77 protein-coding genes (1 of these 77 cut by a window edge) are annotated in these 54,361 nt (G+C 35.0%); 67 read left to right on the top strand and 10 right to left on the bottom strand.

Annotated features, from left to right (window positions below; genetic code table 11):
• Positions 1-12: 12 nt before the first annotated feature.
• The gene (locus BLV40_RS02135; RefSeq protein ID WP_090687283.1) at positions 13-510 is read right to left on the bottom strand and encodes a molybdopterin-binding protein; all 498 of its coding nucleotides are present in this window, start codon (positions 508-510) and stop codon (positions 13-15) included.
• Between the two features lie 153 nt (positions 511-663).
• Here BLV40_RS02135 and BLV40_RS02130 point away from each other — a divergent pair, with 153 nt between their 5' ends.
• From BLV40_RS02130 to pyc, 3 genes are all read left to right on the top strand, one after another.
• Positions 664-951 carry an Fpa/YlaN family protein gene (locus BLV40_RS02130; RefSeq protein WP_026590210.1) on the top strand — a complete coding sequence of 96 codons (288 nt, stop codon included), beginning with the start codon at positions 664-666 and terminating at the stop codon, positions 949-951.
• Positions 952-1,074: 123 nt separating this feature from the next.
• Positions 1,075-2,256 carry an FtsW/RodA/SpoVE family cell cycle protein gene (locus BLV40_RS02125; protein ID WP_026590211.1) on the top strand — a complete coding sequence of 394 codons (1,182 nt, stop codon included), beginning with the start codon at positions 1,075-1,077 and terminating at the stop codon, positions 2,254-2,256.
• Between the two features lie 329 nt (positions 2,257-2,585).
• On the top strand, positions 2,586-6,032 hold the full coding sequence (gene pyc / locus BLV40_RS02115) for a pyruvate carboxylase (RefSeq protein WP_026590212.1): 3,447 nt from the start codon (positions 2,586-2,588) through the stop codon (positions 6,030-6,032).
• Between the two features lie 75 nt (positions 6,033-6,107).
• On the opposite strand, the gene BLV40_RS02110 is transcribed toward pyc, so the two are convergent.
• Positions 6,108-7,055 (bottom strand): COX15/CtaA family protein, encoded by a 948-nt coding sequence (locus BLV40_RS02110; RefSeq protein ID WP_026590213.1) that lies wholly within the window; start codon positions 7,053-7,055, stop codon positions 6,108-6,110.
• Between the two features lie 482 nt (positions 7,056-7,537).
• Here BLV40_RS02110 and cyoE point away from each other — a divergent pair, with 482 nt between their 5' ends.
• The 6 genes from cyoE to ctaG all read left to right on the top strand — a co-directional run bounded on the left by cyoE (position 7,538) and on the right by ctaG (position 13,462).
• On the top strand, positions 7,538-8,461 hold the full coding sequence (gene cyoE / locus BLV40_RS02105) for a heme o synthase (RefSeq protein WP_090687281.1): 924 nt from the start codon (positions 7,538-7,540) through the stop codon (positions 8,459-8,461).
• 96 nt (positions 8,462-8,557) lie between these two features.
• Positions 8,558-9,607, top strand: coding sequence for a cytochrome c oxidase subunit II (gene coxB / locus BLV40_RS02100; RefSeq protein WP_026590215.1), 1,050 nt, complete (start codon positions 8,558-8,560; stop codon positions 9,605-9,607).
• 60 nt (positions 9,608-9,667) lie between these two features.
• Positions 9,668-11,503 carry a cytochrome c oxidase subunit I gene (gene ctaD / locus BLV40_RS02095; protein WP_170833611.1) on the top strand — a complete coding sequence of 612 codons (1,836 nt, stop codon included), beginning with the start codon at positions 9,668-9,670 and terminating at the stop codon, positions 11,501-11,503.
• The gene (gene ctaE, locus BLV40_RS02090) at positions 11,503-12,126 is read left to right on the top strand and encodes a cytochrome c oxidase subunit III (RefSeq protein ID WP_026590217.1); all 624 of its coding nucleotides are present in this window, start codon (positions 11,503-11,505) and stop codon (positions 12,124-12,126) included. Before ctaD ends, ctaE begins: the two co-directional genes overlap by 1 nt.
• Before the next feature lie 3 nt (positions 12,127-12,129).
• On the top strand, positions 12,130-12,468 hold the full coding sequence (gene ctaF, locus BLV40_RS02085) for a cytochrome c oxidase subunit IVB (RefSeq protein WP_026590218.1): 339 nt from the start codon (positions 12,130-12,132) through the stop codon (positions 12,466-12,468).
• An 88-nt stretch (positions 12,469-12,556) separates the two neighbouring features.
• The gene (ctaG, locus tag BLV40_RS02080) at positions 12,557-13,462 is read left to right on the top strand and encodes a cytochrome c oxidase assembly factor CtaG (protein ID WP_090687279.1); all 906 of its coding nucleotides are present in this window, start codon (positions 12,557-12,559) and stop codon (positions 13,460-13,462) included.
• Positions 13,463-13,496: 34 nt separating this feature from the next.
• Here the strand turns inward: ctaG and BLV40_RS02075 are convergent, their stop codons facing one another.
• Positions 13,497-13,862: a YugN family protein gene (locus tag BLV40_RS02075; RefSeq protein WP_090687277.1), complete on the bottom strand. Its 366-nt coding sequence runs from the start codon at positions 13,860-13,862 to the stop codon at positions 13,497-13,499.
• Between the two features lie 205 nt (positions 13,863-14,067).
• Here BLV40_RS02075 and BLV40_RS02070 point away from each other — a divergent pair, with 205 nt between their 5' ends.
• The 6 genes from BLV40_RS02070 (at position 14,068) to BLV40_RS02045 (ending at position 17,482) form a co-directional block, all read left to right on the top strand.
• Positions 14,068-15,105, top strand: a complete 1,038-nt coding sequence (locus BLV40_RS02070) for a CAP domain-containing protein (RefSeq protein WP_090687275.1) — start codon at positions 14,068-14,070, stop codon at positions 15,103-15,105.
• Between the two features lie 89 nt (positions 15,106-15,194).
• A complete protein-coding gene (locus tag BLV40_RS02065) occupies positions 15,195-15,620 on the top strand; it encodes a YlbD family protein (RefSeq protein ID WP_026590222.1) in 426 nt (141 codons plus the stop codon).
• A gap of 12 nt (positions 15,621-15,632) precedes the next feature.
• Positions 15,633-15,878, top strand: a complete 246-nt coding sequence (locus tag BLV40_RS02060) for a YlbE-like family protein (RefSeq protein ID WP_026590223.1) — start codon at positions 15,633-15,635, stop codon at positions 15,876-15,878.
• 78 nt (positions 15,879-15,956) lie between these two features.
• A complete protein-coding gene (locus BLV40_RS02055; protein ID WP_026590224.1) occupies positions 15,957-16,529 on the top strand; it encodes a histidine phosphatase family protein in 573 nt (190 codons plus the stop codon).
• A 106-nt stretch (positions 16,530-16,635) separates the two neighbouring features.
• Entirely contained in the window at positions 16,636-17,088 is a 453-nt protein-coding gene (locus BLV40_RS02050; protein ID WP_026590225.1) for a YlbF/YmcA family competence regulator, read from the top strand.
• Positions 17,089-17,215: 127 nt separating this feature from the next.
• On the top strand, positions 17,216-17,482 hold the full coding sequence (locus BLV40_RS02045; protein WP_026590226.1) for a YlbG family protein: 267 nt from the start codon (positions 17,216-17,218) through the stop codon (positions 17,480-17,482).
• A gap of 69 nt (positions 17,483-17,551) precedes the next feature.
• On the opposite strand, the gene BLV40_RS02040 is transcribed toward BLV40_RS02045, so the two are convergent.
• On the bottom strand, positions 17,552-17,941 hold the full coding sequence (locus tag BLV40_RS02040) for a DUF7147 family protein (RefSeq protein WP_026590227.1): 390 nt from the start codon (positions 17,939-17,941) through the stop codon (positions 17,552-17,554).
• Positions 17,942-18,507: 566 nt separating this feature from the next.
• On the opposite strand from BLV40_RS02040, the gene rsmD reads away from it, so the two are divergent.
• Positions 18,508-19,074: a 16S rRNA (guanine(966)-N(2))-methyltransferase RsmD gene (gene rsmD, locus BLV40_RS02035; protein ID WP_090687273.1), complete on the top strand. Its 567-nt coding sequence runs from the start codon at positions 18,508-18,510 to the stop codon at positions 19,072-19,074.
• Complete coding sequence (coaD, locus tag BLV40_RS02030) at positions 19,071-19,562, top strand: pantetheine-phosphate adenylyltransferase (RefSeq protein ID WP_026590229.1); 492 nt, start codon at positions 19,071-19,073, stop codon at positions 19,560-19,562. The genes rsmD and coaD overlap by 4 nt, the downstream gene beginning before the upstream one ends.
• On the opposite strand, the gene ylbJ is transcribed toward coaD, so the two are convergent.
• The gene (gene ylbJ / locus BLV40_RS02025; protein WP_090687271.1) at positions 19,554-20,786 is read right to left on the bottom strand and encodes a sporulation integral membrane protein YlbJ; all 1,233 of its coding nucleotides are present in this window, start codon (positions 20,784-20,786) and stop codon (positions 19,554-19,556) included. The two genes, coaD and ylbJ, sit on opposite strands and share 9 nt — an antisense overlap.
• Positions 20,787-20,900: 114 nt before the next feature.
• Between ylbJ and BLV40_RS02020 the strand changes: the two genes are divergently transcribed.
• Entirely contained in the window at positions 20,901-21,692 is a 792-nt protein-coding gene (locus BLV40_RS02020; RefSeq protein WP_090688280.1) for a patatin-like phospholipase family protein, read from the top strand.
• Complete coding sequence (locus BLV40_RS02015; RefSeq protein ID WP_090687269.1) at positions 21,685-22,710, top strand: SepM family pheromone-processing serine protease; 1,026 nt, start codon at positions 21,685-21,687, stop codon at positions 22,708-22,710. Before BLV40_RS02020 ends, BLV40_RS02015 begins: the two co-directional genes overlap by 8 nt.
• 26 nt (positions 22,711-22,736) lie before the next feature.
• Here BLV40_RS02015 and BLV40_RS02010 read toward each other — a convergent pair whose 3' ends face one another.
• Complete coding sequence (locus BLV40_RS02010; protein ID WP_139265445.1) at positions 22,737-23,978, bottom strand: nucleotidyltransferase; 1,242 nt, start codon at positions 23,976-23,978, stop codon at positions 22,737-22,739.
• A 134-nt stretch (positions 23,979-24,112) separates the two neighbouring features.
• Positions 24,113-25,243 carry a site-specific integrase gene (locus BLV40_RS02005; RefSeq protein ID WP_090687266.1) on the bottom strand — a complete coding sequence of 377 codons (1,131 nt, stop codon included), beginning with the start codon at positions 25,241-25,243 and terminating at the stop codon, positions 24,113-24,115.
• Positions 25,244-25,471: 228 nt separating this feature from the next.
• On the opposite strand from BLV40_RS02005, the gene BLV40_RS02000 reads away from it, so the two are divergent.
• From BLV40_RS02000 to BLV40_RS29580, 4 genes are all read left to right on the top strand, one after another.
• On the top strand, positions 25,472-26,374 hold the full coding sequence (locus tag BLV40_RS02000; protein WP_090687264.1) for an ATP-binding protein: 903 nt from the start codon (positions 25,472-25,474) through the stop codon (positions 26,372-26,374).
• Positions 26,365-26,670 carry an STAS-like domain-containing protein gene (locus BLV40_RS01995; RefSeq protein ID WP_090687262.1) on the top strand — a complete coding sequence of 102 codons (306 nt, stop codon included), beginning with the start codon at positions 26,365-26,367 and terminating at the stop codon, positions 26,668-26,670. The genes BLV40_RS02000 and BLV40_RS01995 overlap by 10 nt, the downstream gene beginning before the upstream one ends.
• Before the next feature lie 246 nt (positions 26,671-26,916).
• Positions 26,917-27,075, top strand: a complete 159-nt coding sequence (locus BLV40_RS28360; RefSeq protein WP_170833597.1) for a hypothetical protein — start codon at positions 26,917-26,919, stop codon at positions 27,073-27,075.
• Positions 27,062-27,190, top strand: a complete 129-nt coding sequence (locus tag BLV40_RS29580) for a hypothetical protein (protein ID WP_280138864.1) — start codon at positions 27,062-27,064, stop codon at positions 27,188-27,190. The genes BLV40_RS28360 and BLV40_RS29580 overlap by 14 nt, the downstream gene beginning before the upstream one ends.
• 89 nt (positions 27,191-27,279) lie before the next feature.
• Here the strand turns inward: BLV40_RS29580 and BLV40_RS01985 are convergent, their stop codons facing one another.
• Complete coding sequence (locus BLV40_RS01985) at positions 27,280-27,624, bottom strand: helix-turn-helix domain-containing protein (RefSeq protein ID WP_090687259.1); 345 nt, start codon at positions 27,622-27,624, stop codon at positions 27,280-27,282.
• A gap of 437 nt (positions 27,625-28,061) precedes the next feature.
• Here BLV40_RS01985 and BLV40_RS01980 point away from each other — a divergent pair, with 437 nt between their 5' ends.
• The 3 genes from BLV40_RS01980 to BLV40_RS29575 all read left to right on the top strand — a co-directional run bounded on the left by BLV40_RS01980 (position 28,062) and on the right by BLV40_RS29575 (position 29,569).
• The gene (locus BLV40_RS01980; RefSeq protein ID WP_090687258.1) at positions 28,062-29,159 is read left to right on the top strand and encodes an AimR family lysis-lysogeny pheromone receptor; all 1,098 of its coding nucleotides are present in this window, start codon (positions 28,062-28,064) and stop codon (positions 29,157-29,159) included.
• Between the two features lie 12 nt (positions 29,160-29,171).
• Positions 29,172-29,321 carry a hypothetical protein gene (locus tag BLV40_RS28355; RefSeq protein WP_090687256.1) on the top strand — a complete coding sequence of 50 codons (150 nt, stop codon included), beginning with the start codon at positions 29,172-29,174 and terminating at the stop codon, positions 29,319-29,321.
• A gap of 119 nt (positions 29,322-29,440) precedes the next feature.
• Positions 29,441-29,569: a hypothetical protein gene (locus BLV40_RS29575; protein WP_280138863.1), complete on the top strand. Its 129-nt coding sequence runs from the start codon at positions 29,441-29,443 to the stop codon at positions 29,567-29,569.
• Positions 29,570-29,584: 15 nt separating this feature from the next.
• On the opposite strand, the gene BLV40_RS01970 is transcribed toward BLV40_RS29575, so the two are convergent.
• Positions 29,585-29,953 carry a helix-turn-helix domain-containing protein gene (locus BLV40_RS01970; protein ID WP_090687255.1) on the bottom strand — a complete coding sequence of 123 codons (369 nt, stop codon included), beginning with the start codon at positions 29,951-29,953 and terminating at the stop codon, positions 29,585-29,587.
• 220 nt (positions 29,954-30,173) lie between these two features.
• Here BLV40_RS01970 and BLV40_RS01965 point away from each other — a divergent pair, with 220 nt between their 5' ends.
• The 22 genes from BLV40_RS01965 (at position 30,174) to BLV40_RS01860 (ending at position 38,546) form a co-directional block, all read left to right on the top strand.
• Positions 30,174-30,395 (top strand): helix-turn-helix transcriptional regulator, encoded by a 222-nt coding sequence (locus tag BLV40_RS01965; RefSeq protein WP_090687253.1) that lies wholly within the window; start codon positions 30,174-30,176, stop codon positions 30,393-30,395.
• Positions 30,396-30,453: 58 nt separating this feature from the next.
• The gene (locus tag BLV40_RS01960) at positions 30,454-30,654 is read left to right on the top strand and encodes a helix-turn-helix domain-containing protein (protein WP_000284332.1); all 201 of its coding nucleotides are present in this window, start codon (positions 30,454-30,456) and stop codon (positions 30,652-30,654) included.
• Between the two features lie 56 nt (positions 30,655-30,710).
• Positions 30,711-30,875 (top strand): hypothetical protein, encoded by a 165-nt coding sequence (locus BLV40_RS28350; protein WP_090687251.1) that lies wholly within the window; start codon positions 30,711-30,713, stop codon positions 30,873-30,875.
• A 29-nt stretch (positions 30,876-30,904) separates the two neighbouring features.
• The gene (locus tag BLV40_RS28345) at positions 30,905-31,081 is read left to right on the top strand and encodes a hypothetical protein (RefSeq protein ID WP_090687250.1); all 177 of its coding nucleotides are present in this window, start codon (positions 30,905-30,907) and stop codon (positions 31,079-31,081) included.
• A 5-nt stretch (positions 31,082-31,086) separates the two neighbouring features.
• Positions 31,087-31,962 (top strand): phage replisome organizer N-terminal domain-containing protein, encoded by an 876-nt coding sequence (locus BLV40_RS01945; RefSeq protein WP_090687247.1) that lies wholly within the window; start codon positions 31,087-31,089, stop codon positions 31,960-31,962.
• Positions 31,904-32,767 (top strand): ATP-binding protein, encoded by an 864-nt coding sequence (locus BLV40_RS01940; RefSeq protein WP_090687245.1) that lies wholly within the window; start codon positions 31,904-31,906, stop codon positions 32,765-32,767. The genes BLV40_RS01945 and BLV40_RS01940 overlap by 59 nt, the downstream gene beginning before the upstream one ends.
• 2 nt (positions 32,768-32,769) lie before the next feature.
• Entirely contained in the window at positions 32,770-32,964 is a 195-nt protein-coding gene (locus BLV40_RS01935; protein ID WP_090687243.1) for a hypothetical protein, read from the top strand.
• A gap of 19 nt (positions 32,965-32,983) precedes the next feature.
• A complete protein-coding gene (locus BLV40_RS01930) occupies positions 32,984-33,274 on the top strand; it encodes an AbrB/MazE/SpoVT family DNA-binding domain-containing protein (protein ID WP_090687241.1) in 291 nt (96 codons plus the stop codon).
• Positions 33,271-33,717 carry a hypothetical protein gene (locus BLV40_RS01925; RefSeq protein WP_090687239.1) on the top strand — a complete coding sequence of 149 codons (447 nt, stop codon included), beginning with the start codon at positions 33,271-33,273 and terminating at the stop codon, positions 33,715-33,717. The genes BLV40_RS01930 and BLV40_RS01925 overlap by 4 nt, the downstream gene beginning before the upstream one ends.
• Positions 33,718-33,757: 40 nt before the next feature.
• Positions 33,758-34,117, top strand: coding sequence for a cell division protein SepF (locus tag BLV40_RS01920; protein ID WP_090687237.1), 360 nt, complete (start codon positions 33,758-33,760; stop codon positions 34,115-34,117).
• An 18-nt stretch (positions 34,118-34,135) separates the two neighbouring features.
• Positions 34,136-34,303, top strand: coding sequence for a DUF3954 domain-containing protein (locus BLV40_RS01915; protein WP_002192984.1), 168 nt, complete (start codon positions 34,136-34,138; stop codon positions 34,301-34,303).
• A gap of 26 nt (positions 34,304-34,329) precedes the next feature.
• The gene (locus tag BLV40_RS01910; RefSeq protein ID WP_090687236.1) at positions 34,330-34,803 is read left to right on the top strand and encodes a sugar ABC transporter substrate-binding protein; all 474 of its coding nucleotides are present in this window, start codon (positions 34,330-34,332) and stop codon (positions 34,801-34,803) included.
• A gap of 14 nt (positions 34,804-34,817) precedes the next feature.
• Positions 34,818-35,189, top strand: a complete 372-nt coding sequence (locus tag BLV40_RS01905; protein WP_211482099.1) for a hypothetical protein — start codon at positions 34,818-34,820, stop codon at positions 35,187-35,189.
• Entirely contained in the window at positions 35,189-35,686 is a 498-nt protein-coding gene (locus tag BLV40_RS01900) for a dUTP diphosphatase (protein ID WP_090687234.1), read from the top strand. The genes BLV40_RS01905 and BLV40_RS01900 overlap by 1 nt, the downstream gene beginning before the upstream one ends.
• Before the next feature lie 37 nt (positions 35,687-35,723).
• Complete coding sequence (locus tag BLV40_RS01895) at positions 35,724-36,131, top strand: hypothetical protein (RefSeq protein ID WP_090687233.1); 408 nt, start codon at positions 35,724-35,726, stop codon at positions 36,129-36,131.
• A complete protein-coding gene (locus tag BLV40_RS29035; RefSeq protein WP_090687232.1) occupies positions 36,128-36,334 on the top strand; it encodes a hypothetical protein in 207 nt (68 codons plus the stop codon). Before BLV40_RS01895 ends, BLV40_RS29035 begins: the two co-directional genes overlap by 4 nt.
• 37 nt (positions 36,335-36,371) lie before the next feature.
• Entirely contained in the window at positions 36,372-36,782 is a 411-nt protein-coding gene (locus tag BLV40_RS01885) for a hypothetical protein (RefSeq protein WP_090687231.1), read from the top strand.
• Between the two features lie 107 nt (positions 36,783-36,889).
• Entirely contained in the window at positions 36,890-37,072 is a 183-nt protein-coding gene (locus BLV40_RS01880) for a hypothetical protein (protein WP_090687229.1), read from the top strand.
• Positions 37,073-37,101: 29 nt separating this feature from the next.
• The gene (locus BLV40_RS01875; protein ID WP_090687227.1) at positions 37,102-37,224 is read left to right on the top strand and encodes a DUF3983 domain-containing protein; all 123 of its coding nucleotides are present in this window, start codon (positions 37,102-37,104) and stop codon (positions 37,222-37,224) included.
• A 117-nt stretch (positions 37,225-37,341) separates the two neighbouring features.
• Positions 37,342-37,512 carry a hypothetical protein gene (locus BLV40_RS28340; RefSeq protein WP_090687225.1) on the top strand — a complete coding sequence of 57 codons (171 nt, stop codon included), beginning with the start codon at positions 37,342-37,344 and terminating at the stop codon, positions 37,510-37,512.
• A 24-nt stretch (positions 37,513-37,536) separates the two neighbouring features.
• A complete protein-coding gene (locus tag BLV40_RS01865; RefSeq protein ID WP_090687222.1) occupies positions 37,537-38,007 on the top strand; it encodes an ArpU family phage packaging/lysis transcriptional regulator in 471 nt (156 codons plus the stop codon).
• On the top strand, positions 38,004-38,546 hold the full coding sequence (locus BLV40_RS01860) for a tyrosine-type recombinase/integrase (RefSeq protein WP_090687220.1): 543 nt from the start codon (positions 38,004-38,006) through the stop codon (positions 38,544-38,546). Before BLV40_RS01865 ends, BLV40_RS01860 begins: the two co-directional genes overlap by 4 nt.
• Before the next feature lie 282 nt (positions 38,547-38,828).
• Here BLV40_RS01860 and BLV40_RS01855 read toward each other — a convergent pair whose 3' ends face one another.
• Entirely contained in the window at positions 38,829-40,277 is a 1,449-nt protein-coding gene (locus BLV40_RS01855) for an ApeA N-terminal domain 1-containing protein (protein WP_090687219.1), read from the bottom strand.
• 545 nt (positions 40,278-40,822) lie between these two features.
• Between BLV40_RS01855 and BLV40_RS01850 the strand changes: the two genes are divergently transcribed.
• From BLV40_RS01850 to BLV40_RS01770, 19 genes are all read left to right on the top strand, one after another.
• The gene (locus BLV40_RS01850) at positions 40,823-41,044 is read left to right on the top strand and encodes a hypothetical protein (RefSeq protein WP_090687216.1); all 222 of its coding nucleotides are present in this window, start codon (positions 40,823-40,825) and stop codon (positions 41,042-41,044) included.
• A gap of 8 nt (positions 41,045-41,052) precedes the next feature.
• Positions 41,053-41,193 (top strand): hypothetical protein, encoded by a 141-nt coding sequence (locus BLV40_RS28335; RefSeq protein ID WP_170833596.1) that lies wholly within the window; start codon positions 41,053-41,055, stop codon positions 41,191-41,193.
• A 12-nt stretch (positions 41,194-41,205) separates the two neighbouring features.
• Positions 41,206-41,433 (top strand): hypothetical protein, encoded by a 228-nt coding sequence (locus BLV40_RS01845; RefSeq protein ID WP_090687215.1) that lies wholly within the window; start codon positions 41,206-41,208, stop codon positions 41,431-41,433.
• 17 nt (positions 41,434-41,450) lie between these two features.
• Positions 41,451-41,765 (top strand): HNH endonuclease, encoded by a 315-nt coding sequence (locus BLV40_RS01840; protein ID WP_170833595.1) that lies wholly within the window; start codon positions 41,451-41,453, stop codon positions 41,763-41,765.
• On the top strand, positions 41,766-41,978 hold the full coding sequence (locus BLV40_RS01835) for a hypothetical protein (protein ID WP_090687213.1): 213 nt from the start codon (positions 41,766-41,768) through the stop codon (positions 41,976-41,978).
• Positions 41,979-41,988: 10 nt separating this feature from the next.
• A complete protein-coding gene (locus BLV40_RS01830; RefSeq protein ID WP_090687211.1) occupies positions 41,989-42,303 on the top strand; it encodes a hypothetical protein in 315 nt (104 codons plus the stop codon).
• Between the two features lie 107 nt (positions 42,304-42,410).
• Positions 42,411-42,731, top strand: a complete 321-nt coding sequence (locus tag BLV40_RS01825; protein WP_090687209.1) for a P27 family phage terminase small subunit — start codon at positions 42,411-42,413, stop codon at positions 42,729-42,731.
• Positions 42,715-44,397, top strand: a complete 1,683-nt coding sequence (locus BLV40_RS01820) for a terminase TerL endonuclease subunit (protein ID WP_090688274.1) — start codon at positions 42,715-42,717, stop codon at positions 44,395-44,397. Before BLV40_RS01825 ends, BLV40_RS01820 begins: the two co-directional genes overlap by 17 nt.
• A 14-nt stretch (positions 44,398-44,411) precedes the next feature.
• Positions 44,412-45,578 carry a phage portal protein gene (locus tag BLV40_RS01815; protein WP_090687207.1) on the top strand — a complete coding sequence of 389 codons (1,167 nt, stop codon included), beginning with the start codon at positions 44,412-44,414 and terminating at the stop codon, positions 45,576-45,578.
• Positions 45,565-46,281, top strand: a complete 717-nt coding sequence (locus BLV40_RS01810) for a head maturation protease, ClpP-related (protein ID WP_090687205.1) — start codon at positions 45,565-45,567, stop codon at positions 46,279-46,281. The genes BLV40_RS01815 and BLV40_RS01810 overlap by 14 nt, the downstream gene beginning before the upstream one ends.
• Positions 46,282-46,306: 25 nt before the next feature.
• Positions 46,307-47,449, top strand: a complete 1,143-nt coding sequence (locus BLV40_RS01805; protein WP_090687204.1) for a phage major capsid protein — start codon at positions 46,307-46,309, stop codon at positions 47,447-47,449.
• Positions 47,450-47,589: 140 nt separating this feature from the next.
• A complete protein-coding gene (locus BLV40_RS01800; RefSeq protein WP_090687202.1) occupies positions 47,590-47,877 on the top strand; it encodes a phage head-tail connector protein in 288 nt (95 codons plus the stop codon).
• The gene (locus BLV40_RS01795) at positions 47,867-48,223 is read left to right on the top strand and encodes a phage head-tail adapter protein (protein WP_090687201.1); all 357 of its coding nucleotides are present in this window, start codon (positions 47,867-47,869) and stop codon (positions 48,221-48,223) included. Before BLV40_RS01800 ends, BLV40_RS01795 begins: the two co-directional genes overlap by 11 nt.
• Entirely contained in the window at positions 48,216-48,623 is a 408-nt protein-coding gene (locus BLV40_RS01790; protein WP_244525330.1) for a hypothetical protein, read from the top strand. The genes BLV40_RS01795 and BLV40_RS01790 overlap by 8 nt, the downstream gene beginning before the upstream one ends.
• Entirely contained in the window at positions 48,604-49,032 is a 429-nt protein-coding gene (locus tag BLV40_RS01785) for a hypothetical protein (RefSeq protein WP_244525329.1), read from the top strand. The genes BLV40_RS01790 and BLV40_RS01785 overlap by 20 nt, the downstream gene beginning before the upstream one ends.
• Positions 49,033-49,620, top strand: a complete 588-nt coding sequence (locus BLV40_RS01780) for a phage tail protein (protein WP_090687199.1) — start codon at positions 49,033-49,035, stop codon at positions 49,618-49,620.
• A 68-nt stretch (positions 49,621-49,688) separates the two neighbouring features.
• Positions 49,689-50,150, top strand: a complete 462-nt coding sequence (locus tag BLV40_RS01775; RefSeq protein ID WP_090687198.1) for a hypothetical protein — start codon at positions 49,689-49,691, stop codon at positions 50,148-50,150.
• 26 nt (positions 50,151-50,176) lie between these two features.
• The gene (locus tag BLV40_RS28790; RefSeq protein ID WP_211482098.1) at positions 50,177-50,314 is read left to right on the top strand and encodes a hypothetical protein; all 138 of its coding nucleotides are present in this window, start codon (positions 50,177-50,179) and stop codon (positions 50,312-50,314) included.
• 14 nt (positions 50,315-50,328) lie between these two features.
• Positions 50,329-54,361 carry the 5' portion of a hypothetical protein gene (locus tag BLV40_RS01770; RefSeq protein ID WP_090687196.1) on the top strand. The gene runs 206 nt beyond the window's last position, so 4,033 of the gene's 4,239 nt are visible here — the first part of the coding sequence; it begins with the start codon at positions 50,329-50,331; its stop codon lies off the right edge, out of view.

Genomic DNA, 54,361 nt, shown 5'->3' with positions numbered 1-54,361 from the left:
CCACTCCTTTTTTTAAATAATTGTAAACTTACGGATATTTCGAATTGGATTGTTTATATTAGAGCCATCACCAAAGTAAAGGTGAACAGGTCCATCTTCTCGCAATGGTTTTCCATCTTTTGAAAATCCAAGAATAGCATTGTTTGCTTCTTCTAATAAAAGTGTGATGGAATCATGCAATGTATGGATTTCAACATGTGTTGCTTCTGCTACAATCTCAGCATTTTTGAAAAAGGGATGAAGTGGTATGCCAAACGTTCCTGTGATAAGCTGTTCTTTTTTAAATTTTTTTACGCTTTGTTGTATAGGTGGAAAAGCGGCACCATCACGAATTTCGCGATCCCAGTGTTCGGAAGTATGCTTGAGATAGTCTTCTAATTCTGATTTTTCTTCTTTTGTTTCGGTGAAATAAGTTGTTAAATCTACTTTTCGATCATCAAAAATCCAAACGCTTGGGTCAAGTGTGATCGGAAAGCGTACGTTTCCATTTATAAATAAAATTTCACTCATTGTTGTTCCCCCATTTGTATTATGCTCCCACTTTTCAGTATAATAGTATTAGACATGATTGTCACAAAAAATGTTTCTATTGCAATTTATTAAAACTATCGCTAATATTAATAGATAGGATAGGAGAGTAGGACGGAAACGGAGGGAATCAATTTGGCGTCTGAGACAGTAGCAAATCATCAGGAAAAGGCACTTGCCCTTCTACAAGCGGATGCGGAGAAGATTTTAAGACTTATTAAGGTGCAAATGGACCACCTTACGATGCCGCAATGTCCATTATATGAAGAAGTGCTTGACACGCAAATGTTTGGACTATCCCGTGAAGTTGACTTTGCGGTTCGTCTTGGTCTTATTCCAGAAGAGCAAGGGAAAGAAATGCTAGGAGAGCTCGAACGGGAATTATCAGCACTTCATGAAGCATTTACAAACAAACAACAATAAAGGGTTCAAATAAGCGGGCTCAAACTGACTAAGTTTGAGCTTTTTATTTGTATAATAAAGCAGGAAGAATGGCGATACATATGGAATACAACAATTAAACTGAAAACAGAAAGAGGATATTGAATGAAAAAAGTATGGAAGTCAATGGATTATTCATTATTGCTTCCTCTTGTTATTTTATGTGTACTGGGAGTTGTAATGGTATACAGTTCTAGCTCTATTTTAGCGGTTACAAAATATGAGAAACCGGCTAATTACTTTTTTTATAAGCAACTACTAGCATTAGGAATAGGTACAGTATTTGGATTAGGGATAATCGCTGTGATTCCATACCAGTTTTGGAGAAAAAGAATTATTTTATTACTAATGATGATAGGAAGTATTGGTTTGCTTTCGTTATCTTTGTTACTTGGAACGAAAGCAAATGGTGCGCAAGCTTGGGTGTTTGGTATACAGCCGGCTGAATTTGTTAAAATAGCTATCATTATCGTACTTGCACGTTTCTTTGCAAGAAGGCAAGAAACAGATACTTCAGTATGGAAAGGATCAGCAGGTACAATTCTATTTATAGGATTAATAGTATTTTTAATTCTAAAACAAAATGACTTAGGTACAGTTTTGTTAATCATAGGTATTGTTGGAATTATGTTCCTTTGTTCAGGGGTTCCGATTAACAAGTGGATAAAGCGTATTGCATTAAGTGCAATTGTATGGATTCCGCTTTTATACTTATTTGGAAACTATGCATTGGAAGATTATCAGAAGGCACGTTTTACAGCGTTTTTAAATCCATTTGAAGATACTCAACATGATGGATATCAGCTGGTGAATTCCTTTATTGCAATTGCATCAGGCGGTCTAAATGGTAGAGGACTTAGTAACAGTATACAAAAATTCGGTTATTTACCTGAACCACATACAGACTTTATTATGGCGATTATATCTGAGGAACTTGGCTTTATCGGTGTAGCGATTGTTTTAATTAGTTTGCTACTTATTATTATTCGGGCATTGCGAATTGCTCAAAAGTGCAAAGATCCATTTGGAAGTTTAATTGCAATTGGTATTGCTAGTCTGATTGGGATACAAACATTTGTTATTGTTGGTGGTATGACGGGGCTAATACCTCTTACTGGTGTACCTTTACCATTTATCAGTTATGGTGGTAGTTCTTTAATGGCGAACTTAATTGCAATGGGTATATTGATAAATATAGGTAGTTACGTGAAACGACAAGAGAAGCAACAAAAAGAAGTATATGAGAAAAAAGAACAGGGTGAGCCACATCTTGTTGTTGTAAAATAAAAAAGGCTTTGTGTTTGATGACACAAAGCCTTTTTATTATGGTGTTATAATGAGTTATACTTTGTGAAGTTTTAATAAGAATAGTGTGTCATATTTATCTGAATGTGATATACATTAAAACTGTTAGAAAAGGAAGAGTTGTGCTATACTATTTTTGTGAAACAAATTGATTAGAAAACTTATCATTTGTTGAAAAATAAGGTATGATGTATAAAAATAAAGTGAAGCTTTCCAAGTATAATTTAGAAAAGAAAGTGAAGAACTTCACGCTTTTTAGAGCGTGTGCCTATTTAATCTCTAGAGTGGTAGGAAAGTAGAGGGGGAAAATCATGTCAAAGCTGCAACGTATTCAAAAAGTATTAGTAGCTAACCGTGGCGAAATTGCAATTCGTGTATTCAGGGCTTGTTCAGAACTTGGATTAAAGACAGTTGCAATTTATTCAAAAGAGGATAGTGGTTCTTACCATCGCTATAAAGCAGATGAATCTTATTTAGTGGGGGAAGGCAAAAAGCCAATCGATGCTTACCTTGATATTGAAGGTATTATTGAGATTGCGAAAAGCAACCATGTGGACGCGATTCACCCTGGATATGGATTCTTGTCAGAAAACATCCAATTTGCTAGACGTTGTGAAGAAGAAGGGATTATCTTTATCGGACCACAAAGTAAACATTTAGATATGTTTGGAGATAAAGTAAAAGCAAGAAAACAAGCACAATTAGCAAATATTCCAGTTATTCCTGGTAGCGATGGACCTGTTCATTCACTAGACGAAGTTGAAGAATTTGCTAAGAAGTATGATTACCCGATAATTATTAAAGCATCACTTGGTGGTGGTGGCCGTGGTATGCGTATTGTACGTAGCGGTGATGAATTAAAAGAATCTTATGATCGTGCAAAATCAGAAGCGAAAGCAGCTTTTGGTAACGATGAAGTGTATGTTGAAAAATTCGTTGAAAAACCTAAACATATAGAAGTGCAAATATTAGCAGATGAAGAAGGCAATGTTGTGCATTTATACGAACGCGATTGTTCTGTACAACGTCGTCATCAAAAAGTAGTTGAAATTGCGCCAAGTGTATCGCTTTCAGATGAACTTCGCCATCGTATTTGTGAAGCGGCGGTACAGCTAACGAAAAACGTAAACTATTTAAATGCTGGTACAGTTGAATTCCTTGTAAAAGGTAATGACTTTTATTTCATTGAAGTAAATCCACGTGTTCAAGTAGAACATACAATTACAGAAATGATTACAGGAATTGATATTGTTCAGTCTCAAATTTTGATTGCTGATGGACACTCTTTACATAGTTCAACAGTGAGTGTACCAAAACAAGAGGATGTTATTATACATGGATATGCAATCCAATCTCGTGTAACAACGGAAGATCCGCTTAATAATTTCATGCCGGATACAGGAAAAATTATGGCATATCGTTCTGGTGGCGGTTTTGGTGTTCGTCTTGACACAGGTAACAGCTTCCAAGGAGCAGTTATTACGCCATATTATGATTCATTACTTGTTAAAGTAACGACTTGGGCACTTACATTTGAACAAGCAGCTGCAAAGATGGAGCGTAACCTAAAAGAGTTCCGTATCCGTGGTATTAAAACAAATATTCCATTCCTAGAGAATGTAGTAAAGCATAGAAACTTTTTATCAGGAGAGTATGATACATCGTTTATTGATGCTTCGCCTGAACTGTTCGTCTTCCCGAAACGTAAAGACCGTGGGACGAAGATGTTAAGTTATGTAGGTACAGTAACAGTAAATGGTTTCCCTGGAGTAGGTAAGAAAGAAAAACCGATTTTCCCGGATGCACGTATACCGAATTTGAAACATTCTGAATCAGTTCCAAATGGAACGAAACAAATTTTAGACGAACGCGGTGCAGATGGTTTAGTAAAATGGGTACAAGATCAAAAGCGCGTACTATTAACGGATACTACATTCCGTGATGCGCATCAATCATTACTTGCAACACGTATTCGTACAAAAGATTTAAATCAAGTTGCTGAGCCAACAGCTAGAATGTTACCCAATTTATTCTCAGCGGAAATGTGGGGCGGTGCAACATTCGATGTTGCGTATCGTTTCTTAAAAGAAGATCCATGGGAACGCTTATTAGAGCTTCGTGAAAGAATGCCTAATGTTTTATTCCAAATGCTTCTTCGTTCATCAAATGCAGTTGGTTATAAAAACTATCCAGATAATTTAATTCAAAAATTTGTGGAATGTTCAGCACAGGCGGGTATTGATGTATTCCGTATTTTTGATAGCTTAAACTGGGTTGAAGGTATGAGAGTTGCAATTGATGCTGTAAGAGAGAGTGGCAAAATTGCAGAGGCAACAATGTGTTATACAGGGGATATTCATGACCCAATGCGTAGTAAATATGACTTAAATTATTATAAAAACTTAGCGAAAGAATTGGAAGCATCAGGAGCGCATATTCTAGGTATTAAAGATATGGCTGGATTATTAAAACCAAATGCAGCTTACGATTTAGTTTCTGCGTTAAAAGAAGCGGTATCGATTCCGATTCACCTTCATACACATGATACAAGTGGAAATGGTGTTTTAACGTATACGAAAGCAATTGAAGCAGGTGTTGATATTGTCGACGTTGCTGTAAGCTCAATGGCAGGCCTAACATCACAACCAAGTGCAAATACGTTATATTATGCGCTAGGTGGAAATGAAAGACAACCAGATGTGAATGTGGATGCATTAGAAAAACTTTCACATTACTGGGAAGATGTTCGGAAATATTATGCACCATTTGAAAGTGGTATGAATGCACCGCATACAGAAGTATATATGCATGAAATGCCAGGTGGTCAATATAGTAACCTTCAGCAACAAGCGAAAGCGGTTGGTTTAGGAGATCGATTTGATGAAGTAAAAGTAATGTATCGCCGTGTAAATGATATGTTTGGTGATATTGTAAAAGTAACACCATCATCAAAAGTTGTTGGCGATATGGCACTATTTATGGTGCAAAATCATCTTACAGAACAAGACATTTTTGAACGGGGACATGCGTTAGATTTCCCAGGTTCTGTTGTAGAGATGTTCTCTGGAGATCTTGGACAACCATATGGCGGATTCCCAAAAGAATTACAAAAAATCATTTTAAAAGGAAAAGAGCCATTAACGGTAAGACCAGGAGAACTGTTAGAACCAGTGGATTTTGATGCTTTAAAAGAAGAGTTATTCCATAAACTTGGACGTGAAGTAACTATTTTTGATGTTGTTGCATATGCATTATATCCAAAAGTATTTATGGATTATCAAAAGGTAACTGGACTTTATGGAAATGTATCTGTACTTGATACACCAACATTCTTCTATGGTATGAGATTGGGTGAAGAAATTGGTGTGGAAATTGAACGTGGTAAAACATTAATTGTTAAATTAGTGTCAATTGGTGAGCCTCAACCAGATGGAACGCGTGTACTTTACTTTGAATTTAACGGACAACCGCGTGAAATTGTTGTGAAAGATGAAAGTGTTAAAGCAACGGTTGCGCAGCGTGTGAAAGGAAACCGTGAAAATCCAAATCATATTAGTGCAACAATGCCAGGAACGGTCATTAAAATCGTTGTAAATGAAGGCGATGAAGTGAAAAAAGGTGATTCCATGGCAATCACAGAAGCAATGAAAATGGAAACAACGGTTCAGGCGCCATTCGATGGAAAAGTGAAGAAAGTATATGTAAAAGATGGCGATGCGATTCAAACAGGGGATTTACTTATTGAATTAGAACAATAAAAATCAAGAAAAGAGCTGCTCAAAAGTAGCTCTTTTTTTGATATAAAAATAATAACTTGCCATAATGGCAAGTTATTAAAAGGATTGTTTATTTTGCGTTGTAGTTGATTGTTGTGCCTCTTTTGCGTTTCTTGTACTTCTTGTACCTAGCATCACTAGATAACATAATACGGCAAACAAACAAGAGATAAAGAGTGAATGTAACAGTGCCATTGAGAGGCTAGCGTTCGTATAGACAACCAAAATACCAACAATTGCTTGAAGCGTAACGAGAATAAATGAGATAATCCATCCCCAATATACAACTCGCTGTTGCTTATAGTGGCGAATAGCAAGAATCATTGCGTATAGGATCCAAGCAAATATTAATATTGCGGCAATCCTATGTCCCATTTGAACCCATTCATGCAATTGAGTAGGAAACGGTCTGTTTTTACTACAAAATGGAAAGTCTGGACAAGCCAAACTAGCATGCTCATGACGTACTAAAGCACCTGTATAGACGACGATATAGCTGTAAATTGTTACACCGTAAATATGAAACTTCATTTTTTTATCCATAATGAGAGAACGTGCATCGAATTTCTTGTCAATTTCAAAAATAAGGCAGGCTAGTAAAATGACAGAAGCAAATGAAATTAAGGAAATACCAAAATGAATAGCTAGTACAGCTGGTACTTGTCCCCAAACCACTGCCGCTGCTCCCATTAGCGCTTGTGCAACTAAAAATACAAATGATAAAATAGCAAGCGTCTTTGTTTCACGTACATGTTTATAATATTTCCATGATAAGATACAAAGCAGTGTAACGAGAATTCCTGCCGATCCTGATGTTAAACGGTGACTGAGTTCGATAATTGTTTCCATTGATAGATTAGAGGGAACGAGTTCACCATTACAAAGAGGCCATGATTTTCCACATCCTTGACCTGAACCTGTTTTTGTAACTAAAGCCCCCCCTAATAAAACCCCTAGTAAGTCAAGGCTTGTAATGACTGCTAACCATTTAATAAAGCGTTGCAATCTTTTCACCATCTTTCTGTTATGAAGTTATTGCGAAATATTTTCATTCCATCAATTTTATAGAACAAAACGCGCTACAGTCCTATGATATATAAAAAATAATAAAATAGCAAAGAAATGAAGAGGGAGGATGAAGTACTTGGGATAAGAAAAAAACGGTGTAGATATTACAGTTTTTAAGTGGAAATACTTCTATTATAAAAAGAAATAAGGAGAATGCATGCTAAATATGACAAAATAGTTTATTATAGAAGATAATCTCGTGTTATGATAGGGAGTAATAGGAGAAACTTTTTTGTTATTCGACACAAAAAGTTCATGTTTTCTTCACAAAATGTTCGGGAAATATGATTTAATATATTCGAGTATGAGCGTAGATTAGTAGTAGAGTGGGAAAACAACATTTCTACTGTAATAATATTGCTATATAGAAGCGTACTACTTTTGTAAAGGAAAGACGCGTTTAAGAGGGGGTTGAAATGATGAACCATGCAACAAGTGAGCTGCATGATGAGTCAGCTATAACAAATGTGCCGGAAACAACACGTGTACAAGATTTATTAGCGCTCGTTAAGATGGGGATTGTAAACTCAAATACACTTACGGTGTTTACAGGATTTTGGTTGGCTTTACACTTTAATGGATTAAATGCTGCTAACCATTTGGATAAAATGTTCTTTACAATTGTCGGTTCTGCTTTAATTATGGCAGGATCATGTAGCTTAAATAATTATATTGATCGAGATATCGATCATTTAATGGAACGGACAAAAAATCGTCCGACAGTAACAGGAAAATATAAACCTGGGTTTGCGTTAACATTAGGTATTACTTTATTACTTCTAGGTTTTGTATTCTTGTTATTTACAACACCGATGGCAGCATTGATTGGTTTCATTGGTGCTTTCACATATGTTGTTTTGTATTCATTATGGACAAAACGAGCATACACACTAAATACAGTAGTAGGTAGTGTATCTGGAGCAGTTCCACCTTTAATTGGCTGGGCAGCAATTGATCCTAGTTTAGATCATCCGATTGCTTGGATGCTATTTTTAATTATGTTTGTTTGGCAAATCCCACATTTCCTCGCATTAGCGATGAAACGTGTTGATGAATATCGAAATGCAGGTATTCCAATGCTTCCTGTTGTACATGGATTTGATATTACAAAACGTCAAATCATGATTTGGACAGTATGTTTATTACCACTACCGTTTTATATGAGTGGACTGGGAGTAACATTCATGGTAATTGCAACATTGCTTAACATTGGATGGATCGTATTAGGATTCTATGGATTCCGTAAGAAGGATGACATAAAATGGTCTGTACAAATGTTCGTCTACTCCTTGAATTACTTGACAATCTTATTTGTGTCAATGATTGTAGTTACATTCTTCTAAGACAACGACATGAGGGGATTTCTTTACGTTGAGATTTACTTTACTTACTATAAATAAAGTACAATCTAATTCACAAAGAAAGTGGGGGTTGTTTGTATGAAGAAACAGTGGCGACTGCTTTCATTCGTTTCACTGCTGGCTTTACTGTTAGGGGGATGCGGTAAAGCCTTTCAATCTACTTTAATTCCGCAAGGTGAAGTAGCAAAAATGCAATATGATTTACTCTTGTTAGCAAGTGCGATTATGGTAGGTGTTGTACTTGTAGTTACTATTATTTTCTTGTATGTAATTGTGCGTTTCCGACAAAAGAAGGGCCAAGAGGATTATATTCCAAAGCAAGTTGAAGGAAATCACAAACTAGAAATTATATGGACAGTTATTCCGATTATTCTTTTGCTAATATTGGCTGTTCCGACTGTTACATATACCTTCAAACTTGCTGACGTAAGTGCGATGGAGAAAAAGAATATTGATAAAGATACAATCGTTGTTGATGTAACAGCGAATCTTTATTGGTGGGAATTTTCTTACAAATCAGAAAAGATAGTAACTTCGCAAGATTTAGTTATCCCCACAGGTAAAAAAGTGTATTTGAATCTGAAAGGTGCTGATATTAAACATTCATTTTGGGTTCCATCTTTAGCTGGAAAAATGGATACGAATACAGATAATGTAAACAAAATGTGGTTAAAGGCAGATAAATCAGGCACTTATAATGGTTTTTGTACAGAATTTTGTGGCCCATCACATTCTTTAATGCAATTTAAAGTGAAAGCTGTTGATGAAAGCGAGTACAAAACTTGGATTGCAGATATGAAGAAAATTGATGGTAAGAAGGAAGTAGCTTCTACAAAAGAACAACAAGGTAAAGAGATATTCAACAAAAGCTGTATCGGTTGTCATGCAACTGGATCAAATGATAGTAGACCACCTTCTGCACGTATCGCACCAAACCTAGCAAATTTTGCTGATCGCGATATGGTTGCCGGCATTGCTGAAAATAATGAAGAAAACCTAAAAAAATGGCTAAAGGATCCTGAAAATATGAAGCCAGGAAATAAAATGACTGGTAAATATGGCAACTTAACGGACGATGAAATAGAGGCATTAAATGCCTATTTGAAAACGTTAAAAGTTGAGAAGTAAAAAGGGATTATTTGCGAAGGGGAGGTTGAAAACGTGAGTTCTGTAGCAAAGAAACAGGGGATGGGTGCTGTTATATGGGATTATTTGACGACAGTAGACCATAAAAAGATTGCCATTCTCTATTTAATTGCAGGTGGGTTATTTTTTATCATTGGCGGAATAGAAGCATTATTTATCCGTCTTCAATTAGCCATTCCGAACAATGCTTTTCTTGTTGGGGATGCTTATAATCAAGTATTAACAATGCACGGTACAACAATGATTTTCCTCGCAGCTATGCCGCTCGTGTTTGCATTTATGAACGCTGCTGTGCCACTTCAAATTGGGGCACGCGATGTGGCGTTTCCATTTTTAAATTCACTTGGATTTTGGTTATTTTTCTTTGGAGGCGTATTTTTAAACCTAAGTTGGTTTTTGGGAGGAGCACCTGATGCAGGATGGACATCTTATGCATCGTTATCTCTTGCTTCTAAAGGACATGGTGTTGACTTTTATGTATTAGGATTACAAATATCGGGTATAGGTACACTGATTGGTGGTATTAACTTCCTTGTCACAATTATTAATATGCGTGCACCTGGAATGACCTATATGCGTATGCCGATGTTTACATGGACAACATTTGTAACGTCTTCACTTATTTTATTTGCCTTTCCACCATTAACAGTCGGATTGGCGCTACTTATGTTAGATCGCCTATTTGGTACAAGTTTCTTTAACCCAGCTTTAGGTGGTAATACGATTATATGGGAGCATTTATTCTGGATCTTTGGTCACCCAGAAGTGTACATTCTTATACTCCCGGTTTTCGGAATATTCTCAGAAATATTCGCTACATTTTCTAAAAAACGACTATTTGGTTACTCATCTATGGTATTTGCAACAGTGTTGATTGGATTTTTAGGATTTATGGTATGGGCACATCACATGTTCACGGTTGGCCTTGGTCCTGTTGCGAATGCTATTTTTTCAGTTGCAACAATGGCAATTGCAGTCCCAACGGGGATTAAAATATTTAACTGGCTCTTTACAATGTGGGGTGGAAGTATTCGGTTTACAACTCCAATGATGTGGGCTGTTGCGTTTATCCCATCATTCGTAATGGGAGGAGTAACAGGGGTTATGCTTGCTTCAGCGCCTGCTGACTATCAATTTCATGATAACTATTTCGTTGTGGCACATTTCCACTATGTAATCGTTGGTGGGGTTGTATTTGGATTATTAGCCGGTGCACACTATTATTGGCCACTTATGTTTAACAGAGTATTAAATGAAACACTAGGGAAAATTACATTTTGGTTGTTCTTTATCGGCTTCCATTTAACATTCTTTATCCAACATTTCCTTGGTTTAATTGGTATGCCGCGTCGCTACTTTACGTATTTACCAGGACAAGGATTAGAAACAGGGAACTTAATTAGTTCGATTGGTGCTGTATTTATGGGACTTGGAACGATTGTTCTTTTATTCAATGTTGTGAAAACATCATTGTCTAAAGAGAAAGCGGGTCGTGATCCATGGGATGGTCGTACATTAGAATGGACAATACCAGCTCCGACACCAGAATATAACTTTAAGCAATTACCATTCGTTCGAGGTCTGGATCCGTTTTGGATTGAGAAACGTGAAGGGAATAAAGAGATGACACCAGCAGAGCCTGTGAGTGACATTCATATGCCAAACTCTTCATTTTCACCATTTGTTATTTCGCTTGGGTTATTTATAGCGGCATTTGGTGCAATGTACATGCAAGGTGGAAAAGATAAGTTTTGGCTCCTGGTTGCAATAATTGGGCTTATCATTACGTTTGGTGCAATGTTCTTACGTTCAGTAATTGATGACCATGGTTATCATATTCATAAAGAAGATTTGGATGATAAGGGGGGCACAGCGTAATGCATGTAGAGGAAAAATTAACAAATGAAACATTTCCAGCAGAGCCTGAAAAAGCAACCCTTGAGGGGAAAAATAAGTTTGTTGGATTTTGGCTATTCCTTGGAGGCGAAACTGTATTGTTCGCTTCCTTATTTGGCACATATTTAGCATTGAAAAATTCTACAAATGGCGGCCCCACTTCTCAAGAAATGTTTCAAATGCCACTTGTCTTTATCATGACGATGCTTTTGTTAACAAGTAGTTTAACAAGCGTGTATGCGATGTATCATATGAAGAACTTTAACTTTAAGCAAATGCAGCTTTGGTTAATTGTTACAGTACTATTAGGCTTGGGGTTTTTAGGATTTGAGATTTATGAATTTTATCATTATACACATGAATTCAAACATACGATGAGAAGCAGTGCATTTGGTTCAGCGTTTTATGCGCTTGTTGGAACTCATGGATTACACGTATTGTTCGGATTGTTATGGATCTCAACATTAGTTTTTCGGAATGCGAAGCGAGGGCTAAATTTATATAATGCTCCAAAGTTTTACGTCGCATCGATTTACTGGCACTTTATCGATGTAGTTTGGGTGTTTATTTTCACTGTAGTATATTTGATGGGAATGGTGGGATAAACAATGGCGATAAAGCAAACAAACACAAGTAACTCAAAGGTAGATCTTGTTTATCGTAGAAGAAAAAGTGCAGAGGAAATGAGGCATCAAGTGATTACATTTGGTCTAATGATTTTCTTAACGATTGTAGCTTTTGTGGCAGTCGCTTATCCGAAAACATTTAGTCCTCTTTTCTCAGTGCCATTTATTTTATTGTTAGCTGTTGTGCAAGTAATATTTCAATTGTACTATTTCATGCATATGAGTCATAAGGGACATGAAACAGCAGCCTTTTTCTTATATGCAGGGTTATTAGTGGGATTATTAACCATTTTAGCTTTTATGACGATTATCTGGGTTTAAAAAAGCAAAGGATAGGGAGCTTGAAGTTATCTTCGCTCCCTTTTTCCTATGAGGGTAAGGAATTCAAATTGAAAGGGTGGGTGTAAAAATGAGCAACTTATGGATATTTGGTTTTCAAGCTTTATGGAGCCCGATCTTTTTACTTTTTATGGTGTCTATCCTTATCTGTTACTTTCTTATTATTGGGCCCCATAGAAATCGGTTCGAAAATGCAGATAAGGTAAATAAAAAGCAGATATTTTATTTTACGACTGGGATTGTCCTATTGTATTTTGTAAAGGGTGGACCTATTGATTTACTTGGACATATTGTATTTAGTGCACATATGTTTGAAATGGCAGTGATGTATATTGCGGTACCACCATTATTGTTATTAGGAATTCCGATTTGGTTATACAAATATATTACTTCTTTTCGTTTTATCCAGGTGATGTTGAATATGTTTACAAAACCGCTGATTGCCCTGTTTGTATTTAATGGATTATTTTCCATTTATCATTTGCCGGTTGTGTTTGATGCTGTAAAACAAAATCAAGTCGCTCATCCTATTTTTCTTGCTGTTTTATTTTTTACAGCAATGATGATGTGGTGGCCTATGCTAAATCCATTGCCGGAGTATCAAACATTAAGTGAAATTAAAAAAATTGGCTATATGTTTGCGAACGGTATATTATTGACACCAGCTTGTGCGCTAATCATATTTGCTAGCGAATCATTGTTTGTTACATATACGGATCCAAGTGCATGGATGAAAGCGATGGAGCTTTGTGTGCCTGTAGGGACACTGGCTGATTTAAATATAACCGGACCAGAATTTTTACACTGGATGCCGATTGTACAAGATCAACAAACAGGTGGTACCATTATGAAAATTGTCCAGGAAATAGTATATGGTACAATTATTGGCTATGTATTTTTTAAATGGGCACGTAAGGAACGTAAAAAAGATGAGGAGCAACTACAGGCAGTACCTCCTTATTTGCAAACGAAATAAAACAGGCATGTCCACATGGGCATGCCTGTTTTATTTACTCGATAATTTGAAATTCCTTCAATTCCTTTTCAATATTTTGCAGTAGTTGTTCGCTTTTTTGAAGTACGTTTGTAGGGAAATTTTCATTCTCTCCATATTCAACACCATGTGGATAATAGTGTTTTCCTAACAATGGGGGAAGTAATTTAACTTGTGCGTGTCGTCCTCCGATTTCTCCTTCTACAGCAAATCCTTGGATCCGTAAATAGTATACATCCTTTAATATTTCAAATTTATAGTCATATGTAACTCGTTCATAATCCCACTGTCCGGCAAGTACGAAATGATGATTTTGCATGACTTCTGTGAGAAGTGTAAAATCAATAGTTGCGTCTATAAGTTTTGAATTTGTAAACTGCATAGAATTCCTCCTTATTTTTATTTGAAACCATCTAATTTTATAATAGTATGAATAATGAGAAATCGCAATTCATATTGAGAGAAAAGGGATAATCACGGCTTTTTTTATAAAAATATGATATAGTGAAAATAGTATGGTACAAACAAAAGAGAAGACAGGGCTTTGTGTATATCTCAATTTTATGTTTGACCAGGAGGTATATTTTTTGAAAAAATTATTACGTATCGTAATGATTACGGCTTTGATTTTAGCAATTGATTTATACGGGAAATTACTCGTTTCGCAATATATATTACAGCCATCTCATTCTAAGCAGGAACATAAGATTGTCAAGAAAAAGAAACAGATAAATGAAGGTTTTCCAGAGACAATCTCCCAATTAATAGGAGGAGATTCGGAAAATTTATTAGCAAAATGGGGTGAGCCAGCTCGAATCGAACCTTCTGCTTATGGTTACGAATGGTGGATTTATAATCAAGATTTATCACAATATGTACAGTTTGGTGTTGCAGAGCATAAAATTGTAACAGCTTATGTTGCTGGTGATCAAGTGGATGTAGCCCCGTTTCATATGAATGAAAAGTATGAAGATGTCTATAAAAACAATCCATTTTCACATGAAATTTCTTTGGAAAAAGGAAGGAACAGTTACCAATTTGAATTATCTGATACTGAAATTGCAGAACAACCACTTGTTTCGATAGAAGAAGATGATTGGGCGCAGTTATACTTTGATCGGTTTACACATAAACTTGTTGGAATTAGGTATATGGATGATGAAACATTGCTTCGACAAAGACCGTATCAGCTTGTTTATTCTGGAGAATTAGGGACGGAGCCATCAATCCCTCAGGAGAAAATGGCACAAGTAGAACATGGGAATATGCAACAAATTCTAGATTTGACTAATATTATTCGTAGTCGTCATCAATTGCCATTACTAACATGGGATCAACAAACAGCTGAAGTAGCTTTTGGACATAGTAAAGATATGAAAGAGAATAATTACTTTTCACATGATTCACCGAAATTTGGAACTTTAGGAGATCGATTACAACGTGGTCAAGTCACTTTTCAACTAGCGGGAGAAAATATAGCAGCGCAGCATACTGATGGAATCGCGGCAGTGCAAGGTTGGCTGAATAGCGAAGGGCATCGGAAAAACTTGTTAAATGAACAATTTACTGGACTAGGTGTTGGGGTCTTCGATAAATTCTATACTCAAAATTTCATTAGAAAATAAGAAAAGGTGCATGAAACGTCTAAAAATAGGCGAACCATGCGCCTTTTTTTTCTTACAATATAGTAGATACATCTGAAGAGGTGAGGATTATGACAAAGACAAAAGGACCGTTACATCCTTCTGTTCAACAATTTAAAGAGTTTGTAAACCATCACCCTAAAATGGTTCATGAAGTTCGAAACGGTCAAAAAACATGGCAACAATTTTATGAGGAATGGTATTTACTTGGGGAGCAAGATGAAATGTGGAATGCTTATAAAGCGGATGGAGAAGCGATTTCTTCTCCTATACAAGAGAATCGTACAGAAAATAATGATGAAAAAGCTGCTGATTTAATGGGACAAATGCTTTCGTTTTTTAAAAAATTAGATGCAGAACAAATGCAGCAGCATCTAGCTAATGTAACAAGTGCAATTGGGAGTGTACAACAAGTTATTCAACAATTTCAAGGGAATCGTACACAACCTGAGCAAAGAACTTCTGAAAATAATCCGTTTTTCTTTCGAAAAGATTAGGAGGAAAAGAGGATGAGGGCAGAACTTATGGAATTTATAAAAGCTGACAAAGATTTAGAGCGTTATATTCGTGAACAACCCCATTGGTATCGGAAATTATCACGTAATCCTAAGGAGAAGGAGGCTTTTGAATTAGCTGCCTTACAGTATTATAAAAAGACAATTCCTGATAAAGTTGCAAAATTTCAAAATCAACTGGCGGTTGCTTCTATTATGATTGACATGTTTCAATATATGAAGCAGCAGAATGCAACATAATTGGAAGGAAAAACTATGTCCGTCATGCGAAACATTTGTTACAATAGGAACAGATTATTGAAAAAAAGGAGTTACAGCATGACGGAAATTTGTTTAGTGCGACATGGACAAACTGATTGGAATTTTCAAGAGATTATTCAAGGGCGTGAAGATATTCCACTTAATGAAGTTGGGAAAAAGCAAGCCAGTCAAAGTGCAGCTGCATTAAAATTGGAAACGTGGGATGTAATTATTAGTAGTCCCTTAATTAGAGCACAAGAAACAGCACAGGCAATTAGCGATGCTGTTGGAATACAGTCTATTCTTCTAGATGAGCGGTTTGTTGAACGGAATTTTGGAGAGGCTTCAGGAAAACCAGTTCCTGCAGTTAGAGAGCTTATTGCAGAGGGAAATGTAGAAGGTATGGAGACAGATGAAGAGATTGTAAAACGCTGCTTTGCTGCATTGCAAGACGTTGCACAAGTACATGTGGGTAAACGTGTTATTATTGTTGCACATTCACATGCGATAAAAGCAATGTTACACGCAATCTCACCTGATGAAATTACATTTAAAACGCCATTAAAAAATGCGTGTATTAGTTATGTAAAAGAAGAGAATGGAAGCTGGGACGTACTACGATATAATATTGCCGAGCATATTTGCGTATAAGAAATTATAATGGATGAGTATTTTCAGTAATAGAACTTTTAACTTTATATTCAAATTAGTAGTTCTGTTCTAAATGTGTTATGATGGATACTCGGAGGTGTCTCTCATGATTGTAGCGACGCTTGAAAGCGTAATGATATTAGACGAAGCAGAACAGCTTGCAAAAGCGATTGTCTGTTCCGATGTAGCTAAGAGCTATCGTAAATGTTATAAGGCATTACAGGAAGATTTGGAGGCTCAAACATTAATTGGTCAATTTACAGTAATGAAAGAGCGATATGAAGAAGTGCAACGCTTTGGAAAATATCATCCTGATTATACTTTCGTTTCGAAAAACATGCGAGAGTTAAAACGTTCTGTAGACTTGCATGAAAAGATATCTGCTTTTAAAAAGGCGGAAAATACTTTGCAAAAACTATTAGATGAAGTCAGTGCAGCAATTGGTTCCGAAGTATCATCTGCGATTAAAGTTCCTACTGGAAATCCGTTTTTTGATGCAGGTGGCTGCGGAAGCGGGTGTGGCTCTGGTGGAAGTTGCGGTTGTAAAAAAACGGGGTGATGTGCCCCGTTTTTTAGAATATGGAAGAAAACGTATACAGAATTTGTTCTATAATTTCACAAATTTCTGATTGATTTTTATAAAATACAAGAATATGAGTATATAAAAGGAGAAGATGGAGAAGATTATGTTCGGGCAACGACAAAGTATGATTGTTTATTTACATTCATTGAAACATGCCAAAATTTTAAGGAAATATGGTAATATTCATTACATATCAAAGCGTTTGAAATATGCAGTTGTATATTGTGATGTGGAGCAAATAGAGCATATGATGCAAAAGCTAAATAAGCTTCCTTTTGTGAAAAAAATTGAGCAGTCATATCGCCCGTTTCTTAAAACGGAATTTGAAAATTCGCGTCCGGATCGTGCGAAAGAATACGACTATAGTTAAGGAGAATCCCCCCACTAATTTTAGTGGGGGGATTCTTTATTTTAATAAAAATACAATGGGTATAAATTGCTACTGCATTGGAGGAATGAAATGATTCATTCGTAAAATGCCGATAAGGTGATTAAAATATAATTCTTTTTCTGGGAAAGTTGTAGAAGGTTTTACAGTAAAAGAAACGACATTTTTTTCAATTTGTTCAGCTGTTTCTTCGAATAAAACAATTCGTTTGCTTTTTTTATTTTCAAGTATAGGAATCCCTTCGCGACATATGTATAGCGGTTGGAAATCACCAACTGTTGTTGGTTTCAGAACAACAACTAGTGAGCATACTTTTTTATCATTTTTTAAGGTTTCGAATTGTAACATATGTGACACACGGTCTTTATTTGTTTTTGCAATCTCAAGTAATTCATATAAATCGGAGTAGCCTTCTCCTAGTTCAATAAAACGTTGAATCATATTATTTCCTCCTCTTTCTTTTACTGTATCATTTCATTTTTAAAATGAAAAGAACGCAAAGAAAAAAACCCTGCAAAGCAGGGCCCTTCTTATACTAGTATGTACTAGCAAGAAGGCAAAGGGAGAGGAGAAACCGGAGGAAGAACTTATGGGGAAACGTAAGTCTTCTCCGCGGTTGGCAACAACATCGAAGGTGATGTTGTTATATTTATTTATGTCCAATCTAAATGAAGATATACATAATGAATTTAAATTTTATCGTAGGCTTTTTATTTTGCTTTTTTTTATTTTATGATAGGATAAAAAAGATAAAGGGAAACTTGTATCAGTAGAAGAGATTTTACTCGCATATAGCGAGATGAATATACATATTGGATACTGGAAAGTGATCATACAATGATGGCTATTAAAAGAAATAAAGTGTTTTTTCTTTTAATAGGTAGCGGATTAGGTTATCCTTTAATGGGAAAATAACCAGGAAATATTGGGATTTGATAGCGATTACCAAAGCGGATATGTATTTGTAATAATCGCTCGATAGATTGAAATAAAGGTAGTGACAGCGAATGAGAGTAGTTTCAGGAAAATGTAAAGGGCATCCACTTAAGGCTGTACCAGGTAATACAACGCGACCAACAACAGATAAAGTAAAAGAAGCCATTTTTAATATGATTGGTCCTTATTTCGAGGGAGGAGTTGCTCTCGATTTATTTGGAGGTAGTGGAGGACTTGGGATTGAAGCACTTAGCAGAGGGATTGACAAAGCTATTTTTGTGGATCGAGATAATAAAGCGGTGAAGGTAATTCATCAAAATTTAGAAAGCTGCAGAGTACATGATCAAGCTGAAGTGTATAGAAATGATGCAGAGCGCGCTTTGAAGGCGCTAATTAAGCGTGAATTATCATTTGATCTCATACTGTTAGATCCACCATACAAAGATCAAAAAATCATTTCGTTAATTAGTGTTATGGACCAACATGGAGTATTGAACGAAGATGGATTGATTATGGCAGAACATGGGGATGATATAGTCTTACCTGAGACGATAGGTAGACTTGTAAAGGTAAGAGCAGAAAATTATGGTATTACGGCGATTTCGATTTATAAGTATGAAGGTGAGGAGACCGAATGACAAGTATAGCAATTTCTTCAGGAAGTTTTGATCCAATAACTCTTGGACATTTGGATATTATTAAAAGGGGCGCAAAGGTGTTTGATGAAGTATATGTTGTTGTTTTAAATAATTCTTCTAAGAAACCGTTTTTTTCAGTAGAAGAGCGTCTAGAGCTAATTCGAGAAGCAACAAAAGATATTCCAAACGTAAAAGTTGATTCGCATAGCGGACTGTTAGTTGAGTATGCAAAAATGCGTAATGCAAACGCGATTTTACGTGGTTTACGTGCGGTTTCTGATTTTGAATATGAAATGCAAATTACATCAATGAATCGTAAGTTAGATGAAAACATTGAAACATTTTTTATTATGACAAATAATCAATATTCATTTTTAAGTTCGAGCATTGTGAAGGAAGTGGCTCGTTATGGTGGGAATGTAGCTGGTCTTGTTCCTTCTGTTGTAGAGCGCGCTTTAAAAGAAAAGTTTCAAACCCCGTTAAGATGAACGGGGTTTTTCTTTATTTATTATGCGTAAGAATAATAAAATAACATATAGATATAAACAAAATAGTGTAAAAGTAGGGCCGTAGTGAAGCAATATATCCCAAGCCTTTGTAAGAATAGAAGACTGATTTGATAAGAAAACCGGAATATCTTGTTGATTTGGTGAAAAAGAATGTAATTTTTCGTAAAGTGGTACCCAAAATATAAAGGTGTATATTGGGGCGAGAATACTTTGGATAATTCTTGCAAAGAAATAAGGCTTAAAGCGAATATCAGTTTCGGCTAAAATGCTTGCCACTTGAGCTTGGATAGAAAGGCCGCTAAATGCGAGGATAAAGCTTGTGACCATTGCTTGTTCAAGAATTGTAGTATGATTGGTTTGGCTAATCATTTGGCTACCCAGTGTCATTTCGAAAAGCCCTGACAAGATGGGGATGCTAAAGTGTGGCGATAGTTGGCAGAATGTTAAAATATGTTGCATAATAAGAGCTAGTGCTGTTGTGATTTGGAAGACGGTAATCATTTTATTTAAAACGGAGAATAAAATAATAAATCCGCCAATCATGAGTAAAGTTTGAATAGAGGAAATAATAGCATCACCAAGTAGTTTTCCAATTGGTCTGTTCTCTTGCAAACGTGTCTCATGGAGGATTGAAAAAGCGTGCTGTAAGGGACGTTTTTGAATGGATTGTTTTTCCTTTATGTAAGTATTGTTGTTGCCGTAAAAACGCATAAGTAAACCGACAGTAAAGTTGCTAACGTAATGTGCAGTAGCTAATATAAAACCTAATTTTGGATTGTTAAAAAAGCCAATAGAAACAGCTCCAAAAATAAATAGTGGATTAGAAGAGTTGGTAAATGATACGAGCCGTTCTGCTTCTATTTGAGTTAGCTGGTTACTTTGCCTTAGTCTGGCACTTAATTTGGCGCCCGCAGGAAAGCCAGAAGCCATCCCCATTGCCCAAACAAAGCCTCCAATACCAGGTACACGGAAGAGTGGGCGCATAAGCGGTTCTAATATAACACCGATAAACTTTACAACACCTATACTAATTAAAAGCTCCGCAACGATAAAAAAAGGTAATAGCGAAGGAAAGACAACTTCCCACCATATATTTAATCCGCGAATAGAAGCTTGCAAAGCGGCTTGGGGGTGAAGTACGAGAGAAAATGTTAGAAATATCATCGTTATGGTGAGAAAAGCTGTTTTCCATTTTTCATACATTTTAACGTAGCCCCCCTTTGTCCCAAAAACGTTCACTTCAGTATACGTGGATACATGGTGAGTTTAGACCATAAGTATGAAAAAGAGGACAAAAAAATTTTAAGGGTGAGAGAAATGAAGGAACCGAAAATAGGTTTAGCTCTTGGATCTGGAGGTGCGAAAGGTTTCGCGCATGTCGGTGTGATTAAAGTGTTACGAGAGGCGAATATCCCTATCCATATGATTGCCGGAAGTAGTATGGGGGCATTGATTGGTACATTTTATGCAGCGAGTTGCAACGTAGAGAGGCTCTATCGAATGGCTACATTATTTAAACGAAAATACTATTTGGATTTTACTGTACCCAAAATGGGCTTTATTTCTGGAAAGCGTGTAAAAGATATGATTAAAATGTTTACATATAATAAAAAATTAGAAGAGTTAGATATCCCAACTGCAGTTGTGGCCACTGACATTTTAAAGGGGGAAAAAGTTGTATTTACAAGCGGTTCTATTGCTGATGCGGTCAGAGCAAGTATTTCTGTGCCAGGAGTGTTTGTACCTGAGAAAATAGATGGTCGTTTATTAGTGGACGGTGGGGTAATTGATCGTATTCCTGTATCTGTCGTAAAAGAGCTAGGTGCGGATATTGTGATTGCTGTAGATGTATCGCCTATTAAGGTGAACGGAGAAATTACATCCATTTATGATGTTATCATGCAGAGCATTGAAATTATGCAGCATGAACTTGTTGTCAATCGGCAAATTGCTTCGGATTTAATGATGCGTCCGGCAGTAGAACAATTTAGTTCTCGTGCTTTTACCCATATTGAAGACATTATTCGAGTTGGAGAAGAAGAGGCGGAGAAGCATATTCAGAAAATTTACTTATTAATTGAGCAGTGGAAGGAGAAAAATAATGTTTAAGCGTTTTCGGTTTATATATGCAATTTTAATTGGAGTTATATTGGCGATGTTACTTGTCTACGTACGCCTTCCGTATTATGTAACAAAGCCAGGTATGGCTGCGAAATTAGAACCATATGTACAAGTTGATGGTGGAAAGAAAGAATCAGGTGATTTTATGCTTGTGACAGTTTCAATGGGGCCAGCGAATGTTGTAAACTTAATAGCTGCCCAATTTAATAAATATAATCACATTTCTAAAGCAGAGGAAATTTTGCAAAAAGGTGAGAGTGATGAGGAATACCAATTCCGCCAAGCGTATGCAATGAAAGATTCACAAAATGCAGCGATTTATAATGCATATAAACGTGCGAATCGTCCAGTTTCTTTTCAAAATAAAGGAGTATTAGTTGCTGGGATTGCAAAGAATATGTCCGCTGAAGGAAAATTAAAACTGGGAGATGTAATTGTCGCTGCTGACGGTCAGCCTTTTGAAACGATAGACCAATTTACTGCGCACATGGCAGGGAAAAAAGAAGGGGAAGAAGTACATATTGAATATGTTCGAGATGGAAAACGTTTTGAGGAAAAGTTAACATTAAAACAAATTCCTGATGGTAAGGGGCGTGTGGGAATCGGAGTTTCTATTGTCACTGAAAGAGAATTAGTAGTAGATCCAAAAGTGAAAATCGACTCGCACGAAATTGGTGGGCCCTCGGCGGGATTAATGTTTACATTAGAAATTTATAATCAATTAGTTGAAAAAGACATGACAAAAGGCCATGAAATTGCTGGGACAGGAACAATTAATGAGAAGGGAGAAATCGGTCCTATAGGTGGTATTCAGCAAAAGGTTGTAGCAGCTAGTGATGCGGGTGCAGAAATATTCTTTGCTCCAAATGAAAAAGGGGCATCGAAATCGAATTATAAAGAAGCGCTTGAAGCAGCAAAAGATATTAAGACGAAGATGAAAATTGTACCAGTAGATACATTGGATGATGCATTAACATACTTAGAAAAAATGTCAGAAAAAAAGTAAGCCTCTCGCAAGAGAGGTTTACTTTTTTATAAAAAGGTATTTATTGTTTCATCATACCGAATAGGATGTTGCGTTACATCTTTTTGTATACATTTTGTACGTAGCGGTTCTTGTAGCACTGAAAAATAAACAGCGTTTGCTTTTCGCTCTATATCTAGAACAGGATGCTTGAATGTCTTTGTGTGAGTAAGAAGAGGGAGTCCTAGATTTTTTTTATGTTTCGAAACATAAGTTTGTCCTTTTTGTGACATACCAAGTAAACGTATATATGGTGAATATTGCTCTGTATGCGCCTTCTCCATTTCTTCTTTTGTTGTATTCGTTAAAATATGTGTACACGCTCGTTGTAATCTAGTCCATGTATAACGTTTTGTTTTTAACGCTTCCATGAAAGTAAGAAATGAAGAGCTATTATGTATTTTTGATAAAATACGATGCTCCAATCCTTCCTCTATCTCATATATATGTTGTAGCTCCTTGGAAGACATTGTCAAAAGTTTGTATTTAAAAAATGGGAAATACTTCTCCCAACAATGTAGCATGTGATAGGTTTGGTTATAGCTTTCTAAAAAAGATGCAGTAAAATTTGGTACAAAGGGATAAATGGTTGTGAATGAATCATTTTCACTAAATAATTGTTTGCGAATGCTGGTGGCACTTGCAATATGGTTATCTTGAAAGGTTTCGTCATGATAATGAGATGCGAATCTTTCAATGGTATGTGCATGAATTGAACTTTTCTGGGAAAGAATTGCTTCAATGTAATGTAAGCCTAATATATTATTTGGCTGTGACATATCAACAGTATTGCTGTCCGATAAGATATGGAAGAAGGCTTGAGAAGTTGCTTTTGCATAGCTGTTTCCATTATCCATAAATTGCTGTACAAGTTGATTGAAAGTATCATTTTCTTTTTGGCGTAACGAAATGGTGTTATAGAAATTTTGAACTTTTCCATCCTCACTGCCAAAACAAATTTCAGAAACGCCAAGCGCATCTAAAATAGAAATAGCTCCGCTAGCAAATGTTTCGGCCTTTTGTGTTGCGAATGCATAAGGGAGTTCAACAACAAGATCTACGCCCCCAGCTAGAGCCATTTTGGTTCGCTGCCATTTTGATACGAGAGCTGGTTCACCGCGCTGTAAAAATGGTCCACTCATGACAGCGATTGTAATGTCGCACTGTGTTAACTTTTTTGTTTGTTGCACATGATAAGCATGACCGTTATGAAAGGGGTTATATTCCACAATAATACCACTAGCCTTTATGATAATCTCTCCTTTCGATGTAGCATCTTTTCTGAAAACATGATAATCTATATATTATTTCCTATAATGACTTCATTATAGTGTAAAGAAAAAACTTACACTATAAATGCATTATATCACTTACGTCGCAGGGTTTAACCCTCTTGTTTTTCTTCACTGCTCACTTTTTGACCACTTCGACCACTTTTTAGTACATTTCCTAGCATTTCAGTTACCTCAATTTGACGTTCTTCATAAACATCAGTATAAATATTTAAAGTTGTAGAAACATTTGTATGACCAAGTAATTTTGAAACAACCTTTGCATTTGCGCCAGAATCGATTAAAATGGTTGTAAACGTTCTTCGGATATCGTGGAATCTAATATACGGTACGTCAATTGCTTCGCACAAAGCTTTCATTTGATAACGTATCGTATATGGATGCACGATTTTTTTATTTCTTGTACAAATTAATAGGTCGAAAGAATTTTCCTTTTTGTGGTTTTGATATTCTAACAACTCTCCCATTAATTCTTCCGTCATTGGAATCATACGATTGGATGCTTCGGTTTTTGTTTCACCTAGTTCATACTTACCGTCCACAAGCGTTAACGTTCTTTGTACATGAATAATCCTGTTTTCAAAATTAATATCATTCCACTGTAAAGCTAACACTTCTCCGATACGCATGCCTGTATGCAAAGCTAAAACAAATGCAATATAGTAGCTTCCTTGTATTTTTGCATACTCCATAAACTTCATTGCTTCTTCAACCGTCCAACTAGCTTGCGCTTTCTTTTTTACTTTCGGCCGCTTTGCTTTCTTAGCAGGATTAGAGTTAATCATTTCTAGCTCTACACCTTTATCAAGGATTTGTTTTAACATAACATCAACGGATGAAATGTATTTTGTAGTTAGACCCTCTTTAAGCAGCTTCTGATGAAAGTTATGCACAGTCAGAGGTTTTATATCTGACAACCTCTTCTCGCTAAATTCAGGCATAACACGTGAGCGTAGAATGCGTTTGTATTGATACAATGTTGATGGTCTACATGATGATTCTTTCTCTTGCATCCAGATTTCTACGAGCTGAGAAAAGCGAATATCACTATTCTCATAATCTCCATTTGCTAAATCATTTGTTACTCTAGCCACTTCTTCTTGTGCAGCTTTCTTTGTTTTAAAACCACCTTTAGTGATTTGTTTCCGCTTACCTGTGAGTGGGTCTTTGCCGACATCCATAGTAAAAGACCACTTCTCACCACGTTTACGAAAGTATGCCATGATTTTTCACCTCGTCATAATCGTTTTCTAAATACAAGCTGTGAATGTGGTAGTGGTATAAGAATGATAGCATGTTAGCGTATTTTTTGTAAAAGGTATAATTTGATGTTTATTAAGCCATCTATTTCATTTATTTGTTCCAATATCCGACAAAAAAGCTATAATAGAGAAAGACATAAAATACATATTGCCATGTATAAGATATAGAAGATGGGTGGGTTACGAAGTATGGAAGTAATGGTTCCACAGCGCTTTAATCGCAGTACAATGTATGAATTGTTAGAAGCGGTAATTGATGAGGATTTAAAACCTAAAGCTGAAGAAATTACATTTAATTTCCGAAAACTAAAATTTATTGAGCCTGCTGGTGTAACTATACTAGGAAATTTATTTGAGTGGTTAAATAAAAATGGTGTTACATGCGATAAAATATTGCCAAGAAGTATAGATGGTAGGGATGCCGTTAGGTATTTGGATGATTCTCTATTTTTTGAGCAATACTTTGGAGAAAAATTAAGAGAGCAAGCAGGTTTGAGGCCCACAACCATCCCGTTAAATTTGGTGTCATATGCAAACAGTTATCAATTCTTACGCGGTAGGTTCGCTTTTTGGCTTGCAAATAGATTAGATGTAACTGTTGAATCTGTTAAAAATATAACGGTTTCCATGGAAGAAATTTTCAATAATATTAGGGATCACGCGCAAGAAAATACAGGTTGTATTTTCGCGCAACACTACCCGAATAAAGATGGCGAAAACACAGTACATATCACTATCTCTGACTTCGGTGTCGGTATTCCGCATAATATACAAAAGGAATATCCTTCAATGGATGATGGAGAAGCTCTAAATATGGCGATCACTGCGGGATTTTCTACAAGAAGTACTCCAAGAAACAGAGGGGTTGGTTTAGCTACATTAGTTGATAATGTTGTTAAGGACCTTGGTGGTGAAGTGTATATCCACTCTAACCATGGTATACTAACTTGTAAAGCAGGAAACACTGACAGTGATGTAGAATATAATGTATCACCATCATATTATCCAGGTACTTTAATTCAAATGAAATTAAAGGCCGATAATATAGAAAATATAATATCAGATGAGGAGGACTTCGGCGAATGGGATTAATTAATGTTTTAGATCATGTAGAACGATGCTATTCAAATGACGACGGACAAATCATTCAAGATTTAATCAGGCATAGTTTTAAACAAAATGAGAAAGTGATAGTATCATTCAAAGGAGTAACAGCATTAAATTCATCTTTTGTAAATACTGCATTTATCGAATTGTTAAATGACTATGAATTTTCTTTCATAAAAGCACATTTAGGTTTTTCTAACTCAACAGCGCAAATTAATAAAATGATAAAAAGTAGATTTAATTTTGAGGTAAATGAAAGAAAAAACTTAGTAACCGCTTAGAGAGATTTGACTAAAAAGAGCTATTTAATATAGCTCTTTTTTCTTTAATTTACAGATATAAAAGAACTGGGATACAATATCTATATATTATATAAAGGAGGGGGTAACATGGGAGAGTTCACAAAAGAACCTGGTGGTCATAAAGTTGCTGATCCTGGTGTAGGTTGGCACAATGAACCAGGCGGCGGTGGTTGGAAGACAATTACTGGTCCAAGTACATGTGTATAAGAAAAGGGGGATTACGAAATGAAAAGGTGCATAACAGATTCAGGTGGTTCAAAGGTGATTTCCGATCCAGGTACAGGAATGGGGATTTTCGACCCGGGACCAGGTGGAGGATATACAATAAATCCAGGTGGTAGATGGAGAAAAGAACCAGGAGGTTTGAGAAATGAGAAAAGATAACTTTGATCCAGGTGGTCTAGGCGGAAGTCGATTGATATATGATCCAAATCTAGGTGGAGGGTATACAAAAGACACCAGTGGCGGATACATAAAAGACCCAGGAACAGGAATATAAAAAAGAGAGCAATAGGCTCTCTTTTTTTGTTGATAAAAATTTGTTAATTTTTACCGTTGCGATTGGAAATGTTTTCTACTACAATCGACTCATAACAATTCTTTTTTCTCGTTTAAGAACTGCGTGTAAAAAGTGAGTTGTTTACAGAACTGTTCTCGTTGGGATTCATCCAGGCCTGCGAAAACCGTTTGAATTTCATCTAGAACAGTTTCTAAGTGCTTTTCACTTGTCTTGAATTTCCGGCCCATTAGTGTATCGACAGAGATATCAAAGAATGACGCGATACGATCTAACGAATCCAAATCAGGCTCATTAAAATTAGTTTCCAAATTACTTATCTGACTACGGCTTAATTTGACTTTATCTCCGAATTCAGCTTGTGTTAAAGCGCGAGCGTTCCTAAATTTTTTTAAATTTTCTCCAAATGTATTCATGCCTTTATTATAAATAAGGCATTATTTTTAGACTATATATACCAAGTAATTTGGTTCAAATATTATGTTTGCTTAATTTTTTGGATTATATTTAAAAATAAACTAGAACAAGTGTTCTTTTAATGGTAAAATATTCTTAGTGAAAAAAAGATTTTTCGAAAAAAAACTTTCTCAACATGATTTGACTATAAATAGAACGAAGATTCTAAATCTTGTGATAAACTGATTTTAAATATAAAAATAAGAACAAAAAAGACCCATAGCGCAGCAAAAGTAGTGTGCAGCCACTCTTATGCTGTTCCCCTAATACGGTAGGGAAAACACTTGCCATGAGTCAGCACAAGTATAACATATAAAGTTTGAAAAAACTTGAATGGTATAGTTTTTCTATTGAGAAAATTCAGGGAAGGTGTCTCGCGTTCAAAGGAGGCTTCGTTATGAATAAAGTATCTAGTTTAAGCAGTATTGTTTTAGATGATGAATTAAATTCAGTTAAGCTTTCAAAAATCACAAATTTATCGCAGTCAAATTTATGGAAAACACTGAATGGAAAAGTACCTATGACTTTCGCAAAATTAGTTAAGATATTGAGTGGTCTTGACTCTGAAGAACAGAAGATGGAAGTGGTTCAAGAATTTTTAAAGTATACAGATAAAGAAGCAGATATAAGAACTGCAATGTATTATTTATATCAGTCAGGTTATACAGAATTACTTCAAGATCTTGTGGAGAAAGATTACAAACAATCTGTAACTAATAATTACAGAGATATATTCCGAGTTTGTTTAGATAGACAAACTCACTCATTAAGATCAGGAGCGTTTCTTAAAGAAATCGAAACATTACGTACAAAAGTGAATTTAAATAAAACAGGTGTGAATATTCTTGTGAATACCTTAAGCGTATATGGTTATTTTGATTTAGGGGCATATAATGTATTAACAGTTCTCCAAGGAATTATTCAGGAGAAAATTGATGAAATGCCAAAAGGTTTAGAAAAGACTTTAAACGAAGTAGAATTAAATATAATCTGTGCATACGCAAGTTTAATGCAAGACGAAGTAAAAACGGCAAGAGAATTATTACAGCATGTGCTAGAGAAACAAGAGATTCCATGTTTATTGAAAGCTACAGCACTTAGTATTTTTGCTGAGAGTTATATTTTCAGTAATCCTGATAAAGCATTGTATTTTTTTGAATTATCGCTTTCGGAATTAAAGAAGATAAAAAATAACAAATCATTACTGAAAAGAAAATTAGTGGAAAATACAACTGCTTTTTGTTGTATTATTCATAATGTTCATGTAAAATCAGAATATATACATGATAATGCTGAAATTGCGTTACAGTATATTAATCAAAACAAAAACGATGAAGCTTGCGAAATATTAAATCAAATTAGTAATCGAACTGCAATTCAAGATTTTTACTTATCTATTGCAACGAAGGATGAAGACTTACGCAGAAAAGCATATCATCGATTTTTAAAAGAAGGAAACTTATTCTACATAAAAATTTTTGATATCTTAAAGTGAGGGATAGTGAGGATGAAGAAAATAGTTGCTTGTGTAGTTATTGCATGTACGCTCGCATTATCAGTGTTATCGATTGGATCGGTACCGAGTAAAGATAATCAAGCCGCAGAAAAAGTAAAAGAAGTACAATTAATGAAAATGGATCCAGGTACTTTAGGATAATAAATAAATGAAAATGCCATTGCATCTAAGGGTGCAATGGCATTTCGTACGTTTAAGGGGTTATTCATTTTCTACATTTTGATATTTTTGAATAAATAAGGATGATGGGGGAACCGACGATGAAAAATGTACTAGAGAGCACATTATGGGAAATGTTAAAATTAGGAGTATTAACTACAGATGAGAATGAAAAAAAGTTGGTAGAAAATATAAAAAATATAGTTAGAAAAGAAAAAAATGATTGTTAGCCTAATTGCTGACAATCATTTTTTGTTATGGCCTACAGCAGCCTTCATCATATCCAATAACATATCTTGTTTTTCTTTTGGCATTTTTTCTAACATGTCAATTAGCTCGTTAAATTCTTTTCTTAATTCAGTGAACTGAACTGCATTTAATTCCGGATCATCAGATCGGCCTAATAAATAATCAACAGATACATTTAATACATCTGAAATGATAACTAAAGTTTCATTAGATGGCGAACTATAGCCTGTTTCATAATTAGAAATTGTAGTTTTTGTTACTTTAGTTTCCGTATCCATCTTTTCTTTTATTTTTAATGCTAATGCATCTTGTGTTAATCCACGTTGTTTTCTAGAAAGTTTTATCCTCTGCCCTAAAATAGTCATAAACTCACCCCATATATATATTATATCCAAAACTGTAAACTGTATTTTGAATTTAAAAGTACAACTAAATTGTACTTTGTTTGTAAAAGTTTTGCATTAGTTTTTTAAAATTTTGTTTAAAAGTCCAAAAAACTCAAATATTATTATTGACAGTACAAAAAAATTGGATATATAATAGGTGTAACAAGTTCAAGAAAGTTGGATTTTAGGAGGTGTCATCATGGGAAAGAAACGACATAATTTAATTAAAGCTCGTAAGCGTAAAAATTTTACCCAGGAACAACTAGGAGCGTTGATAAATAAACAGAAAACGGTAATCAGTAATTGGGAAACTGGTTACGCAACTCCAGCATTAGATGATGCAATGCAAATAGCACAAATATTAGAAGAAGACATATATAACCTTTTTTCAGGTGTTGAAGTTCAAGAAAATCAAACTTAATTTTAAAAAGTTCAATTTTAGTAAGGCTTATATGAAAAATGAAAAGGAGCTAAAAAACATGTACCAAATAAAACAATTACCATTCTCACTGAAAGCAGAGGATGTACAAGAATTCTTAAATATTTCTCGATCAGCAGCATACGCACTTATGAAGAGAAAGGATTTCCCAACAATTGTGATTGGGAAAAGCAAACGGGTTAAAGCAGAAGATTTCCTTAAATGGGTAGAAGCACAAAAGGTGGGAGCAAATGCTAGCTAAAATTAAATTTCGGATTTTTAAAAAAATTACCGTTTGATCAATAAGGAGGTGATGTAGTGGAAGATACAACATCGGTAGCTGTATTTGGAATATTTATCGCATGTATTGCATGGTTGCTTTACATTACTTACGAACCAATAAAACAATGGGCTTGGAGTGACGTAGAACAAAATAAAAAGACCCACGGCAATGGGTCCTTTGAAAAACATAAGTTGTTATAAGTATATCACGGAAAGTAGGGAAATGGTACGTGGATCTAATCGAATATCAAGTGCTATTACCTAATAAGTTCTGGGACTTAGCAAAAAGCAAAGATGAATTAAAACAAATGATTGAACAGTATTTCGGTGTTGGTTATTCGCATTACGAAATTCAACGGATTACCAAAAGTGGACAAGCACATATTGCAGTTTGCATAAGGAGGTAAGGACTATGTCGGAAGTAAACGTAAAATGGATTAAACTTTCAACTACCATGTTTGAAGATGAAAAAATACGAATTATTGAGAGTATGCCAGAAGCAGACACGTTATTAATTATTTGGGTCAAGTTATTAGCTCAAGCAGGAAAGATAAATGCGAGTGGTTACATCTTTCTAAATGAAAATATACCTTACACGGAAGATATGCTAGCAACTATTTTTAATAGACCATTAAATACAGTTCGGATGGCACTAAGCACCTTTCAAAAATTTGGAATGATTCATATCGATGAAAATCATTACATTAATGTTGTTAATTGGGGAAAACATCAGAGTTTAGATAAGTTAGAACAAATTAAAGAACAAGATAGATTACGCAAACAAAAGCAAAGAGCCAAACAAAAACAACTGAAATTAGGTGTGTCACGTGACAGTCACGGGACAAGTCACGATGATGTCACGGACATAGATAAAGATTTAGATAAAGATTTAGATAAAGATTTAAAAGAAAAACATAGTCCTAAAATAATTCAGGACAGCGCTCAATCTATTCCATATCAAGAAATTGTTGAGTATCTCAATATGAAAGCAAAAACCAATTATAAACATACATCTAAAAAAACACAGGATTTAATTAGAGCAAGATGGAAAGAGGGGTTCGGATTAACTCATTTTCAACAGGTAATTGACATCAAGGCTTCACAATGGATTGATAATACGGAAATGAGTGGCTATTTGAGACCTATCACGTTATTTGGAACTAAATTCGAAAGTTATTTAAATGAAAAACCTGTACAACGAAAAGGAGTTTTTAAAGGAGGTCCAACTAATGCAAGCAATAAAAAAGATAGTAGCTTCATCGACAAATACGACTTCAAGAAACGCTAGTCAAAGATATGTATTGTCGCCTAATAGATGTACGAATGTATTTTTAGTAGGAAAAAAAAATTTAAAAGATGTTTGCAGTAAACGCATGTTGATAGATACAGAAACAAATGAGGAATTTTGTCCTCAATGTAGATCGGTAGAAAAAGAAGACCAGCAATTAGCTGTAGAGACACTAGCTATAAAAAAGAAAAATGAAATCATTCATTTATATGATTCATTTGCTGATAACAGCTTAATAAATGACAAGTTAAAAAAAGCTACGTTTGAAAATTATGTACCACCTAAAAAGGAATTGGCTGATGCGAAAGAAACGATTATGAATTTTGTTACTTCATTCAATAAAGAAGAACCAACAAGCATGATTATTACAGGTGATTACGGAGTAGGAAAAAGTCATTTATGTGTGGCAGCCACTAAGGAACTTATGAAAAAAGGTCACAGTGCAATGTTTATTCAAATGAATAAGCTATTTACCAAAATCAAATCCACTTGGAATAAAAACAGTGAAATGACAGAGGACAAGCTTATGTCCCTTCTAGCAAAAGTTGATGTCTTGATTATCGATGACTTTGGAGCGGAATTCACGGAGAAAGATAAGGAAGGCGTCACTTGGAAACAAACGAAGACAAATGAAATCGTAGATAGTCGTATAGGTAAAAGTACTTTATTTACTACTAATTTTACAATCGGTGAATTAGCAGGAATGTATGGAGAGCGTGATTTTAGTCGGATGATGGAAAATGCCGAAATGTTAGAAATGCATGGCGACAATTATAGATTACGAAATTTCAGAAAGGAGCAATAACAATGTGTGCATTATGCAACGGTAAAGGTGTTATTTATACAGAACCATTCAATGGGGCGTTAGCAATTGAATCTTGTACTTGTGAAATTTCTCAATTAAATGAAGCGACATATTCAGAACGATGGGAAGCATGGTTACAGTATTCCGAAATGGAAATGCAGAAAGTAGAAGCTCAAAATCAGCAACAGGCTAGTTAATAAATAAGGGGGAGTCATATTGAAAAGCACAGGAATCGTAAGAAAAGTGGACGAGCTTGGTCGTGTGGTTATTCCAGTTGAAATGCGCAGAACATTAGGAGTTGTCGAAGGAACGTCAATGGAGTTTCATGTTGATAATCAAGACATTGTTTTAAGAAAACATGAGAAAGCTTGCCTAGTAACAGGTGAGCTTTCTGAAGACAATGTGGAGTTGTTAGATGGGCGAATTGCTCTTAGTAAGAAAGGAGCAAAAATCTTAATGGACCTTATTCTTCAAGAAGGAGAAACGAAGGGGTGGATTCGTAAATGATTATTCAATTCAAGTTCAAAATAAGCACTGTTTTTGATACTTGGCCATGTGAAGAAATCATTGTTGCTGGTACTGATGTAAAAGCAAAATATGAGTATTTTCTTAAATTCAAACATAGGTTTCTCACAATGAATGCTCATGAATTTATGAAATTTGTAAAATGTGAAAACTTAGGAGTTCATAGTATAACACCATCACCTCGTAATAAAGTGGCATTCCGTAGGATGTGTAAGAAACGTAAAATCGACTTTGTGTATGTTGGAATGAGAGTTGAAGTTGTCGGGCGCATGGGAACAATCATAGGGAATTGTAAAAATAATTTACTTGTCATATTCGATGGAGATGTACACGGTTGTGACTGTGATCCAAGATTCGAAATAGCTTATTTTGATAAAGACGAACAGATTATCAAAGATACAAGAAAAGGCGTTTATGCGGTGTAGCCAATAGATTACTAATCTAATTAAAAGAGTAGGTGTAAAAATGGTGAAACAGTTAAATATCTTCGATGTAGAGCCAGAAATCATTCAATTTGATATAACGAAAGCTAATGTAAAGAAGGGAGCTGGGCGAGTTACATATACAGATGTACGTGTCCAGGTTCCTAAAAATGCAAAGTGTACGGATGAATTACCTCGCACTACAAAACAAGATGATCGGTATGACATCTTTGAACAATATACAATGGCAATTTGGCGGTTTCAACGCAGACTGGACAAGCTATTTAACTGGGAAGCCGCTGAAGAATTATGTAAGGCAGCAAGAGATAAAAAAGAAGCTATTCCAGTAAGTGTTTATTTAGGAAGTGGATTTAAACCTGATGTTGTCGAGTACATGCGGTAGTGAGAGGGAGATAGACATATGAAAAAAATAGAAATCGATGTAACAAGCAATAAGCTCTATGTAGTTAAGGATGGAAATGTAATAGCAGTTAATCCACCAGTGAGCGGATTCGGTGAACAGGTTGCGGTTTGGGTAAACGGGAAAGTTGATCGTGTGGATACTAAGTTTACTGAAAAGATAAAATAATCATTCTTTCAGAAGAGGTGAACAGGGTGACAGTTTTAAAAATACATGTCGCATTGGAAGAAGTGAATTTTCTTTGGGATGAGAGACAAGTAATTCTTTTTCGTGAAATGTGGAATAACGGTGTTAGTTTATCGGAAATGGCAAAACGATTGAAAAGAAAACAGGTGGAAGTGGCTGTGTTGATTTTAGATCAGGCAGATAACTATAAGATCGGAGGTCGCTCTGAAGGGATAGGAGATACAAGTGTAGAGCTTATTAAGAATAAAGGGAACCACGAGTTCCCTCTAACACTATATATCGCATTAGAAGAAGCGAATTTCCTTTGGAATGAAAAAGATGTAATTCTATTTCAAGAAATGTGGGATAGAGGTATTAACATTGCAGAGATATCACGAAAATTAAAGCGGCATCAAATTGAAGTAGCTGTACTTATATTAGATCAATTAGGCTTGGAAGATATGTTAAGTGGTATTCAAAATAAGCCCGTACAAGTGGCATAAGGAGAGATGAGAAAATGATTAGAAAAGAAGTTAAATGGTTTGCGGAACATATGGAAAGTAGGTTACAGGAAAATAATCATAAAACAGGTTGGGAAGATTGCACTGTTGATTTTCTATCTTCACAAATAAATAGAAATCTAAATGAATTAAATGGTTTGTTTGAAGAGCTACCAGCTAACTACTCTGTATTATCCGCTAATATCATAAGACAATGCAGTGATATATCAAATTACGCAATGATGATTGCTGATATTTCAAATAAGTACGTTTGTAAATATGATCCACCAATATATGCAAAAGTTGGTGAAGAACAAGTGGAACAAATACAAAATGGTGTTTATGAAGTCACTCAGTTTTTAGCAGAAGCGAAGGGTGGGATTAAGTAATGTTAGCAACTGTATTCGAAGCGCAAGACAAGCTAGATTGTAAGATTGTTGAGGTTCATGGCTTAGAAGGTAAGAGTTTAACAGCAAATATTACACACGCTTTATATGTCGAATTAAGTGAGTTGGCAAATGAAATTGAGTACTTTAAGCATTGGAAAAAGAACAAAAGAAACAATAAAGCAAAGCAACGTGATGAATGGGCGGATTGTATGCATTTTGTAGCATCACTTGGCAATAAATATGGACACGTTGAATTAATTGTAGGATCGGACAGACATTTCAGATTGGCAAATAAATTCACAGGATCAAGCAGTGGATTTCATGAGTTGTTTGGATGCATGTATAAGACAGACTACTCTTGTATTTTCGATTATGCGAAGGCATTAGGAGCTTTGATTGCTATTGGTTATAAATTAGGAATGAGTCAACAAGAAATGATGGATTCATATTTCGTTAAAAATAAAGTTAACTATGAGCGACTAAGTAATGGTTATTAATCAAATTTGAATTTTATGAAAAGTGAGGGTGAGAGTTATGAAAACTTATGAAGAGTTGGTTGAAAAATGTAAAGAGCTTATTAATAAGGGGTGGACTCCACAAGCGGTGTATGAATGTTTCGAGGCATATTCAGAATGGGGACCGGATAGTATACAGCATGCAATTAATGAAGCATTAGGTAACGATGGAAGTGGATTTTCGGATAACGTGTTAGATCATCGTCCGAACTTAGAAAATTTAAAAGCAATTGGTAAAGAAGATGATTATGTATTTCAAGCGTTAGCATACATGGGGCATGCAACACACTTTATGAGTTGGGCAAATACAGTGCTAGAACTCGTGGAAGAAGTTCCAGAAGGGTTGAAGGAAGAAATTAAGAAGGTGCATTCAAGTATTTGGGAAATGCAAGAAAAATTAAGGGAATTTAAGAAGGATGAACAATGAGTGTCATAACAAGTTCAAAAGAATATGTGGTCTATAAAGGTGAATCACTCATATGCATCGGGACCATGTTGGAGTGTGCTAAACATATGGGCGTACTTCCCGAAACAGTCTACTTTTACACTACGCAGGCGTATCAAAGGAGATTGGCAAAGAGGAAGAGGGCTAGAAACTATTTAACTGTTACGGAACTTGATGAAGATTAGTATAAAAATTTCATTTTGTAGAAAAGGAAGATGCTAAATGTACTTTATGGAAAAAGAAGAAGACTTAATTGGGAAAGAAATAGCTTTTACACACATGGCCCAATTCGCTGAAGCTATTACAATCGTTACAAAAGATAAAGGAATCTTAGTAGTGAAACAATGGTCAGATGATGATATGAGTGAAATCAATGTGTATGGTAAATATCAGGCAAGGGTCTATGTATTAAAACATAATTGGATAAGAAAAACATTGCATGAAAAAGGGATAATCTCTCACGAAGAAATTGAAGAATACGAGAACGAAATACGCCTAGCGCAGCAAAAACAACAAGAAGAATCTAAAAAAAGACAAGAAGAGCAAGAAAGAAGAGAATATGAGCGTTTGAGAGCAAAGTTTGAGGCTCCTGATGACGTTGTTTATTACGGAAGCGGACATCCTTATAACTAAAAGAGCAGCTAGCGAAAGCTAACCGCTCGGCTCCAATGGGGGACTGGAGAAAGATTATATCTACAGTATTGACGGAATATTGAGTTTTATTCAGGGGGTAGAGGGAAATGAAATCGGAAACTCATGTTTTTATAAAGTTATGCAGTAATGAAGATGTAGCAGTTGGAAGTACACTTCAATTTGCTGATGGATCAGAAGGAGTAATAACTTCGATTAGGTCAATTAAGTTTATTACTATGCATACAATTGAGGTTATTGGTAGAGCGAAGTTTGAAATCTTAACAAAATAATCCTTTTAGAAGAAAGAGAGGTTAGGAGAATGAAAGGTTTAAAGAAAAGAAAAATGAGAAAAGCTATTGCTCGTCGTGCAAAGTCAGTAGATAAATACAGACTTGAGAATGCGTGGAGAAACATCTTTGTACAAGCTGGTATTTTAAAGTGAGGGGAAACAGAATATAGTCCGGCTAGAAAACTAGAGGACACCAATCATTAGAGCAGTAGCAAGATTGCTGCAATATGACTGGTGTTCTTTTTATTTTATAAAAGGGAGATGTGGGGAATGAAAGCACTTAAAGATCAGTTACGTGAATGGAAAAAGCAAGCCAATCAAGCAAAAAAGAAAAAGAAGAAAAAACGAAAAGAGAAATTAACTACACGTGATATTGAGGATTTAATGGGGATTCATGGACCGCGTTATGAACGTAGACGTGGAGCATTAAGACAGAAGTAAGAAATAAATTAGGAGGAATTTAATATGAATAAACAATTATCATTCAAAATGCCAGTTGTAGATGGGAAGAAAACAAAAAAAGAAGTTGAAAAAGTATTTGAGAATTATCGTATGTATTTAGCGACAATGCCAAGCGATATTTTGCCAAAGGTTACACCAGCATATTCTATTGTTCCTCCATCAGTTACAAATGAATTTAATAGTTCTACAGAGAGCATCGCAATTGAGAGAGTAGAATACGAGCAAGAAAGAAATGAATTTATGGATTGGGTTCATGCTGCAGTAAATCGTTTGAGAGATGACGAAAGGAAAATTATTATCAAGTTCTTTATGGAAGATGTACAAGGATATGATCCAGATATCTGGCTGGAACTTGGAATAGGAAAAACAAAATACTATGAGATAAAAGGTCAAGCTATATTGCGTTTAGCTTTTAACTTAAAAAAAGAAGTATATAAAAAGAAACATAGACAAAAAGAGGTGCAGAGTGTATGAATCTTGTTCAGCCAATTCGAGATAAGGAAGCGATTCAAGAAATAAAAGAATATTTCAAGGAACAGAATGAACGTAATTACATTCTGTTCCTTCTTGGTATAAATACAGGTTTACGTATTTCAGACATCTTACGGTTGCGAGTTCGAGATGTAGAGGGGTGGAGTATCTTTATTCGTGAAAAGAAAACGAAGAAGGTAAAAGAAGTAAAGATGCCATCTGAATTAAAGAAAGCATTACGAGAATATTCGAAAGGAAAGCCTAAGAATGAATTCCTTATCAAAAGTAGGAATGGAAAGAATAAGCCTATAACTAGATCAATGGCATATGTCATATTGAATCAAGCTGCACAAAAGTTTGGATTAGAACGTATTGGGACTCATTCACTTCGAAAAACGTATGGTTATCATCATTATAAACAGTTTAAAGATGTAGTGGTTCTACAGCGAATGTTAAATCATACGGACCAAAAAGAAACGTTAAGATACATCGGTATTGAACAAGATACATTGAATGATTATCAAAAGAAATTCAAAATCTAAGATTATATATTTTTTTATGTATTTTTGAATTAGCTACAAAAGAAATGTGTCAAATTCATTTTAGTGATGTGTTAAAAAGCTTGATGTATCTAAGAGAAAACGAGATACCTTAATTCAACACAATATGGTTTATAGCGAATTCAGTTTTGAAGATAATAGGCATAAAATATAAAAAAACATTAAAAATAATTCGGTTTATAGCAGTGGAAAATAAAGTTTATTGACTCATAACAAAAAACGCGGAAGAAGAGATTATCTTACCACGTTTTTTGTTTTATGAATTTAATTTAACTCTCTTTTTGCAGTTTCTAAATTATAGTAGAGATAAGATAATTTATGTTCAATAAAATTAGATGGAAATCCTAAATCTATTAATATCAAAGTATGAATTAGAGCGCTTAATCTAATGTTGGCTAGGTATAATGTACGGTTACTGAAGATATTACTATCTTCAGTTTGAGGATGAGTCATTTTATTTCTTGTTTCTTTTACTTTATTCATAAAACCTTTCATATCTTTCTTGTTTTTAAAAATCCTATTAAAAATAGGAGCGTCAATTGAATTAGCAACCTCAATTAATCTCTTTTTAAAAGGGTATTCATAAGCATAAGAAATAGAGTTTTGCATATTTTTCTTTAAATCCTGAAGTGTTTCATCAGTTATAGTTTCTTCTAAATGAGTAATAATTGCAGTTTTAATTGGATCATAGTCCGAAGGATTACAGAAAGTGCTATCTGTAAATCGTAATCGATGATATCCTTCGAGACTACGTGTATAATTAAGGAATTTCCATTCTTCATAAATGCCATGATACTTAGTATTTATATATAAATTATATATAGGTTCTAAATCGTTATATAGGAGGTACCATTTATTTAAATAGATAGCTAAATTATCCTTGATATCAGAAAATGTTATACTCTCAATCGAATCGATATCTTTTTCTTCTTTAAAATCTTTTTGTGTAAAGAAGACTTTATATTTATTATTTTGAACCTCAGGTGTATCTTCGATTTTAAAAGATAAGTCTTTTAAGAACTGTTCTTTTCCAGTGAAAAGAGAAAATAAACTTAAAAGTTTATATATTTTGTTTAAGAACCAAGAATAATTTTGGGGTGAATTTGATATTAAATCTAATAATGCTGTATATTCCATAATTACATCTTTATGACCGATTGTACTGAATTTAAAATGTGAATTTGTTGCAAAAGCACAATCTATACTAGGAATTTCCCATTTGTTGATTTCTGGATGCTTAAAAGAAGCATCTGCACTTTTCATAAAACCATTCACATCATCTTCGAAGTTAAAGGTATACGGTGATATATTCATGAAACTTTCTAAATAAGTACTATTAAAAGAAACTTTTTGGAATATTAGCTCGTCAGCAGAAGAAAAATGTCCACCAACAATCATGAATTTAAACTTATATGTTTGACTATGATATCCTGAAAATCTTATTTTATTAGATGTTTGGATAATGTGAAATAAACAAACTAATTCTCCGGATAATGTTTCCCCGCATATAGTATCAAAATGGATTCCTTGGCGAAGACCAAATAGGTCATTATCAATTTCTGTTAGACTACCAAGTAAATTAAGAGATGCATCTTTTGGAGAAAACGAAAGTTTTCCGTGTACTTTATGATTTGGATTGTTCGGGTTAAACCAAACTCCTTCTACTTCAAATTCATCTATCATTGTTTGCTTTACTAATTTAATAGTTTTCATAAAAATACCAACCATCCTTTCTAATGATTATTATATAGGATTCGCGAACTTTTTGCGGAGGATTTGCGAACTATTTACGGACGAACCTAGGATTTGAACATGATATATTTGTATTGTGAGAAGTGGCGGAAAACACAACTCACGCCTACCTTTATAATAGATCGTCATGACAAATGGTGATGGTTGTTGGTTGGATGGATTGCCGTTTCATATTTCCGACAACAATTTGCATGACATGCATTGAAAATGATGAAGGGCTTTTGCTCTTCTCTCAGCCACTTGATACTGCATAGGTGCAGTTGAATACACAACATCAGGTGACTGAGAGAAGAATAAAAATTCATGTACCGTATTTAAATTACAAAATAATAAGTAATAACATAGCATCCATTCGGGTGCTTTTTATTTTGTGGAGGGAGTGAGTAGATGAGTTGGTTTAGTTATTTTCTTGGATGTGGAACAGGATTGATAGTTGGTTTGCTAATCATGATTCAATTCCTTAAAGCAAAGGAAGTAAAGGAATTAGATTGAGGGGTGAGATGAAGATGGAACTAACTAAATTGGAGAAGGCGATCACCATTGGAATAATCCTTCGTGCTCTTCGTAAAAGGAAATTCAAAAGGTATGTGGACTTAGAAAAGCTACCAGCTTTCATTAAAGTGTTAGATGAATTGAAAGAGGATACAACGCTTGAAGATAGGGAAGAAGCCACAGCAAGTTTAATTAATAAACTGATGGATGATTTAATTGAGAAAGATAAGGAGTGAGATGAATCATGAAAATGCCATTAACGAAACACAGTTGTTTAAATAAAGGCTGTGGATTTGAAGAAACATCTCATAAGATTCGTGATGGATGGAGATGTCCTAAATGTAATGGACCAATGATGAGTAAGCGTGTTGTTAAGGAAAGGTAAGGAGTGAGGGTAATGTGTGAGCATAAGTATCAAGTATTAGATAGTGAGACTACTTCTTTTTATTCCGATAATAAACAATACATCCAGAAAGTCTCAGTCACTTTCTACTGCGAGAAGTGTCTTGATATTAAGTATCGAAGTCAAGTGATTAATACAGGACAAGTAAGTACGAAAGGTAATAGTGAGAAGAGTGAGATAATAAGAGGTGTAGGTACTGTAACACATAGGAGTTATTGTTAGATTGTGGGGTGGTAGTTGTGGAAAAGGAAGAACTCATTCAACTCATAAGAGAAGATAAGCTTATGAAGTTCTATAAGTCAAAAGAATGGAGAGCGCTAAGAGTTAAAGCATTACAGCGTGATAACTATGAATGCCAGAGATGTAAATCAAAAGGTAAATACAAACCTGCCGAGAATGTACATCATCTGAAAGAAGTTAAGACGCATCCACATTTAGCGATGGATTTGGATAACCTACAATGCTTATGCATTCGTTGTCATAATGAAGTACATGATCGGTTAGATAAGGTTGAGAATAAGAAACCTAAGTTCATGAATGAGGAGCGATGGTGAATGGCTAAACCAATTAGAACAAAGCAACAGTTAAACGAGAGATTGGAGCTTATCAAAGTAATATCAGATGACTGTGAGGCTGCTCATGCGGAGCAAGATAAGTTATTACGTGATGTTCTTGTAGGTATTGCGAATGGTGCTGAGAATCCTGTGTACTTAGCTGGTAGAGCCTTAGAAGTATTTAACATTGAGTTTAGTAGATGGTATGCGTAGGTGAATGTAAATGATAATAACAGATAGTAGTTGGTCATTCGATACTGACTTAATGATTCAATATGCTGATACTGATCAGGAAGAAAGAACTTCATATGAACGTGACATGTTGAATCAATTTAGAAAGTATTCTTACTGGCGTTACTGTCAGATAAGAGACTGTGTCAATCCAAGAAAGTGCAAACGTCTTACAATAATTAATGTAAGAGAAAGATTGCAAGATGAAGACAATTTAAAATTTACAACAGACATTCTAAAGATTTCTAGTGAAGAAGTCTTTTTTGTTTTGGATTTTATTGAAACATATTTCGAATTAGTTTCCTAAACACCCCCGGGTCAAAAATTTTAACTTTTATTTGGAGGACCATTCAACGGGGGGTGGAGATCGGTTAAAACATTTTTGCGAATTTAAAAGTAAGAGGGGGGGTACTTGTGCGAAAACTATCAAAAAAAGCACAGATAAAGCAAGATTTATTACAACAATTGGAAGTTAGCGGTTTGTGTGGTATGCACTACGTTGATCTTGTTGATGATTACATGACATTGTTTGATGCGAAAAATAAGCTAGCAAGAGAGATGAAAAAGAACGGGCCAATGATTGAATGGCAAAATAGCGAGAGTCAAAAAGGAGTTAAAGCGAATCCAGCTACAAAAGAATTTCGTGAGACAAATAAGCGCATGACAGAATTATTAAAAGTCCTTGGTTTGAAAGAGCCGATATATGATGAAGGTAATGATGACGATGACATCTAAATATCCAACTACATATCAATATCATCCATACATTGATGAGTATATGCGGATGGTTGAGAATGGGGAAATTCAAAGTTGTGAAGAACAAAAGCTACTTATGAAGTTCCTTCGATGGAAGTTAGATCAACCGGATGTGGTAATTGATGCGGATGCTATTGAAAAATCGGTAGAGAAGCCAGCCCCCTATTTTCCTTTTTCGCTTTTCGCTTGGCAAAAGTTCTGTAATGCATTTTTTTACGGCGTACGTTATGCAGATGGGCGTCTTATGTTTGATAGGTATTTGTTATTACTTGGACGTGGTGCAGGTAAAAACGGATATATAAGTTATGACAGCTTTTATATGTTGAGTGGGCACCATGGAATTAAAAATTATGATATAGACATTGTAGCGACATCTGAAGATCAAGCGAAGACATCATTTCAAGATGTTTACGATATTTTAGAAACACCAAAATTTGTGAGGAAGTTAAAAAAAGTTTTTTACAAATCAAAAATACTTATTAAACATTTGAAAACAAAATCTAAGTTTGAATTTAACACATCAAATGCTCGTACAAAAGATGGTAAGCGAAGTGGAGCTGTAATATTTGATGAGTTACATGAGTATGAAGATTATTCCAATATAAAAGTTTTTACGTCTGGTTTAGGTAAAAAGAAGGATCCAAGGATTTTCTATATTACAACAGATGGAAATGTCCGTGGTGGAGTGCTGGATGATATGAAAGAAGAAGCTCAAATGGTATTAAATAAAGAATTACCAGACTCCACACTATTTCCTTTTATATGCAAACTTGATAATGAACAAGAAGTTCATGATGAGTCAATGTGGGAAAAGGCGAATCCTTCATATAGGTATAATGAAAATCTACAGCATAAAATGCGCAAAGAATACCATGATATGAAACGCAATAGTGCATTACGTATTGAGTTTATGACGAAAAGAATGAATTTACCTATCGAGGATACAAGAAAAGAAGTTGCTACCTATGAGGAAAGATTAGCCACGAAACAACCATTCCCTGAGAATATGCAGGGGATAGAATGTATTGGAGCGGTTGACTTTGCTCAAATTCGAGACTTTTGTTCAGTGGGTATATACTTCAAAAAGGATGGAAAACGTTATTGGATGCAACATACATTCATGCATCATACGGCGCCTAAGTTGCAAGATATTAATCCGGATATCATTCGAATTGCAATTGAAAAAGGATTACTTACTGTTGTTTATGACAAGTCAATTAGTGCGGAGCATGTGCTGAATTGGTTCGTCATGATGAATAAGAAATACCGTATAAAAAAAGTTAGCATGGACTTATATCGTTCAGCGATTTTAAAAGAGTCGCTTGAAGCGGCAGGTTTTGAAATTGAAATTGTTCGGCGTGGTCCAGCAACTCATAGTAAACTAGCTCCACTTGTAGAAGAGATGTTTATCAAACATACAATTGTTTTTGGAGATGATCCACTTATGCGTTGGTATGTTGGGAACGTCTATAAAGAAGAAAAAATGAATGGCAATATTGAATATAAAAAGGTTGATAAAGAGAAGCGAAAAACAGATGGTTTTTTCGCTTTTTTACATGCTCTAAACTTTGATGGTGAGTTAAAAGAATCAAGCGCTTTAACGAAAGACAATGTTAGAAAGATATTCAAATCATTTAGTGTATAAAAGGTGGTGAGAATGTGGGATTAGTAGACTGGGTACGTGGTTTTTTCGGAAGTAACAATACTCTTACTTTAGATTCATGTTGTTATGAGTTAGCGATTGATTACTTCTATAAAAGATTAGCTGTGGAGAGTTGTATTGATTTAATTGCAAATGCTCTAACGAGGTGTGAATTTCAAACATTTGAAAAAGGCAAAGAGAAGCGTGGAGAAAATCATTATTTATTAAATGTACAACCAAACCAAAATCAAAACGCATCAGAATTTATGCATAGCTTGGTAAATCATTTAATTAATGAAAATGAATGCGTAGTTATTATGCAAAATGAGCAATTGTATATTGCTGATTCTTTTGATGTTAATGAATTCGCGTTAAAAGAAAACATTTATAAAAATATAACGATTGGTGATTTCACTTTTGAAAAAGCTTTTAATGAATCAGAAGTGTTCCACTTTAAATTAAATGACCGCAATATCATGCATGTTATCGATGGAATGTATGCTAGCTTCGGTAAATTACTTGCATCTTCAATTGACTACTATAAAAGAAAGAACAATAAACGTTTATTAATTAAAGGTGATTTTTTAAGAGCGCAAGATGAAGCAACTCAAAACGCTATTAATGATATGTTTGAAGGTCAGTTAAAAAATTGGTTTAACGCTGATAAAGTTGGTTCAGCTTTTCAATTGCAAGATGGTTATGTTATCGAAGATATGAGTGATAGTAAAAGCGGTGTTGCGAATAGTAGTACAAGTCGTGATATTAGTGATTTAGTAAACGATATTTTCGGTTATGTAGCGACGGCATTTCATGTTCCAATTGGTATTTTAAAAGGTGACGTGGCTGATATTGAAAAGCAAATGGATTCATTTCTAGCATTCTGTATTAATCCAATCGCTGAATTGATTCAAGATGAATTTAATCGAAAGATGTATACGAAGAAAGAGTATATGGATCGTACTTATTTGAAAATCGATACAACAAAAATAAAAGTTGTAGATATTACTAAAATGGCAACAGCTATGGACAAACTCTTTGCCATTGGTGGTTTATCAATTAACGATATATTAATTATTCTTGGTAGAGAACCACTTGAAGATGAATGGGCAAATAAACGATTTGTTACAAAGAATTACCAAGAAGCTGATTCTTTGGAAGGGGGTGAAAAGGATGAGACGTTATAAAAATGAAAAATACAGTCATTTAGCTAATGTTCAACATTCATTTAAAGCTGAAACAGAAGGTGATTCCTCCACAATTACGATTTACGGATCTATCGGTGAATCTTGGTGGGGAGAATCTACTTCAGCCAAGGATATAGAAAATGCGTTAAATAATGTGAAGTCTGATACTGTCACGCTTCGTTTGAATAGTGGTGGTGGAGATGTATTTGACGGTATCGCTATTTACAATCAATTAAAGAACCATTCAGCAAAAGTGATTGTTCATGTGGATGGACTAGCCGCTTCCGCTGCATCTCTAATCGCAATGGCGGCTGATGAATTAATTATGAATACTGGGTCTATGCTAATGATTCATGAAGCATCAACATTTGCCTGGGGTACAAAATCAGATATTCAAAAAACTCTTAATGCACTCGAAGGAATTGATAAATCAATTGCTGATATCTACATGACTCGTTTTGAAGGGGAACGTTCTGAAATAGAAACGATGATTGAAAATGAGACATGGTTTACAGCAAGTGAAGCAGTTGAAATTGGTCTTGCTGACAAAGTGGATGAAGAGGAAGAAAAAACAGATCCAGAAGAGTATAAAAATAACTTCCTTCAAATGTTCCGCAATAAAAAGAAACAAAGTGAACCGATTGTAGCAAGTACAAATCAAATAACGGGAATGATGATGAACTACTTGGATACTAGCAAGTAGTTTTTAATTTGGAAGGAGAATGAAAATGACGATTAAAAATTTAGATCGAGATAACAATAGTATGGTAGAAGTTGAAAATGAATTTAAAGCAGCTATTGAAAATAACGATAATGAAGCATACGCAGCAGCGATGACAAAAATGGCTAATGTCATTCAAATGAACATTTTGAATGAAGTAACGCCATCTGTTAAAAGTGAAATTGCAAGCAACTTAAACAATCAAGCGGTATTAAATTCTCGTGGGTTACATGCTTTAACTAATGAAGAGCGTTCATATTACAATGAAGTTATTGCAAGTGGCGAGGCGTTCGCTGGCGTTGAAAAATTAATCCCAGCAACTGTTATTGAACGTGTATTCGAAGATTTAGTAAAGAACCGTCCGTTACTTCAAGCGATTGATTTTGTGAATGTAACTGGTTTAACTGAATGGATTATGAAAAAAGGTGAAATTCCTGCTGCTTGGTGGGGTAAATTGTGCGATGATATCAAACAAATCATCGATGATGGATTTGAGAAAGTACAATTAAACCTATACAAATTAAGCGCATATATTCCAGTTTGTAAAGCTATGTTAGATTTAGGTCCAGAATGGTTAGATCGTTATGTTCGTACGGTTCTAATGGAATCTATGTATATCGCACTTGAAAAAGCGGTTATCAGCGGTACAGGTAACGGTGAACCTATCGGTATGATGAAAAATCTAGATGGTGCGGTTGTTGGTGGTGTTTATCCAGACAAAGCATCTGTTACTTTAAAAGATCTAACTCCTAAAACATTAGGAAAAGAAATCATGGCTCCACTTACAAATGGTGGAAAACGAAATGTAGCAAATGTAATTATGGTTGTGAATCCAGTTGACTACTGGTCACGCGTCTTCCCGGCTATTACTTTCCAAAATGCAAATGGAGAATATGTACAAAATACAGCTATTCCTATGCAATTTATTCAATCTACAGAAGTTTCTACTGGAAAAGCGGTTGCTGGAATGGCAAAAGATTACTTCTTAGGAATTGGTTCTACTCAAAAAATCGAATACTCTGATGAGGTGAAATTCATTGAAGATGAGCGTGTGTATATCAGTAAACAGTATGCGAACGGTCGTCCAAAAGATAATAAATCATTCCTTGTATTCGATGTTAGTACATTAGGTGACACAGTAACACCCTAATACAACCCTTCTAAATGAAGGGATAAATTATTCATCGTTAACAAAAGCTGAGATTCAATCACAGTTAGATGAACAAGGGATTTCTTATAAGACTAGTGCAACAAAAGCCGAATTAATCACTTTATTAGCAGGTGATGTGGATGGATAATCTTCTAAATGAGTTGAAAGACCATCTTAAAATTACATGGAATGATGAAGATGCAAATTTAAATAAAATTATATCTCGTGGAAAGGCGTATTTGTTCGGTTTAACAAATGCGTCTTTTGATTTTTCTAAAGAAGAATGGCCAAAAGAATTGTTATTAGAAAGATGTCGTTACGTTTATAACAATGCTGGTGATGAATTTGAAAAGAATTATAAGGATGAATTGTCCAGGCTTATTTTACAAGTTGCATTAGGAAAAGTTGGTGTGATTAATGGCAATTAAGGATTATAGAGAAACATTTAATGATGGTTTCTTGCGATATGGCTATAAAAAAACCGAGCGTTCCGAAAATGGAAAGCGAATAGGAGATGTCTTTCATCCAGAAGGAAAACTTGCCTATAAAGAAATGTCTATTCGCGATAGTGACTATCAAATAGTTGGAGTTTTAACAACTGGTTTAGATTATAAAGTAAAAACATTGTATCCACCTTCTTTTAAGAAAATCAACAAAAATAAACTTAAGGTATTGATTGATGGGATTGAATATGACGTGATTAAGGCGGATTCTGATTCCAGTAAACGATATCTTTTCTTTTATTTACAACAGGTGGTGAAATCGCGTGAATGAGAAAGCCAAGACTTTGATGAAAGAACAGAAGAAAGGCATTAAAACAGGACTTGAAGAACGTTTTGACTTATTAGTGGTTGAGGATGAATTGGCAGAGGATGAAGAAGAGCAACTGCAACAGGATAAGTATAACTGTTTCATAATTGAATACGGTGAATTTCAGCCTTCCACAAACGAACGTACCGTTTCTCAAACTGTATACATCAGTTATTTATCTGAAAACCAAGATGACTTGGATGAACAAACCATTGATATTATTTCACTTGTTAGCAAAGTGAAAAAGGTATCGTTTGTTAATTCTAAAAATGATCGTCTTCAAGTGAAAGATACAGATAGATATATTGATAGAGTAGTCTTTACATTTAAGAGGGTGATACCAATTGAGTGTATTCAATCTTGATTTTGAACAGTTGCAAAGGCTTGAAGAGAAAATGATGCGGTTACCTAACAAAATGGAGCCGACTATAAATAACATTCTTCATACTGACGGCATACGTATTGCAACAGAAGAAATTACGAAGCTTATTCGAGTTTCCAGGTCTAAGTGGAGTGTTCGAAATAAAACACATGCTAAAAATAGTAATTGGTCAAAAAGCGAAAAGTTGAACTTAGGTTTTAGAATTATTTCACGTGGCGGATCAGCCAATAAGAAAGGTAGTTTTGGGTATCTTGTGTTCCCAAACGAAGGTAGAGGTTCACATAATCCACTAGAACAACGATTCGCTGAACGTGGAATACAAAATGCAACACCAAAAATTTTAGAGAAGCTACACGAAGGTGTAGACAAAGTATTAAGGGAGGAAATATAAATGGCTGTTACAGCAATTGAAGAATTTGATTCCGTATCGATTAAAAATGCGAGTGTTCAATTTAAAAAAGGTGGCATACAACAACCTGGTACAAAGTTTGGTTGTGTGGGAAGTATTGAAGGTGAACCGGAAGTAGCTGAAATGAAAAAACTATGTGGTGCTGTTACATTGAAAAAGAAAACAAAAACAACACAAATTAACATTACAGTTTCCGCACACATTCCGGTACAAGTAGCACGTGATTATTTCGGATTTGAAACAACTGGATTGAAGCCTGGAATTTGGTCATATGGTACTGAATCTAAAGGTACTGACTTTGTATTCACTGCTGATGTTGTGGATGAATTCGAAGATATCGTTAAATTAATCGCATTCCCAAATTGCGCAAACGCTACTGGATTTAAGTTTGCTATTGCGAACGGAGAAGAAGAATTAGCGATGCTGGAATTAGAATTTACTGCTTTACCGGATGAAAAAAATAAATTCTATTATGAAGCGTTCGTTTCTGAATTAGAAGATGCAACAGTTGCGACAAAATGGCACACACAATTTAATACTGCCCTAGTAGAAAAAACAGTTACACCGTAAGTCCCGTTTTATACGGGGCTTTTTTCGATAGATTTAGTAAAAAATAAATTAAAGTGGGGATATAGCATATGAAAATTCAAAAAATCACATTAAAAGATATTGAATTCGTAAAGGTAGATGGCGAGTTCGAGCAACGTTTTGTGAATGAACAAGAGTATCCAGCATTCTTAACAAATTACGCATTAAAAAAAGGAAAAGAAGAAGGAATAATTGAGAGCTCAATCATTAGCGATTTATTAAAATTCCAGGCATTAGAAGGAATTGATAAAGGAAATAGTTCTGATTTATCTGCATTTGAAAAGATCGATCAAACTAGTATTCAAAGAATTATTTACCTGGCACTTAAGGGCGCGAATCCAAAAGTTGACTTATCATTCGATGAATTTTTAAGAAAATATCATGACTCGTTAGCGGAATCAATGGAATTATACGCAAAGCTCGTTATCGATGTAATCAGCCAGGATCCAAATAAATTCGCTGCTGAATTTCAGAAAAACACAAGCACTGGAAGTAAAGGCGAAAAAAAGTAAAGGCTCCGAAGATTAACCTGGAATGTGTGGAGGATAAATACGTTTTATATTGTCTAGTCTCTGGAATTGATTCAGAGACTTTTTGGCATGAACCTATTGCATCAGTGGATCGTATTTACGAAGGAATATCAGCGTTTAAATCTTGGAGTAACAATCCAAAGTAAAGGTAGGTGAGAAAATGGCACGAAATAATTCGGAAATTGAAGTTACCTTTAGGGCGCAGAATAAAGAATTTAATGATGCGATAAAAGGGATGAATCAAGAATCGAAAAAACTTCGCCAGGAAATGAAATTACAGCAAGAACAAATGAAGTTGACGGCAACTGATTCTGAAAAATTACAAGCGAAACTTCAAAATTTATCCCAACAATATGCGGTTGCACAAAAAGCAACACAAGCAACTGCTGAACATCTTCAACGAGCAAAACAGTTATACGGTGAAAATTCAACTGTAGTCGCAAAATTAGAAGCAAAACTAAGAAGTCAGCAAATTGCAGAACAACAACTTGCGAATAGTATCAGACAAACATCTGATAGCTTAAAACAAGTAAGAGAAGCTGAAAATGAACGTACAAGCGAGTCTGCAAAGGCTATACAAAAGTTAAAAGAGTTAAAATCAGCAGAAGAAGAATTAAAAGCTTCCTCTGCAAGGTTAGCAGCACAACACGAATTGCGAATGGCTCAACTTGGTGAAAATGCTTCTGAAACTGACAAACTTCGTTTGAAAATTAGTAATTTAAGCGAACAACATACACTTGCAGCAAGTAGGATTCAAAATTATCAGCAACAATTAGATCGTGCAAAGTTAGCTTATGGTGAAAATTCAGCAGAAGTACAAAAGTATGAAGCTAAATTACTGCAAGCGATGACAGCACAACAAAGAATGTCTAATCAAATAGATGCTGCAAATAGAAGTTTGCAAGAACAAGCAAATGAAAGTAGAAGGGTAGCTAGTGCAACTCAACAATTAGAGACTCTATTTCGAGCGACTGGCACAAGTGTTGACCAATTCGCAAACGCATTAGGTGGACATTTAACAAGCGCTATTCGGCAAGGTACAGCGACATCTAGTCAACTTGAATCAGCTATTGATCGGATCGGTCGGGAAGCATTAGGAACAGAAACAGATATAGAAAGATTGAGACGTGCTCTTAGATCTATTGATGATGTAAACTCTATTGAGAGTGTTCGAAATGAATTAAGAGACCTTTCTAGAGAGGCAGAAAGAGCGAGTCAAAGTTTCAAAGAGTTAGATATTGATTTAGAAAACATGTTAGGTGGAATGGTTGCCGCTGGCGGTATTTCAGGAGCTATTGAACAAGCACTTGATACATCTAAGTTAAAAACAAAAATTGATATTACATTCGAGGTTCCTGAGTCTTCTAAAAAATCCGTAGAAGAAGCTGTAAGAGGTGTTACTGCATATGGTGTGGATGCAGAAGCATCTTTAGAGGGTGTACGGAGACAATGGGCATTGAATAAAGATGCTAGTGATGAGTCGAATGCAGCAGTTGTAAAGGGCGCAGCAGCTATATCCCAGAGTTATGAAGGAATAGATTTCACTGAGTTAATTCAAGAAACAAATGAAATTGCAAACGAATTAGGGATTACTAATGAAGAAGCTCTTGGTTTAACAAATTCCCTTTTAAAAATAGGATTTCCACCAGAACAATTAGACATTATTGCTGAATATGGGCAACAACTAACACGAGCTGGATATGATGCCCAAGAAGTCCAAGCAATTATGGCAGCTGGCGTTGAAACAGGCACTTGGAATATTGACAATCTCTTGGATGCTTTGAAAGAAGGTCGTATCAAAGCGGCTGAATTTGGCCAAGGTGTCGATAAGGCTATGAAGGAAGCTATTCAAGGTACTAATATTTCTGCTGAACAATTGGAAAAATGGGGGCAATCAGTAGCAAAGGGCGGTAAAGAAGGTTCCGCAGCTATGTCAGAGATTGCAAAGGCTTTAGTTAGTATTGAAGATGAAACTAAGAGGAATGAGATTGGTGTTAAGCTCTTTGGTACTATGTACGAAGATCAAGGAAAAAACATCACTGATACATTAATAAATGCACAGAATAAAACGATTGATTTGAAAAACAATCAAGATCAATTGAACGATTCTATTAAGAAATTAGATGCATCACCTGCTGTTCAATTACAAAAAGCAATGCAAGATTTAAAGATGGCTCTTGAACCAGTATTAGCTGTGATAGCAAAGGTTGTAGCTGCGTTTGCTACATGGGTTTCAGCGCATCCAGCATTAGCAGCCGCAATAACAACAATAGCTGTTGCTCTTGGTATTCTTGTCGGAGCCTGTATGGCATTAGCCCCAGTATTTATAACCTTATCTAGCGTTGCTGCTATGTTTGGTTTAAGTATTGGGGCTATTGCTTGGCCAGTTGGAATCGTATTAGCAACTACTGGAGCAATTGCCGGGCTTGTCATAGGTATAAAGAATTTATGGAATAACAACGAAGGTTTGAGAAACAGTATTACTTCTGTAATAAGTAGCTTTCAAAGTTTTTCTTCTACACTTGCTGCTTTTGGTAAATATTTAGTTGCGGTTGTGGAAGATGGTGATACGCTAAACGATTGGATCACTCATTTACCTAAAGGTTTTCAAGGTGCAGCGCAATTAATAGGTGAAGCAGTAGTAAAGATTAAAGAGGGTGTTACAAGTCTTTTTAATGCTATTAAATTAGCTTTCCAGGGTGATTTCAGTCAAATAGGTGAGATATTCAAAACGATTGGTCCAACAATAGCTGCTGCAATTATCGGTGGTCTACCTGGTGTACTTATATCGGTTTCTAGATTTTTACCAGCTATTTCAGAATATTTGACTGCAAATTCGGGAATTATTCTCGAAACCATTACAAATATATTCACGAATATAGCTACTTTCATTACAACCGTACTACCACAGTTTCTACAAACTGGATCGCAAATTATTTCAAATCTTGTGAATGGATTAGTCTTAGCATTCCCGATAATTCTTGAAGCAATGGTTAATGTAATAAATACTATTTCACAATCAATTGCTACGTATCTACCTTTACTTATTCAAACCGGAATGCAAATTATTCAAACTTTAATTTCTGGTATTGTTTTAGTTTTACCGACTATTATTCAAACTGGATTGCAATTGGTAATGACATTAATTAACGGAATCATGCAAATGATACCGCAGTTAATAGAAATTGCTGTAACGATTATTCAAACAATAATAAATGGCATTATGTCATTTTTACCTCAGCTAATTCAAATGGGGATAAATTTACTAATTTCATTGATTACTGGAATTACACAAGCTTTACCTATGATTGCTTTAGCAATTATTACTGTTATAACTACATTAATAAATGCGTTGACAGCAAATTTACCTAAAATTGTGGAAGCAGGTGTTAAAGTACTAACAAGTTTAATAGACGGCATTATTAAGATTCTTCCGCAATTGATAGATCTAGCAGTAAATTTGATAACAAAAATAGCTGATACAATACTGAAAAATTTACCTAAAATTATAGATTCCGGTGTAAAGATTTTGATGTCATTGATTGATGGAATTATTAAGATATTGCCACAGTTAATTAATGCAGCTTTAACACTTATATCTAAAATAGTAGAAACTTTAATTGCTAATTTACCAAAAATTATAGAAGCGGGTATAAGAATTTTAATGGCATTGATTGCAGGAATTGTACAAATTATACCGCAATTGATTTCTGCAGCTTTAAGACTTATCACTACTTTAGTAGGTGAATTGATTAGGAATTTACCACAAATTCTTTCAGCAGGTGTTCAATTAATTTGGGCTTTAATAAAAGGTATCGCAAGCATGGCAGGACAACTTGCTTCCACAATTTTTTCCGATATCATACCAAGTATAGTTGATACCGTTCGGGAAATTGATTTATGGCAGATTGGTAAAAATATCATTACCGGACTCATAAATGGAATCGGTTCAATGGCAAGTGCAGTGTGGAGTAAAGTGAAGGAAATTGCAGGTGGAATTAAAGACACAATTATGGATGCGTTGGATATTCATTCACCTTCACGCTGGATGAGGGATATGATTGGTAAAAACCTTGGGAAAGGTCTCATTATTGGTATGGATAGTATGAAGGCATCTGTTCAAAATGCTGCTGAAAATATGGCAGATTGGGCGAAACCCGATATAGGTTATATTGATGCGTACGGTAAAAACC

The organism is Bacillus sp. 166amftsu, from assembly GCF_900107445.1.
Lineage (GTDB): Bacteria > Bacillota > Bacilli > Bacillales > Bacillaceae_G > Bacillus_A > Bacillus_A arachidis.
This window is presented reverse-complemented; position numbering and strand designations above follow the sequence as displayed.

What these genes read in the sequence shown, in the direction of transcription:
- BLV40_RS02135 (WP_090687283.1), bottom strand. Translation starts at nt 510, where the DNA reads ATGAGTGAAATTTTATTTATAAATGGAAACGTACGCTTTCCGATCACA.
- BLV40_RS02125 (WP_026590211.1), top strand. Translation starts at nt 1,075, where the DNA reads ATGAAAAAAGTATGGAAGTCAATGGATTATTCATTATTGCTTCCTCTT.
- pyc (WP_026590212.1), top strand. Translation starts at nt 2,586, where the DNA reads ATGTCAAAGCTGCAACGTATTCAAAAAGTATTAGTAGCTAACCGTGGC.
- cyoE (WP_090687281.1), top strand. Translation starts at nt 7,538, where the DNA reads ATGAACCATGCAACAAGTGAGCTGCATGATGAGTCAGCTATAACAAAT.
- coxB (WP_026590215.1), top strand. Translation starts at nt 8,558, where the DNA reads ATGAAGAAACAGTGGCGACTGCTTTCATTCGTTTCACTGCTGGCTTTA.
- ctaD (WP_170833611.1), top strand. Translation starts at nt 9,668, where the DNA reads ATGGGTGCTGTTATATGGGATTATTTGACGACAGTAGACCATAAAAAG.
- ctaE (WP_026590217.1), top strand. Translation starts at nt 11,503, where the DNA reads ATGCATGTAGAGGAAAAATTAACAAATGAAACATTTCCAGCAGAGCCT.
- ctaF (WP_026590218.1), top strand. Translation starts at nt 12,130, where the DNA reads ATGGCGATAAAGCAAACAAACACAAGTAACTCAAAGGTAGATCTTGTT.
- ctaG (WP_090687279.1), top strand. Translation starts at nt 12,557, where the DNA reads ATGAGCAACTTATGGATATTTGGTTTTCAAGCTTTATGGAGCCCGATC.
- BLV40_RS02075 (WP_090687277.1), bottom strand. Translation starts at nt 13,862, where the DNA reads ATGCAGTTTACAAATTCAAAACTTATAGACGCAACTATTGATTTTACA.
- BLV40_RS02065 (WP_026590222.1), top strand. Translation starts at nt 15,195, where the DNA reads ATGACAAAGACAAAAGGACCGTTACATCCTTCTGTTCAACAATTTAAA.
- BLV40_RS02060 (WP_026590223.1), top strand. Translation starts at nt 15,633, where the DNA reads ATGAGGGCAGAACTTATGGAATTTATAAAAGCTGACAAAGATTTAGAG.
- BLV40_RS02055 (WP_026590224.1), top strand. Translation starts at nt 15,957, where the DNA reads ATGACGGAAATTTGTTTAGTGCGACATGGACAAACTGATTGGAATTTT.
- BLV40_RS02050 (WP_026590225.1), top strand. Translation starts at nt 16,636, where the DNA reads ATGATTGTAGCGACGCTTGAAAGCGTAATGATATTAGACGAAGCAGAA.
- BLV40_RS02045 (WP_026590226.1), top strand. Translation starts at nt 17,216, where the DNA reads ATGTTCGGGCAACGACAAAGTATGATTGTTTATTTACATTCATTGAAA.
- BLV40_RS02040 (WP_026590227.1), bottom strand. Translation starts at nt 17,941, where the DNA reads ATGATTCAACGTTTTATTGAACTAGGAGAAGGCTACTCCGATTTATAT.
- rsmD (WP_090687273.1), top strand. Translation starts at nt 18,508, where the DNA reads ATGAGAGTAGTTTCAGGAAAATGTAAAGGGCATCCACTTAAGGCTGTA.
- coaD (WP_026590229.1), top strand. Translation starts at nt 19,071, where the DNA reads ATGACAAGTATAGCAATTTCTTCAGGAAGTTTTGATCCAATAACTCTT.
- ylbJ (WP_090687271.1), bottom strand. Translation starts at nt 20,786, where the DNA reads ATGTATGAAAAATGGAAAACAGCTTTTCTCACCATAACGATGATATTT.
- BLV40_RS02020 (WP_090688280.1), top strand. Translation starts at nt 20,901, where the DNA reads ATGAAGGAACCGAAAATAGGTTTAGCTCTTGGATCTGGAGGTGCGAAA.
- BLV40_RS02015 (WP_090687269.1), top strand. Translation starts at nt 21,685, where the DNA reads ATGTTTAAGCGTTTTCGGTTTATATATGCAATTTTAATTGGAGTTATA.
- BLV40_RS02005 (WP_090687266.1), bottom strand. Translation starts at nt 25,243, where the DNA reads ATGGCATACTTTCGTAAACGTGGTGAGAAGTGGTCTTTTACTATGGAT.
- BLV40_RS02000 (WP_090687264.1), top strand. Translation starts at nt 25,472, where the DNA reads ATGGAAGTAATGGTTCCACAGCGCTTTAATCGCAGTACAATGTATGAA.
- BLV40_RS01995 (WP_090687262.1), top strand. Translation starts at nt 26,365, where the DNA reads ATGGGATTAATTAATGTTTTAGATCATGTAGAACGATGCTATTCAAAT.
- BLV40_RS28360 (WP_170833597.1), top strand. Translation starts at nt 26,917, where the DNA reads ATGAAAAGGTGCATAACAGATTCAGGTGGTTCAAAGGTGATTTCCGAT.
- BLV40_RS29580 (WP_280138864.1), top strand. Translation starts at nt 27,062, where the DNA reads ATGAGAAAAGATAACTTTGATCCAGGTGGTCTAGGCGGAAGTCGATTG.
- BLV40_RS01985 (WP_090687259.1), bottom strand. Translation starts at nt 27,624, where the DNA reads ATGAATACATTTGGAGAAAATTTAAAAAAATTTAGGAACGCTCGCGCT.
- BLV40_RS01980 (WP_090687258.1), top strand. Translation starts at nt 28,062, where the DNA reads ATGAATAAAGTATCTAGTTTAAGCAGTATTGTTTTAGATGATGAATTA.
- BLV40_RS28355 (WP_090687256.1), top strand. Translation starts at nt 29,172, where the DNA reads ATGAAGAAAATAGTTGCTTGTGTAGTTATTGCATGTACGCTCGCATTA.
- BLV40_RS29575 (WP_280138863.1), top strand. Translation starts at nt 29,441, where the DNA reads ATGAAAAATGTACTAGAGAGCACATTATGGGAAATGTTAAAATTAGGA.
- BLV40_RS01970 (WP_090687255.1), bottom strand. Translation starts at nt 29,953, where the DNA reads ATGACTATTTTAGGGCAGAGGATAAAACTTTCTAGAAAACAACGTGGA.
- BLV40_RS01965 (WP_090687253.1), top strand. Translation starts at nt 30,174, where the DNA reads ATGGGAAAGAAACGACATAATTTAATTAAAGCTCGTAAGCGTAAAAAT.
- BLV40_RS01960 (WP_000284332.1), top strand. Translation starts at nt 30,454, where the DNA reads ATGTACCAAATAAAACAATTACCATTCTCACTGAAAGCAGAGGATGTA.
- BLV40_RS01945 (WP_090687247.1), top strand. Translation starts at nt 31,087, where the DNA reads ATGTCGGAAGTAAACGTAAAATGGATTAAACTTTCAACTACCATGTTT.
- BLV40_RS01940 (WP_090687245.1), top strand. Translation starts at nt 31,904, where the DNA reads ATGCAAGCAATAAAAAAGATAGTAGCTTCATCGACAAATACGACTTCA.
- BLV40_RS01935 (WP_090687243.1), top strand. Translation starts at nt 32,770, where the DNA reads ATGTGTGCATTATGCAACGGTAAAGGTGTTATTTATACAGAACCATTC.
- BLV40_RS01925 (WP_090687239.1), top strand. Translation starts at nt 33,271, where the DNA reads ATGATTATTCAATTCAAGTTCAAAATAAGCACTGTTTTTGATACTTGG.
- BLV40_RS01920 (WP_090687237.1), top strand. Translation starts at nt 33,758, where the DNA reads ATGGTGAAACAGTTAAATATCTTCGATGTAGAGCCAGAAATCATTCAA.
- BLV40_RS01915 (WP_002192984.1), top strand. Translation starts at nt 34,136, where the DNA reads ATGAAAAAAATAGAAATCGATGTAACAAGCAATAAGCTCTATGTAGTT.
- BLV40_RS01905 (WP_211482099.1), top strand. Translation starts at nt 34,818, where the DNA reads ATGATTAGAAAAGAAGTTAAATGGTTTGCGGAACATATGGAAAGTAGG.
- BLV40_RS01900 (WP_090687234.1), top strand. Translation starts at nt 35,189, where the DNA reads ATGTTAGCAACTGTATTCGAAGCGCAAGACAAGCTAGATTGTAAGATT.
- BLV40_RS01895 (WP_090687233.1), top strand. Translation starts at nt 35,724, where the DNA reads ATGAAAACTTATGAAGAGTTGGTTGAAAAATGTAAAGAGCTTATTAAT.
- BLV40_RS29035 (WP_090687232.1), top strand. Translation starts at nt 36,128, where the DNA reads ATGAGTGTCATAACAAGTTCAAAAGAATATGTGGTCTATAAAGGTGAA.
- BLV40_RS01885 (WP_090687231.1), top strand. Translation starts at nt 36,372, where the DNA reads ATGTACTTTATGGAAAAAGAAGAAGACTTAATTGGGAAAGAAATAGCT.
- BLV40_RS01880 (WP_090687229.1), top strand. Translation starts at nt 36,890, where the DNA reads ATGAAATCGGAAACTCATGTTTTTATAAAGTTATGCAGTAATGAAGAT.
- BLV40_RS01875 (WP_090687227.1), top strand. Translation starts at nt 37,102, where the DNA reads ATGAAAGGTTTAAAGAAAAGAAAAATGAGAAAAGCTATTGCTCGTCGT.
- BLV40_RS28340 (WP_090687225.1), top strand. Translation starts at nt 37,342, where the DNA reads ATGAAAGCACTTAAAGATCAGTTACGTGAATGGAAAAAGCAAGCCAAT.
- BLV40_RS01865 (WP_090687222.1), top strand. Translation starts at nt 37,537, where the DNA reads ATGAATAAACAATTATCATTCAAAATGCCAGTTGTAGATGGGAAGAAA.
- BLV40_RS01860 (WP_090687220.1), top strand. Translation starts at nt 38,004, where the DNA reads ATGAATCTTGTTCAGCCAATTCGAGATAAGGAAGCGATTCAAGAAATA.
- BLV40_RS01855 (WP_090687219.1), bottom strand. Translation starts at nt 40,277, where the DNA reads ATGAAAACTATTAAATTAGTAAAGCAAACAATGATAGATGAATTTGAA.
- BLV40_RS01850 (WP_090687216.1), top strand. Translation starts at nt 40,823, where the DNA reads ATGGAACTAACTAAATTGGAGAAGGCGATCACCATTGGAATAATCCTT.
- BLV40_RS28335 (WP_170833596.1), top strand. Translation starts at nt 41,053, where the DNA reads ATGAAAATGCCATTAACGAAACACAGTTGTTTAAATAAAGGCTGTGGA.
- BLV40_RS01845 (WP_090687215.1), top strand. Translation starts at nt 41,206, where the DNA reads ATGTGTGAGCATAAGTATCAAGTATTAGATAGTGAGACTACTTCTTTT.
- BLV40_RS01835 (WP_090687213.1), top strand. Translation starts at nt 41,766, where the DNA reads ATGGCTAAACCAATTAGAACAAAGCAACAGTTAAACGAGAGATTGGAG.
- BLV40_RS01830 (WP_090687211.1), top strand. Translation starts at nt 41,989, where the DNA reads ATGATAATAACAGATAGTAGTTGGTCATTCGATACTGACTTAATGATT.
- BLV40_RS01820 (WP_090688274.1), top strand. Translation starts at nt 42,715, where the DNA reads ATGACGATGACATCTAAATATCCAACTACATATCAATATCATCCATAC.
- BLV40_RS01810 (WP_090687205.1), top strand. Translation starts at nt 45,565, where the DNA reads ATGAGACGTTATAAAAATGAAAAATACAGTCATTTAGCTAATGTTCAA.
- BLV40_RS01805 (WP_090687204.1), top strand. Translation starts at nt 46,307, where the DNA reads ATGACGATTAAAAATTTAGATCGAGATAACAATAGTATGGTAGAAGTT.
- BLV40_RS01800 (WP_090687202.1), top strand. Translation starts at nt 47,590, where the DNA reads ATGGATAATCTTCTAAATGAGTTGAAAGACCATCTTAAAATTACATGG.
- BLV40_RS01795 (WP_090687201.1), top strand. Translation starts at nt 47,867, where the DNA reads ATGGCAATTAAGGATTATAGAGAAACATTTAATGATGGTTTCTTGCGA.
- BLV40_RS01780 (WP_090687199.1), top strand. Translation starts at nt 49,033, where the DNA reads ATGGCTGTTACAGCAATTGAAGAATTTGATTCCGTATCGATTAAAAAT.
- BLV40_RS01775 (WP_090687198.1), top strand. Translation starts at nt 49,689, where the DNA reads ATGAAAATTCAAAAAATCACATTAAAAGATATTGAATTCGTAAAGGTA.